59 protein-coding genes (1 of these 59 running past the window's edge) are annotated in these 54,851 nt (G+C 62.4%); 26 read left to right on the forward strand and 33 right to left on the reverse strand.

The window, feature by feature from the left end; genetic code table 11:
• On the forward strand, window positions 1-483 hold a 483-nt coding region (locus AC1DVN_RS18610), incomplete at its 5' end, for a carbonic anhydrase (protein WP_477994102.1).
• A 5-nt stretch (window positions 484-488) separates the two neighbouring features.
• Here AC1DVN_RS18610 and AC1DVN_RS18615 read toward each other — a convergent pair.
• From AC1DVN_RS18615 to AC1DVN_RS18625, 3 genes are read right to left on the reverse strand one after another with little or no spacing between them, the layout of a single operon-like run.
• A complete protein-coding gene (locus AC1DVN_RS18615; protein ID WP_020908761.1) occupies window positions 489-1,832 on the reverse strand; it encodes a sensor histidine kinase in 1,344 nt (447 codons plus the stop codon).
• Window positions 1,829-2,533: a response regulator transcription factor gene (locus tag AC1DVN_RS18620; protein ID WP_003939853.1), complete on the reverse strand. Its 705-nt coding sequence runs from the start codon at window positions 2,531-2,533 to the stop codon at window positions 1,829-1,831. Before AC1DVN_RS18620 ends, AC1DVN_RS18615 begins: the two co-directional genes overlap by 4 nt.
• A 40-nt stretch (window positions 2,534-2,573) precedes the next feature.
• The gene (locus tag AC1DVN_RS18625; RefSeq protein WP_477994103.1) at window positions 2,574-3,149 is read right to left on the reverse strand and encodes a TetR/AcrR family transcriptional regulator; all 576 of its coding nucleotides are present in this window, start codon (window positions 3,147-3,149) and stop codon (window positions 2,574-2,576) included.
• 89 nt (window positions 3,150-3,238) lie between these two features.
• Here AC1DVN_RS18625 and AC1DVN_RS18630 point away from each other — a divergent pair, with 89 nt between their 5' ends.
• The gene (locus tag AC1DVN_RS18630) at window positions 3,239-4,234 is read left to right on the forward strand and encodes a hypothetical protein (RefSeq protein ID WP_060938170.1); all 996 of its coding nucleotides are present in this window, start codon (window positions 3,239-3,241) and stop codon (window positions 4,232-4,234) included.
• Here AC1DVN_RS18630 and AC1DVN_RS18635 read toward each other — a convergent pair.
• Entirely contained in the window at window positions 4,231-4,608 is a 378-nt protein-coding gene (locus AC1DVN_RS18635; RefSeq protein ID WP_477994104.1) for a DUF952 domain-containing protein, read from the reverse strand. The genes AC1DVN_RS18630 and AC1DVN_RS18635 overlap by 4 nt on opposite strands.
• A 76-nt stretch (window positions 4,609-4,684) precedes the next feature.
• On the opposite strand from AC1DVN_RS18635, the gene AC1DVN_RS18640 reads away from it, so the two are divergent.
• Together AC1DVN_RS18640 and AC1DVN_RS18645 are read left to right on the forward strand one after the other, a co-directional pair.
• Window positions 4,685-5,272 (forward strand): TetR/AcrR family transcriptional regulator, encoded by a 588-nt coding sequence (locus tag AC1DVN_RS18640; RefSeq protein WP_477994105.1) that lies wholly within the window; start codon window positions 4,685-4,687, stop codon window positions 5,270-5,272.
• A gap of 10 nt (window positions 5,273-5,282) precedes the next feature.
• Window positions 5,283-6,629, forward strand: a complete 1,347-nt coding sequence (locus tag AC1DVN_RS18645; RefSeq protein WP_024487266.1) for a cryptochrome/photolyase family protein — start codon at window positions 5,283-5,285, stop codon at window positions 6,627-6,629.
• Between the two features lie 4 nt (window positions 6,630-6,633).
• Here AC1DVN_RS18645 and AC1DVN_RS18650 read toward each other — a convergent pair whose 3' ends face one another.
• The 3 genes from AC1DVN_RS18650 to AC1DVN_RS18660 form a co-directional block, all read right to left on the reverse strand.
• Complete coding sequence (locus AC1DVN_RS18650; protein ID WP_477994106.1) at window positions 6,634-7,002, reverse strand: VOC family protein; 369 nt, start codon at window positions 7,000-7,002, stop codon at window positions 6,634-6,636.
• A 156-nt stretch (window positions 7,003-7,158) separates the two neighbouring features.
• Window positions 7,159-7,605, reverse strand: coding sequence for a hypothetical protein (locus AC1DVN_RS18655; RefSeq protein ID WP_020970459.1), 447 nt, complete (start codon window positions 7,603-7,605; stop codon window positions 7,159-7,161).
• Between the two features lie 134 nt (window positions 7,606-7,739).
• Window positions 7,740-8,978 carry an MFS transporter gene (locus AC1DVN_RS18660; protein WP_477994107.1) on the reverse strand — a complete coding sequence of 413 codons (1,239 nt, stop codon included), beginning with the start codon at window positions 8,976-8,978 and terminating at the stop codon, window positions 7,740-7,742.
• A gap of 112 nt (window positions 8,979-9,090) precedes the next feature.
• Here AC1DVN_RS18660 and AC1DVN_RS18665 point away from each other — a divergent pair, with 112 nt between their 5' ends.
• Entirely contained in the window at window positions 9,091-9,681 is a 591-nt protein-coding gene (locus tag AC1DVN_RS18665) for a TetR/AcrR family transcriptional regulator (protein ID WP_477994108.1), read from the forward strand.
• Here the strand turns inward: AC1DVN_RS18665 and AC1DVN_RS18670 are convergent.
• Together AC1DVN_RS18670 and AC1DVN_RS18675 are read right to left on the reverse strand one after the other, a co-directional pair.
• The gene (locus AC1DVN_RS18670; RefSeq protein WP_290283637.1) at window positions 9,639-9,866 is read right to left on the reverse strand and encodes a GNAT family N-acetyltransferase; all 228 of its coding nucleotides are present in this window, start codon (window positions 9,864-9,866) and stop codon (window positions 9,639-9,641) included. The genes AC1DVN_RS18665 and AC1DVN_RS18670 overlap by 43 nt on opposite strands.
• 12 nt (window positions 9,867-9,878) lie before the next feature.
• Window positions 9,879-10,472 carry a TetR/AcrR family transcriptional regulator gene (locus AC1DVN_RS18675; RefSeq protein WP_046379046.1) on the reverse strand — a complete coding sequence of 198 codons (594 nt, stop codon included), beginning with the start codon at window positions 10,470-10,472 and terminating at the stop codon, window positions 9,879-9,881.
• Between the two features lie 87 nt (window positions 10,473-10,559).
• Between AC1DVN_RS18675 and AC1DVN_RS18680 the strand changes: the two genes are divergently transcribed.
• Window positions 10,560-10,946: a DUF1304 domain-containing protein gene (locus tag AC1DVN_RS18680; RefSeq protein ID WP_046379045.1), complete on the forward strand. Its 387-nt coding sequence runs from the start codon at window positions 10,560-10,562 to the stop codon at window positions 10,944-10,946.
• A gap of 5 nt (window positions 10,947-10,951) precedes the next feature.
• Here AC1DVN_RS18680 and AC1DVN_RS18685 read toward each other — a convergent pair whose 3' ends face one another.
• The 3 genes from AC1DVN_RS18685 to AC1DVN_RS18695 all read right to left on the reverse strand — a co-directional run bounded on the left by AC1DVN_RS18685 (window position 10,952) and on the right by AC1DVN_RS18695 (window position 14,412).
• On the reverse strand, window positions 10,952-11,461 hold the full coding sequence (locus AC1DVN_RS18685; RefSeq protein WP_223304422.1) for a hypothetical protein: 510 nt from the start codon (window positions 11,459-11,461) through the stop codon (window positions 10,952-10,954).
• Between the two features lie 212 nt (window positions 11,462-11,673).
• Entirely contained in the window at window positions 11,674-12,402 is a 729-nt protein-coding gene (locus AC1DVN_RS18690; protein WP_477994109.1) for a mycofactocin-coupled SDR family oxidoreductase, read from the reverse strand.
• A gap of 93 nt (window positions 12,403-12,495) precedes the next feature.
• Window positions 12,496-14,412 carry a propionyl-CoA synthetase gene (locus tag AC1DVN_RS18695; protein ID WP_477994110.1) on the reverse strand — a complete coding sequence of 639 codons (1,917 nt, stop codon included), beginning with the start codon at window positions 14,410-14,412 and terminating at the stop codon, window positions 12,496-12,498.
• A 177-nt stretch (window positions 14,413-14,589) separates the two neighbouring features.
• Between AC1DVN_RS18695 and AC1DVN_RS18700 the strand changes: the two genes are divergently transcribed.
• Complete coding sequence (locus tag AC1DVN_RS18700) at window positions 14,590-15,861, forward strand: MFS transporter (RefSeq protein WP_021332237.1); 1,272 nt, start codon at window positions 14,590-14,592, stop codon at window positions 15,859-15,861.
• 4 nt (window positions 15,862-15,865) lie between these two features.
• Here the strand turns inward: AC1DVN_RS18700 and AC1DVN_RS18705 are convergent, their stop codons facing one another.
• The 6 genes from AC1DVN_RS18705 to AC1DVN_RS18730 form a co-directional block, all read right to left on the reverse strand.
• Entirely contained in the window at window positions 15,866-16,906 is a 1,041-nt protein-coding gene (locus tag AC1DVN_RS18705; RefSeq protein ID WP_477994111.1) for a hypothetical protein, read from the reverse strand.
• Window positions 16,903-18,390: a carboxyl transferase domain-containing protein gene (locus tag AC1DVN_RS18710; protein ID WP_477994112.1), complete on the reverse strand. Its 1,488-nt coding sequence runs from the start codon at window positions 18,388-18,390 to the stop codon at window positions 16,903-16,905. Before AC1DVN_RS18710 ends, AC1DVN_RS18705 begins: the two co-directional genes overlap by 4 nt.
• Before the next feature lie 93 nt (window positions 18,391-18,483).
• Window positions 18,484-19,677 (reverse strand): ABC transporter permease, encoded by a 1,194-nt coding sequence (locus tag AC1DVN_RS18715; RefSeq protein WP_019744870.1) that lies wholly within the window; start codon window positions 19,675-19,677, stop codon window positions 18,484-18,486.
• Window positions 19,674-20,570: an ABC transporter ATP-binding protein gene (locus AC1DVN_RS18720; protein ID WP_019744869.1), complete on the reverse strand. Its 897-nt coding sequence runs from the start codon at window positions 20,568-20,570 to the stop codon at window positions 19,674-19,676. Before AC1DVN_RS18720 ends, AC1DVN_RS18715 begins: the two co-directional genes overlap by 4 nt.
• Before the next feature lie 43 nt (window positions 20,571-20,613).
• Window positions 20,614-21,159, reverse strand: coding sequence for a hypothetical protein (locus AC1DVN_RS18725; protein WP_020970450.1), 546 nt, complete (start codon window positions 21,157-21,159; stop codon window positions 20,614-20,616).
• The gene (locus AC1DVN_RS18730) at window positions 21,152-21,448 is read right to left on the reverse strand and encodes a helix-turn-helix transcriptional regulator (protein ID WP_153211789.1); all 297 of its coding nucleotides are present in this window, start codon (window positions 21,446-21,448) and stop codon (window positions 21,152-21,154) included. Before AC1DVN_RS18730 ends, AC1DVN_RS18725 begins: the two co-directional genes overlap by 8 nt.
• Window positions 21,449-21,554: 106 nt before the next feature.
• Between AC1DVN_RS18730 and AC1DVN_RS18735 the strand changes: the two genes are divergently transcribed.
• The 3 genes from AC1DVN_RS18735 to AC1DVN_RS18745 all read left to right on the forward strand — a co-directional run bounded on the left by AC1DVN_RS18735 (window position 21,555) and on the right by AC1DVN_RS18745 (window position 23,038).
• The gene (locus AC1DVN_RS18735; RefSeq protein WP_021345236.1) at window positions 21,555-21,974 is read left to right on the forward strand and encodes a hypothetical protein; all 420 of its coding nucleotides are present in this window, start codon (window positions 21,555-21,557) and stop codon (window positions 21,972-21,974) included.
• A 74-nt stretch (window positions 21,975-22,048) separates the two neighbouring features.
• Entirely contained in the window at window positions 22,049-22,462 is a 414-nt protein-coding gene (locus AC1DVN_RS18740) for a VOC family protein (protein ID WP_477994113.1), read from the forward strand.
• Window positions 22,463-23,038: a TetR/AcrR family transcriptional regulator gene (locus tag AC1DVN_RS18745; protein WP_477994114.1), complete on the forward strand. Its 576-nt coding sequence runs from the start codon at window positions 22,463-22,465 to the stop codon at window positions 23,036-23,038.
• A 12-nt stretch (window positions 23,039-23,050) separates the two neighbouring features.
• Here AC1DVN_RS18745 and AC1DVN_RS18750 read toward each other — a convergent pair whose 3' ends face one another.
• The 3 genes from AC1DVN_RS18750 to AC1DVN_RS18760 form a co-directional block, all read right to left on the reverse strand.
• Window positions 23,051-23,890, reverse strand: coding sequence for an aldo/keto reductase (locus AC1DVN_RS18750; RefSeq protein ID WP_445387089.1), 840 nt, complete (start codon window positions 23,888-23,890; stop codon window positions 23,051-23,053).
• 143 nt (window positions 23,891-24,033) lie between these two features.
• Window positions 24,034-25,665: an ABC-F family ATP-binding cassette domain-containing protein gene (locus tag AC1DVN_RS18755; RefSeq protein WP_477994115.1), complete on the reverse strand. Its 1,632-nt coding sequence runs from the start codon at window positions 25,663-25,665 to the stop codon at window positions 24,034-24,036.
• 69 nt (window positions 25,666-25,734) lie between these two features.
• Window positions 25,735-26,274 (reverse strand): class I SAM-dependent methyltransferase, encoded by a 540-nt coding sequence (locus AC1DVN_RS18760; RefSeq protein ID WP_477994116.1) that lies wholly within the window; start codon window positions 26,272-26,274, stop codon window positions 25,735-25,737.
• Window positions 26,275-26,404: 130 nt separating this feature from the next.
• Here AC1DVN_RS18760 and AC1DVN_RS18765 point away from each other — a divergent pair, with 130 nt between their 5' ends.
• Entirely contained in the window at window positions 26,405-27,253 is an 849-nt protein-coding gene (locus AC1DVN_RS18765) for an aldo/keto reductase (protein WP_046379039.1), read from the forward strand.
• A gap of 64 nt (window positions 27,254-27,317) precedes the next feature.
• On the opposite strand, the gene AC1DVN_RS18770 is transcribed toward AC1DVN_RS18765, so the two are convergent.
• On the reverse strand, window positions 27,318-28,469 hold the full coding sequence (locus AC1DVN_RS18770) for an NADH:flavin oxidoreductase (RefSeq protein WP_020908734.1): 1,152 nt from the start codon (window positions 28,467-28,469) through the stop codon (window positions 27,318-27,320).
• Between the two features lie 203 nt (window positions 28,470-28,672).
• Here AC1DVN_RS18770 and ctaD point away from each other — a divergent pair, with 203 nt between their 5' ends.
• The 3 genes from ctaD to AC1DVN_RS18785 are packed head-to-tail and all read left to right on the forward strand — an operon-like array spanning window position 28,673 to window position 31,418.
• A complete protein-coding gene (ctaD, locus tag AC1DVN_RS18775) occupies window positions 28,673-30,427 on the forward strand; it encodes an aa3-type cytochrome oxidase subunit I (RefSeq protein WP_046379038.1) in 1,755 nt (584 codons plus the stop codon).
• A gap of 45 nt (window positions 30,428-30,472) precedes the next feature.
• A complete protein-coding gene (locus AC1DVN_RS18780; protein ID WP_019744857.1) occupies window positions 30,473-30,946 on the forward strand; it encodes a MarR family winged helix-turn-helix transcriptional regulator in 474 nt (157 codons plus the stop codon).
• 52 nt (window positions 30,947-30,998) lie between these two features.
• Window positions 30,999-31,418, forward strand: coding sequence for a DUF5313 family protein (locus tag AC1DVN_RS18785; RefSeq protein ID WP_042451127.1), 420 nt, complete (start codon window positions 30,999-31,001; stop codon window positions 31,416-31,418).
• Between the two features lie 9 nt (window positions 31,419-31,427).
• Here AC1DVN_RS18785 and AC1DVN_RS18790 read toward each other — a convergent pair whose 3' ends face one another.
• Window positions 31,428-32,456 carry an NAD(P)/FAD-dependent oxidoreductase gene (locus AC1DVN_RS18790; RefSeq protein ID WP_477994117.1) on the reverse strand — a complete coding sequence of 343 codons (1,029 nt, stop codon included), beginning with the start codon at window positions 32,454-32,456 and terminating at the stop codon, window positions 31,428-31,430.
• Between the two features lie 33 nt (window positions 32,457-32,489).
• Here AC1DVN_RS18790 and AC1DVN_RS18795 point away from each other — a divergent pair, with 33 nt between their 5' ends.
• Together AC1DVN_RS18795 and AC1DVN_RS18800 are read left to right on the forward strand one after the other, a co-directional pair.
• A complete protein-coding gene (locus AC1DVN_RS18795) occupies window positions 32,490-33,116 on the forward strand; it encodes a helix-turn-helix domain-containing protein (protein ID WP_019744854.1) in 627 nt (208 codons plus the stop codon).
• A 56-nt stretch (window positions 33,117-33,172) separates the two neighbouring features.
• Entirely contained in the window at window positions 33,173-33,631 is a 459-nt protein-coding gene (locus AC1DVN_RS18800; protein WP_020970438.1) for a GNAT family N-acetyltransferase, read from the forward strand.
• A gap of 7 nt (window positions 33,632-33,638) precedes the next feature.
• On the opposite strand, the gene AC1DVN_RS18805 is transcribed toward AC1DVN_RS18800, so the two are convergent.
• Genes AC1DVN_RS18805 through AC1DVN_RS18830 form a run of 6 tightly spaced genes read right to left on the reverse strand, consistent with a single transcriptional unit; the run spans window position 33,639 to window position 39,277 of the window.
• Complete coding sequence (locus AC1DVN_RS18805) at window positions 33,639-34,181, reverse strand: P-loop nucleotide/nucleoside kinase family protein (protein ID WP_046379036.1); 543 nt, start codon at window positions 34,179-34,181, stop codon at window positions 33,639-33,641.
• A 53-nt stretch (window positions 34,182-34,234) separates the two neighbouring features.
• Window positions 34,235-35,029 carry an MHYT domain-containing protein gene (locus AC1DVN_RS18810; protein WP_019744851.1) on the reverse strand — a complete coding sequence of 265 codons (795 nt, stop codon included), beginning with the start codon at window positions 35,027-35,029 and terminating at the stop codon, window positions 34,235-34,237.
• A gap of 40 nt (window positions 35,030-35,069) precedes the next feature.
• The gene (locus AC1DVN_RS18815; protein WP_003940118.1) at window positions 35,070-35,657 is read right to left on the reverse strand and encodes a GTP-binding protein; all 588 of its coding nucleotides are present in this window, start codon (window positions 35,655-35,657) and stop codon (window positions 35,070-35,072) included.
• On the reverse strand, window positions 35,638-36,012 hold the full coding sequence (locus AC1DVN_RS18820; RefSeq protein ID WP_019744850.1) for a DUF742 domain-containing protein: 375 nt from the start codon (window positions 36,010-36,012) through the stop codon (window positions 35,638-35,640). Before AC1DVN_RS18820 ends, AC1DVN_RS18815 begins: the two co-directional genes overlap by 20 nt.
• A 5-nt stretch (window positions 36,013-36,017) precedes the next feature.
• Window positions 36,018-36,434, reverse strand: a complete 417-nt coding sequence (locus AC1DVN_RS18825; protein WP_003940329.1) for a roadblock/LC7 domain-containing protein — start codon at window positions 36,432-36,434, stop codon at window positions 36,018-36,020.
• A complete protein-coding gene (locus tag AC1DVN_RS18830; protein ID WP_257209770.1) occupies window positions 36,431-39,277 on the reverse strand; it encodes an ATP-binding protein in 2,847 nt (948 codons plus the stop codon). Before AC1DVN_RS18830 ends, AC1DVN_RS18825 begins: the two co-directional genes overlap by 4 nt.
• Window positions 39,278-39,627: 350 nt before the next feature.
• Here AC1DVN_RS18830 and AC1DVN_RS18835 point away from each other — a divergent pair, with 350 nt between their 5' ends.
• Window positions 39,628-40,164: a DUF6630 family protein gene (locus tag AC1DVN_RS18835; protein WP_254664940.1), complete on the forward strand. Its 537-nt coding sequence runs from the start codon at window positions 39,628-39,630 to the stop codon at window positions 40,162-40,164.
• Window positions 40,165-40,168: 4 nt separating this feature from the next.
• Here the strand turns inward: AC1DVN_RS18835 and AC1DVN_RS18840 are convergent, their stop codons facing one another.
• On the reverse strand, window positions 40,169-41,611 hold the full coding sequence (locus tag AC1DVN_RS18840) for a phospholipase D-like domain-containing protein (RefSeq protein WP_046379034.1): 1,443 nt from the start codon (window positions 41,609-41,611) through the stop codon (window positions 40,169-40,171).
• Complete coding sequence (locus tag AC1DVN_RS18845) at window positions 41,608-42,711, reverse strand: NAD(P)-binding domain-containing protein (RefSeq protein ID WP_046379033.1); 1,104 nt, start codon at window positions 42,709-42,711, stop codon at window positions 41,608-41,610. Before AC1DVN_RS18845 ends, AC1DVN_RS18840 begins: the two co-directional genes overlap by 4 nt.
• A 112-nt stretch (window positions 42,712-42,823) precedes the next feature.
• Here AC1DVN_RS18845 and AC1DVN_RS18850 point away from each other — a divergent pair, with 112 nt between their 5' ends.
• Window positions 42,824-43,555, forward strand: coding sequence for an enoyl-CoA hydratase (locus AC1DVN_RS18850; protein ID WP_019744845.1), 732 nt, complete (start codon window positions 42,824-42,826; stop codon window positions 43,553-43,555).
• Window positions 43,556-43,617: 62 nt separating this feature from the next.
• A complete protein-coding gene (locus AC1DVN_RS18855) occupies window positions 43,618-44,733 on the forward strand; it encodes an MBL fold metallo-hydrolase (RefSeq protein ID WP_046379032.1) in 1,116 nt (371 codons plus the stop codon).
• 36 nt (window positions 44,734-44,769) lie between these two features.
• On the opposite strand, the gene AC1DVN_RS18860 is transcribed toward AC1DVN_RS18855, so the two are convergent.
• A complete protein-coding gene (locus tag AC1DVN_RS18860; RefSeq protein WP_029255981.1) occupies window positions 44,770-45,363 on the reverse strand; it encodes a hypothetical protein in 594 nt (197 codons plus the stop codon).
• Window positions 45,364-45,500: 137 nt separating this feature from the next.
• On the opposite strand from AC1DVN_RS18860, the gene AC1DVN_RS18865 reads away from it, so the two are divergent.
• On the forward strand, window positions 45,501-48,005 hold the full coding sequence (locus tag AC1DVN_RS18865; protein ID WP_477994118.1) for an HAD-IC family P-type ATPase: 2,505 nt from the start codon (window positions 45,501-45,503) through the stop codon (window positions 48,003-48,005).
• Between the two features lie 6 nt (window positions 48,006-48,011).
• Here the strand turns inward: AC1DVN_RS18865 and AC1DVN_RS18870 are convergent, their stop codons facing one another.
• Window positions 48,012-49,154, reverse strand: coding sequence for a GGDEF domain-containing protein (locus tag AC1DVN_RS18870; RefSeq protein WP_477994119.1), 1,143 nt, complete (start codon window positions 49,152-49,154; stop codon window positions 48,012-48,014).
• A gap of 180 nt (window positions 49,155-49,334) precedes the next feature.
• Here AC1DVN_RS18870 and AC1DVN_RS18875 point away from each other — a divergent pair, with 180 nt between their 5' ends.
• From AC1DVN_RS18875 to AC1DVN_RS18900, 6 genes are all read left to right on the forward strand, one after another.
• Complete coding sequence (locus tag AC1DVN_RS18875) at window positions 49,335-49,526, forward strand: antitoxin (RefSeq protein ID WP_003940164.1); 192 nt, start codon at window positions 49,335-49,337, stop codon at window positions 49,524-49,526.
• Between the two features lie 106 nt (window positions 49,527-49,632).
• Window positions 49,633-51,276 carry a Na+/H+ antiporter gene (locus AC1DVN_RS18880; RefSeq protein WP_019744841.1) on the forward strand — a complete coding sequence of 548 codons (1,644 nt, stop codon included), beginning with the start codon at window positions 49,633-49,635 and terminating at the stop codon, window positions 51,274-51,276.
• 15 nt (window positions 51,277-51,291) lie between these two features.
• The gene (locus tag AC1DVN_RS18885) at window positions 51,292-52,509 is read left to right on the forward strand and encodes a lipase family protein (RefSeq protein ID WP_046379030.1); all 1,218 of its coding nucleotides are present in this window, start codon (window positions 51,292-51,294) and stop codon (window positions 52,507-52,509) included.
• A gap of 4 nt (window positions 52,510-52,513) precedes the next feature.
• Window positions 52,514-52,900 carry an MmcQ/YjbR family DNA-binding protein gene (locus AC1DVN_RS18890; protein WP_020970430.1) on the forward strand — a complete coding sequence of 129 codons (387 nt, stop codon included), beginning with the start codon at window positions 52,514-52,516 and terminating at the stop codon, window positions 52,898-52,900.
• A complete protein-coding gene (locus AC1DVN_RS18895) occupies window positions 52,897-54,114 on the forward strand; it encodes a sensor histidine kinase (protein WP_019744838.1) in 1,218 nt (405 codons plus the stop codon). Before AC1DVN_RS18890 ends, AC1DVN_RS18895 begins: the two co-directional genes overlap by 4 nt.
• Before the next feature lie 51 nt (window positions 54,115-54,165).
• On the forward strand, window positions 54,166-54,851 hold the 5' portion of the coding sequence (locus AC1DVN_RS18900) for a LytR/AlgR family response regulator transcription factor (RefSeq protein WP_042952657.1). Its footprint extends 106 nt past the window's final position; only the first 686 of its 792 coding nucleotides appear in the window; the start codon lies at window positions 54,166-54,168; its stop codon lies beyond the right edge, outside the window.

The raw sequence follows: 54,851 nt of genomic DNA on the forward strand, positions 1-54,851 counted from the left end.
ATCATCACGAGCAGTGGCCCAGGTGACCTGTTCACTGTGCGCAACGTCGGAAACTTGGTTCCTGCCGGCGGCCGCGATACGTCGGTGGAAGCGGCACTGGCCTTCGGGATCGACGAGTTGGGTGTCAGTTCGGTGATCGTGTGCGGACACTCGGGTTGCGGCGCGATGCAGGCACTCCTGACGAACAGTTCGTCGGAAGCGGGAGTTGTCGGTGAGTGGTTGAGGCATGCGGAGACGAGCTTGCAGGCATATACGAGTGGCCATCCGGTGGCGCGTGCTGCGGCCGAGGCGGGTTTCTCGGAGGTCGATCAGCTCGGAATGGTCAATGTTGCAGTCCAATTGCAGACTCTCGAACGCCATCCTCTGGTCGGTCAGGCCCGTGTGGACGGTCGCCTGCGTATCGCCGGACTGTTCTTCGACATCGGCTCGGCTCGGGTCATCGAAGTGACAGCGTCAGGGATCGGCGAGTTGATCGAGACCTGAAGGGGCTATTCGGGTCCGGGCTGATCCCTGAGTTCGACCAGCAGGCGAGCCCCGCCGAGCGGACTGTCGTGAAATGTCGTACGTCCGCCGTGCAGGGCCGCCTGCTGCGCCACCAGTGCCAGGCCCAAACCGGAACCCGTCTTGCCTGCCGTCGATCCGCGAGTGAAGCGTTCGAAGACGCTCGAGCGTTCCTCGGCCGGTATTCCGCAACCGTTGTCGTCGATCGTGATCGTGACGGTGTCCGGTGAATCGACCGGGCGCGCGAGGGTGATGCGCACCGTGCTCGCGCCGCCGTGGCGGACTGCATTGGTGATCGCGTTGTCGAGGATCAACCGGATTCCGCCGGGAAGGGCCCGGATGCAATAGGGGAGTGGGGAATCCACCGTGACGACACTGACATCGACGCTCGGGTGGTGGCGTCGTGCATCGTCGGCAGCGATGTCGCATACCTCGGTCAAATCGGTGTCCTTGAAGTCCTCAGCCGTCGACAACTCGCCCTTCGCCAGTCGCTCCAGGTCGCGGAGAGTCGATTCGACGCGGCCCTGTGCGCGGGCCAGATCTGTGAGGATCTCACGTCGCTGCTCGTGGTCGAGATCGTGAATGGACAACACTTCGATGTCGGTTCGCATCGCCGTCAACGGAGTTCGGAGTTCGTGAGCCGAGGCGGAAGCAAAGTCCCGAGCGGCAGCAAGGGCCGAGTTGGTCGCGGCCTGTGCCCGGGCGACGTCGCTGAGCATCGATTCTGCTGCTGCGGCAAGCTCGTCCGCTTCACGGATGCCGGAAACCTCGGTGGCGAGATCGGGATCTCGCCTGGCGATCCGGCGGGTCAATTCCACGAGTGGGCGCACCGCCGGGCCACCGAACAACCATCCCAACGCGGCTGCGGCCGCTACGGCTCCGACGCCGAAGAACGCAACCTGACGCTGTTGGTCGACCGTGATGTCCCGCGCCTCGGCATAGGGAACCGCCAGCGAGACCAGGGCATTGATCCCGTCGGCCTCGGCGGTGTAAGCCCGGTACTTCGTACCGTCCACGTCGACGGTCGCCGAGCCCACCGGTAATTCGGGCAGTCGCGTCGGGGTACTGGATTTGACGGTTCCGTCGGTATCGGAGCGGATGGTCACGGAGAACGCTCCGCCGTCACCGAACGCGCCGAGAAAAGGTCCCGCTGTAGCCGCATTGGCCACGATGACCGTCGATGCCGTCTCCAAGCGACGGTCCAACTGCGCCAAATTGTTTCGTGCGATAGCCAGTGCAACGACCACGCCGAGTGCGATGACGATGAACGTCGCCCCCAGTGCCGCGGCCGCGGCAACGCGAGTTCGTAGTGAGAAGCGGCGACGCTTCACGGGTTCTCCCGAAGCACGAACCCGACGCCGCGAACGGTATGCAGCAGACGAGGTGAACCGCCGGATTCGAACTTTCGACGCAGGTAGCCGATGAAGACGTCCACGACGTTGGTGTCGGCGACGAAGTCGTAGCCCCACACGAGTTCGAGGAGACGTTCGCGAGTAAGCACGATGCCGGAATTGTGAGCAAGCACTTCGAGTAGCTCGAATTCGCGTTTGGTGAGCGGTACTTCCTTGCCGTCGACGCGAACCCGGCGGCCGGAGAGGTCGATGTCGAGGTTGCCGACCCGCAGGGTGTTCGTTCCCTCGGAGTGATCGCCGGCCGGAGTGTTGCTGCGTCGGAGCATTGCGCGGATCCTGGCAACCAGTTCGGCGAGGACAAACGGTTTGACCATGTAGTCGTCTGCGCCGGATTCGAGCCCGGCGATGCGATCGTCGACCGAATTGCGTGCGCTGAGCACGCAGATCGGGATTTCGTTGCCGGCGGCACGAAGCGCCGTCACCACACCGGTGCCGTCGAGCACCGGCATGTTGATGTCGAGGACTACCGCGTCCGGTCGCTTGTCGGAGATCACTCGGAGCGCGTCGGCGCCGTCCACTGCCGTCAGTACGGTGAATCCCGAGAGCCGCAATCCGCGTTCGAGTGAGGTCAGGACGTCTGCGTCGTCGTCGACTACGAGGATTTTCGGTATCTCGGTCACAGCCCCATTGTGCCTTGCCTGGTACGTCGGGTTTCGCCGATCAGACCGGCAAGTCGGTACCGTCCGGACGCAGACCGGCCATGAACACCGCGACCAACCGCGGGACCAGGTTCGGCATGGCCTCGTCGGACAATTCGATTTGCGGGCGCGTCAGTTTGGCCAGAGCCATGACGAATTCGAGCGGTTGCAGATCGGCGCGAACCAGTCCGGCGCTCTGAGCGGCGCCGATCGTCGCGGTCATCTTCGATTTCGTCACCTCACGCACCGCCAGAACTTCGGGCGCCAGCTCGGTGAAACTGCGTTCCACCAGTGCAGGAATGAGCGCACCCAGGCGCAGTTCCACGAGGCGGTCCACCAGCGTGTGCCACGCGTTTGTGGGATCGGTGGACATTGCCGTGAGTGCGACGTCGGCAGCCTCGCGGACATCGGTCAGTGTTGCGACGGCGACGGCGGTCACGAGGTCCTCGCGCGTCGGAAAGTTTCGATACAGCGTGGCGATGCCCACTTTCGCGAGTTCTGCGACTGCGTCGAGGGGCGCGTCGTGCCCGCGCTCGGTGAACACCGCTCGTGCGGCGTCGACTATTGCGTTTCTGCGTTCACGTGCATCGGCTCGCACATTCACCTCCGGTATTGACAGTTCATCATAACCGGAGGAATATCTTCCACAAATAGTGGAGGAAAAACTTCCACTTAGGGAAGGTAGTTATGAACGCCGAAGTTGAAGCACGGGACCGCAAGAAGTTGGTGGCTGTGGTGTTGGGCTTGTCCGCCGTGATCGGGCTGATGCTGCTTGCCTTCGTACTGCCCTCGGTCAACAGTGGCCCGCACGAACTGAAGTTGGGCATCACCGGTCCAGCTCCGGCAACCGAACAGATCAGCACCTCGCTCGAGGCGAGTAAGCAAGGCGCCTTCGATACTCGAGAATTCGCTGACGCCGACGCCCTGCGTGACGCGATTCGGAATCGCGACGTGGTCGGCGGAATCGCCGTTGATGCCAACGGTCCTCACGTGTTGATCGCGACTGCAGGCGGAACCCCGATCGCCCAGACCCTGACCGGGGTGGCCAACGGCCTCTCGGAGGCCTCGGGGGCAAAGGTGCCCGTCGAAGACGTTGTGCCGCTGACTGCGGACGACCCGACCGGTGCTGGGCTCACGGCATTGGCCTTGCCCTTGGTGTTCGGCGGAATCATGCCTGCTGTTGTTCTCGTGCAACTGTTTCCGCGGAGCATTGTCAAGCGAGTGTTGGGCGCTGCCGGCGTCGCGGTTGTCGCGGGTTTTGCACTGACTGCCATTCTGCAGTTCGGCACCAACAGTCTTGACGGAAACTACCTGCTCACCGCGCTCGCACTCACCATGGGCATGTCGGCCATCTCGCTGCCCATTCTGGGACTCGAATCCCTGCTCGGGATGAAGGGATTCGCGTTGGGTGCCGTCACGATGATGTTCATCGGAAACCCACTCTCGGGGATGGCGACAACTGCCGCGTGGTTGCCCGCAGGCTGGGGTGCATTGGGGCAGCTGCTCCCACCTGGCGCCGCAGGAGCATCCGTCCGTTCGATGGCGTTCTTCGACGGCCATGGCGCCGCCACGCCACTTCTGGTGCTGGTGTGCTGGATTGCCGTCGGGATCGCGCTGTGCGTCGCCGCCGGCCGGAAGAAGGCGTCGACCCCCGTGGTCGAACCCGAGGCTGCGCTGGTCTAGCCGGCGGGGCTTGCGTACGGGGTCAGGTCGGGAATCGGCCAGGCCCCGTCAACGCGTTCCACGACCAGTTCGGCGACCACGGTGTCCTCGTCCATCGGTAGAGGTCGGAGGATTCGGGGCTTTCCCGCCTCCCATTCGACGTCGATGCCTGCGGAGGTCAGAGCGTCCTGGTCGATGACGGCGACGATCAGTGGCAACGTGAGGTCGCCGAACACCAGATCGAGCACCGAAGCGAGCGCGTTCGGGGTGGTTGCGCGAATGAATCCCGCCTCGTCGTAACTGATTCCGCGCGTCGAGACCTCGTACTCACCGAAACGCTTGCATGCTTCCCAGTCGTCGGCGATGGCGACGTGGACGAGTCGTTGTCCGGTCATGCAGTGCTCCTGTAGTGTTCGAAATAATGAAACGTCAACGTAGCATTAATTGAGTGGCACGGTAGTAGGGGACTTGATGGAGCAACCGCGCAGACGTGGGAGAACCAGCGACGCGGAGCGAGCTGATCGACGCAACGAGATTCTCGACGTCGCGGTCGACTCGTTTCGAGAAGTCGGGTTCGCTCGAACGACCATCGACGCCATTGCCACGGCGGCCGGCGTCGCCAAGCGCACCGTGTACAGCTATTTCGGCGACAAATCCGCGGTCTTCGCTGCTGCTGTTTCGCGTCAGCACGCGTATGTCGAGAACGCCGGTGGCGACCAGTCGGACCTGCTCGCCGCTGCAGTGGACATCGTCGTCGCCCTGCAAAGCGACAACTCGATTGCGCTGCACCGCATGATGATCGGCGAGGCCGTGCAGTTCCCGGAACTGGCCGCCGCGTTCTACGAATCCGGCCCGGCCAAGTCGATTGCCTTTCTGGAGAAGATATTGATCGATCAGCACGGCCAGAAGGCTGCGCTGTGCGCGGATCAGTTGTACACGTTGCTGCTCGGGGAGGAGCACCGGCAGCGACTGCTCGGGCTCGCTTCCGAACCGACGGCAGAACGAGCTGCGCAACTTGCAGCTCGTGCGGTGGGATGCGTTCTGGGATCTGATCGGTAGGCTCGACTGGGTGAGTAACTCTGTGGTCTGGTTTCGACGTGATCTGAGGGTAGGCGACCTTCCCACCCTGAGTGCAGCGTCGGATGCCGGCGGGCGGACGTTGGGTTTGTTCGTTCTCGACGAGAACCTGCTCGGACCGGCAGGCTCACCTCGTCAGGATCAACTGTTCGCCAACTTGACGGCGCTCGATCATCAACTCGACGGAAAACTGATGGTTGTTCGAGGTGATCCGGCGGACGTGGTGCCCCGTGTAGCGGAATCCGTTGGCGCCGAAGAAGTTCACATCAGTGCCGACTACGGACCCTACGGCCGACGGCGCGACGCGGCCGTGGCGGAGCAGGTGGAGTTGATCGCCACCGGATCTCCGTATGCCGTGGCGCCCGGACGCGTCACCAAGGCGGACGGTGATCCGTACAAGGTGTTCACACCGTACTTCCGTCAGTGGATGGAACACGGTTGGCGGGGCCCCGCGTCGACCGATGCGCAGACGGTCCGTTGGTTCGATCCGAGCGACAAGGAGGGTGGCCCGCGCCGGGTGAGTATCCCCGCGCCATCCGCCTCCGTCAGCGATTTCGTCGGTGAGGTCGGCGCCCTCGAACAGTGGAAAGAATACTGTGAGAACGATCTTGACCGGTACGACGACGAACGAAATCGGCCTGACCTCGACACCACGAGCCGGATGTCGATTCCGCTCAAGTACGGCACGATCCATCCGCGAACGATGTTGGCAGATCTCTCCAAGCGACTGGGCGACGGCGCTCAGGCTTACCGTCGCCAGTTGGCGTGGCGAGACTTCTACGCAGACATCCTGTTTCAACGCCCCGACAGCGCGCGGAAAAACTACGACGACAAGTTCGACCGTTTACGTCACGACGGTGGAGTGGACGCAGACGCCGCCTTCACGGCCTGGTGTGAGGGCAAGACCGGCTTCCCGATCGTGGATGCCGGCATGCGGCAACTCGCGGCCGAGAACTGGATGCATAATCGGGTGCGAATGATCGTCGCGTCTTTTCTGGTGAAGGACCTACACATTCCGTGGTGGCGTGGCGCACGGTTCTTCATGTCGCATCTGGTGGACGGTGACTTGGCCTCCAATCAGCACGGGTGGCAGTGGACTGCAGGGTCGGGCACAGATGCTTCGCCCTTCTTCCGCGTCTTCAACCCCATCACGCAGGGAGAGAAGTTCGATCCCGACGGCACATACGTCCGTCGGTGGGTTCCCGAACTCCGCGATGTTCCCGGGAAGGCCGTCCACTCGTTGAAGGCGATGCGCCCGGTCGACTACCCGGACCCGATCGTCGATCACGCGCATGAGCGTGAGGAAGCCTTGCGCCGGTACGGCGAGATCAAGGGCTGAGTGCTCAGTGATCTGCGGGCGCTACGCGGAGGCGGTTTCCGTCCAGATCTGAAATGACGAATGTCAGACCGAAGACATCTTCGTTTGGCTCTTCGACGACCTCAATTCCCTTGGCCACCCACTCGTCGTAGATCGCCCGAATTTCATTGCTCCCGCCGTCGACCAATATGCCGACTTCGAAATTGCGCGGAGTCGCGGGATCGAGGTCGCGGGACTTGCCGCTCCACAGTGCAAGGACCACGCCGCCGCCGAGGTCGAAGGTCATGTATTGAGGGCTGAGGACCGCAGGCTTCGCGTCGAACAATTCGCCGTAGAACGCTGCTGCGGAGGCGGCATCGCTGACGTAGATCAGAAACTGGTTGGGTAGTCGCACTGTGGTTTTCCCTCTCCCGTTGATGTTCGGGCCACCGGCAGCGGGGCGTGTGCCTGGTCGTGCGGGGCTGTGTTCAACAATCCCCGCGCGCCGGACGAATGTCCAAGAACAAGTGCGTCTGAGAGGCAGATGGATTACTTATGACGACTGCTGCAGTCACACCGCACTGAGGTGGTACCCGACGCTCAGGTTCGGGTAGTAGCCGTCGATGTAGCTCGAGATGAAGTAGTGATCAGGGTCGGTGGTGCGAGTTCCGTCGGTGTCGAACTGCGGATAGTCGTTGGCCATGAAGACGGCTTGTCCGCCGCCGGGAGTGGAATAGACGACGTCGACCGTCAGGCCGCGCGGGTCCTGGTTGTATGCCGTGACGATCTCGGTCTCGTGGGGCGCGAGCGACTGGCGTGGGCTCTGCATCCACTGTCCGTAGGGGTTGTCGGCGCCTTCGAGATGAATTGTCTGTTCGGTGTCGTTGCTGATCGTCATCGTGATGGTGTTGCCGGTCGTGGGAAGAGTTCCGGCACTGGCGATTCCGCTCAATCCCAAAGTGAGGGCGCCGGCGGCCAGAGCTGTGATTGCGGCAACTACATAGCGTGGGTTCGTCATCGTCGGTGTCCTTTGTCCGGGTGAGCGTTCGGTTGGCTCTCTCGAAGACAACTATGTCGGAGCGGATCGATGTCGTATGTCCACTTCCGGGACCCTGTGCAGGAGGAACGGTGTGTCCACCGATCGGGGGACACCTACTCCGACACGGAGACAGCTTCGACCTTTCGCTCGCCGGTGACCAGCAGTCCGATCAGTGCGGCGGCCGCGAGAACCATGACGAGTGCGCCGTAGCCACGCGTCGTATCCACCAACCCCACCTTGCCGACCAGGTAGCCGGCCAGCAATGCCGGAAGGCTGTTGGCCAGATATGCGATGACGTAGACGGTGGACAACAACCCCGCGCGTTCGTGGTTCTCGGCCAGCGGCATGACAGTGAGGATGGTTCCCTGGAATCCTGCTCCGAAGCCGATCCCGGCAACAGCCGTACCAACCAGAATCAATACTGCAGAGGATGTTTCAGCACCGATGAGTGTGACGGCCACCCCGAGCACCAAGGCGGTTGTTCCGATCAGCATCACGGTTCGGCCGCCGAGTTTGCGGAAGGTGAGCACCGCTGCGGCTCCGAATCCCGTCAGTGTTGCGACCATGATGGCACCGATGAGCGAGCTGTGAACGTCAAGTGCGTTGCGCGCCAGCGCCGGTCCGAGTGAGAGGTAGAAACCGCCCAGCGCCCAGACCGCGATCAGGCACGGTGCGGTGAGCGCAATCATGGTTCGGGCCTCGCGAGGAACAGCAAGGGTGGGGCGTAGCGACTGCCAGGCTCCGGGGCGTCCGCCCGAAGTCTCGGGAGCGGCCCAAACCCCGAGGATCTCGAGGACGACGAGTACGAGAAGGACCAGGTAGACAGTGCTGGTTGGCCTGGGCAGGTGCTCGCTGATGAGACTCGAACCCACGGCTCCGACGGCAAGCCCCACCGTCGGAGCAACGCTGTTGATGATCGATCCGCGTCCCGGAGTGCGTTCGAGGTCGATCAACGCCGAACCCAAAGCGCTGATTGCAGCGCCGGTGGCAACACCCTGCACGACCCGGGCGATCAACAGAATGGTCAAACCGTCGGCCGAGGCGAACAGGGCGAGCGAGACCGCCTCCAAGGCGAGCGCTCCGAGCAGGACCGGGCGCCTGCCGATGTGATCGGACAGGGATCCGGCGGTCAAGAGCGTGGCGAGCAATGCGAGAGCGTAGATGCCGAACACGAGCGTCGACGCGAGCGAGGAGAATCCCCACAACTGTTGATAGTGCTCGTACAACGGTGTCGGGGTCGCGGAGGCGCCCAGGAACGTAGCGATGATGACGGCGATGAGTGTGAAAGCGGCGCCTCGCCCCAAGCATGGGCGTGAAGTGCTCTCGGTCGGTGGTGAAATGGTCGTTGTCATTGTCGTAGCGCTTCCCGTGCGGGTGGTGAAGACTTCAAACGCAAATACTTTGCGTTTGGGACGCTACGCCTGGCCGTAGCCTAATGCAACATCTTTGCGTTAGTATTGATTTATGAGTCCGTCCGCAGGTCCGCGCCCCGGTGGCCGCAGTGCGCGCATCCAACAGGCAGTGCATGCGTCGGCGCGCAAGTTGTTGGAACAGCGTGATCGGGCAGAGATCACGGTGCCGATGATCGCGACCGATGCGGGTGTGACCCCGTCGACCATCTATCGGCGGTGGGGCGACATCAACGAAGTCTTTGCCGATGTCTCGATCGAGAGATTGCGACCGGACGCCGACCCGCGTGAAACGGGTTCGCTCCGAGGGGATCTGACGATCTGGGCGCAGGACTATCTGGAGGAGATGTCTGCACCCGTCGGTCGCGCATCGCTGCGAGATGTGCTGATGAGCGACGACCAGACGCACGCACCGGACGGCACGAAGAAGTTCAAGTGCGCCTTTTTCTGTCGGACACAGATCGACGTGATACTAGCTCGTTGGCCGGAAGCTGGTGACGTGGATGGTGATTCGGTAGTGGACCACGTGGTGGCACCGATCATCTACCGAATTCTGTTCGACCTCGAACCGGTCGCGCCGCAGCGAGTTGCGGAATTAGTGGATCAGACACTTGCGCTCGCGGCGCGGGTCGGTGCCGAAGGCTGATCGCTGCGTAGCCGGGCGTGGACGTGCATGTCGTGCCAGCCGTCGGCGTGCCTGGCGGAGCCTCGTCGAACACCTTCTTCGCTGAAGCCTGCTTTGGTGGCGACTCGGCACGATCGTGGGTTGTGGATCGAGTGTGCGAGTTCCAAGCGATGAAACCCTACTTCGCGGAATGCCCACTCGGACAGTGCGGTTACGGCCTACGTGTTCCGGCTCTGCCACTCTTCGTTCAGGCGGCGCGCAGATTCCAGAGTTGCGATCGCCTCTTCGGTGTCAACGCGCGCGAGGACCAGTGCACTTACTGTGCAGGAGAGAAGGATTCGAGTGCGGTCTGAGAGCGTGGCGTCTGTCTCGGTCGGAAATGTGGCTTGTAGCCCGCTGCGAATTGCAACGGCAAGTTCTTGCCGATAGGCGCGGATCACGGCTGCCACCGCATCGTCGTGCGCGCCGAGTCCGGCAGCCGTATTGAGAAGTAGGCAACCGCGCCGAGGCGAGTCGGCGGTCATGGTGCCGATCGCGTGCTCAAGCGAGTAAAGGTAGTCGTCGACGGCGTCTGCCCCGGGATTTGTCGTGAGGCCGCGCAGACGTGGCCGGATGACATGTTCGAGGTACATCTGCACGGCGGCGTCGAACAATCCGCGCTTGTTGGTGAACGAGTTGTAGAGACTTGACCGACTCAGCCCCGTCGCGGATTCGAGGTCTCCGAGTGAGGCGCCTTCGTATCCGCGTGCCCAGAAAACGTCCAACGTGGCAGCGACCACGGCTGTTGTGTCGAATTCTTGTGATCTGCCCATCAAAGCCTCGCTCTTTCTGTATCGTTCGGTCCAGTATATATTGGACCGAACGATACAGAATTCACTCGAAGCAACAGGAGTTCACCGATGAACGTCGCCGGCTACATCTTCGCGGGACTGGCCGCAGCAGTGCACGTATACATTTTTGTCCTCGAATCGATTCTCTGGACGGCACCGAAGACCCGCGCCACGTTCGGCGTGAAGTCCGAGGAAGAGGCGATCACCACGCAGCCGCTCGCCTTCAACCAGGGCTTTTACAACCTTTTCCTGGCGATCGTGTCGGCGGTCGGCATCGTGATTGCGGCGACCGGCTCCGCGTCGGTCGGAATTGCCCTCGTCCTGGCGGGCACAGGATCGATGGTTGCCGCGGGATTGGTGCTGATTCTCTCGTCTCCCGACAAAGCCCGCGCAGCCGTCGTGCAGATGCTTTTCCCAGTTATTGCCGTTGTTCTGCTGGTAATCCACCTGCTCTGAGTGCTCTATCCGCCGCCGAGCACCAGTGATTCGATCAACGCAAAAGCCCCGTTGAGTGCTCCACAATCGAAGGCTTCGGCCAGGGCGTATCCGATGACAAGTTCGTCGGTGCTCGGCGTGCTCGACCAGACTGCGTCGGTCTGTCTGGGATCGGATTCCTCGTTCTTGGAGAAGTGCCCGATCCGCAATCCGTCGCGGGTGAATGCACTGTTCGCGTCGTCGACTGGGGCGAAGTTCAAACTCACGCCGTCGACGAGTGCCGAGACAGAGTACGAGCGACGGGACAGAAACCCTTTGCCGACAGTGAGTTCGACTTCGTCGCCACCGACAGTGAAGAACAAGTCGGCGGCGGCGCGCGTTCCGATGGGTGTGCCTTCGCGGCGCGGGGCATCGACTCGACGCGTCAACAGAGCGTGTGAGTTGCCGTTTCGGACGTCGACGACCCCCGTGTCGACATCGAACGAGATCTCGACTTTTCCGTGAATCGGGTCCATTACGGCGTATTTGACCGTCACTGTGCCTACCCCCTGTAAGTGTGAACTCGGGTCCATAATACGTGGTGGGAGCGTTGTCCAGTATGCCCGAATCCAAAAAAATAGTGCCGAATGACGCGCGTTTGCGGCCAAATGCTTCTACGCTGGGTCTTGGGTTTGTTGCGCATCCCACAACGGTTTTTCCCACGCCAGACGAGGAGCGCCTATGAGGTTGTCGACTACTTGTTCTGTTGCTACGAAGGCTTGATCAAGCCGGAATTGCCTCTGCCGGATGGTGCTCGAGACCCATCCGGCAGATTCTCCAAGTCTGGACGGAACGCACGAACCATCGGTTCGTTGTCGATCATCGTCGTTCGCACATTGCCCGGGTGTACAGAGTTGACCCGAATGTCCGCCCAGCCGAGTTCGTTGGCCAGAGACTTCGCCAACCCCCGAACGGCGTGCTTCGACGCGGAATAGTGTGCGATACCCGGCACGCCTCGAAGCCCGGCCATCGAGCTGATCAACACGACGGATCCACCTCGATTGCCGTTCATGATGTGCGGAATCGACACCTTGGTCGTCAACCAAACGCCGGTGACGTTGATGTCCATCAGCTCGCGGAACTCTTCGGCGCTCAGGTCCCAGGACAATTTAGCCGACGCCGCGATTCCCGCGTTGGCGATCACGATGTCCAGTCGGCCGAGCTTCTCGACTCCGGCGTCGACCGCTGATTTCAGGGCATCGAGGTCGCGAGTGTCCGCGACGGACGCGACGATGCGCCGGCCCTGAGCTTCGACCAGGGCGACGGTCTGGGCGAGGTCGGCTTCGGTGGCCATGTCGTACCCCGCTGTTGCGACCGGCGCGCACAGATCCACCGCGATGATGTCCGCGCCCTCGGACGCGAGCTTGACGGCATGTGCGCGCCCTTGACCGCGCGCCGCTCCGGTGATGAATGCGACCTGACCGTCCAAATTGCCCATCGAACTTCCCCTGCCCGTCTGAATCGTTGAAAACTGGAACGTGTTCATACTGCTACGTTCGATGCGAGCCAGGCAGGGGAATTCTCTGAATCCTTATCCGCGAAGGAGTTTGGACAACTCGTCCAGTACGCTCGCGTCCTCGATGGTCGACGGGACCGTGTACTCCTCGTTGTCGGCAATCTGCCGCATGGTCTTGCGGAGGATCTTGCCGGAACGAGTCTTCGGTAGTGCAGCGACGACGGTGACGTCCCGGAACGTGGCGACGGCACCGATCTGGTCTCGCACCCGGGCGACCAGTTCCTGTCGGAGTGTTTCGGGATCGATGTCGACGCCGGACTTGAGCACGACGTAGCCGCTGGGGCGTTGCCCCTTGAGTTCGTCGTGAATGCCGATGACCGCGCATTCGGCGACAGCCGGGTGGCCGGCGACGACGGCCTCCATGCTTCCGGTCGAAAGGCGATGTCCGGCAACGTTGATCACGTCGTCACTTCGTCCGAGCACGAAGACGTAGTTGTCCTCGTCGATGTATCCGGAGTCGCCGGTGAGGTAATAGCCTTCGAAAGTCGACAGGTAGGACTTCACGTACCGGTCCTCGTCACGCCACAGTCCGGCGAGTGTTCCGGGAGGAAGCGGCAGGCCGATCACGATGTTGCCCTCGGTGCCCGGACCCACGAGTTCGCCCTTGCCGTCGACGATTTCGACGCGGTATCCGGGGCAGGCGACGGTGGGTGAGCCTGCTTTGATCTCCATCGGTTCGAGGCCGCGCAGGTTCGCGCAGATGGCCCAACCGGTTTCGGTCTGCCACCAGTGATCGACCACCGGGCGATCGAGAATCCGAGTAGCCCACTCGTAGGTGTCGGGATCCAAGCGCTCGCCGGCCGCGAACAGTGTGTCGAGCGACGAGATGTCGTACTTGGCAAGCTCTTTTGCATCCGGGTCGGCCTTGCGGACCGCGCGGATCGCTGTCGGAGCGGTGAAGAGTGCCGACACTTTGTATTCGGAAATGATGCGCCAGAATGCACCTGCATCGGGGGTCCCGACGGGCTTGCCTTCGTACATGACCGTCGTAGCTCCGGCGAGCAATGGCCCGTAGACGATGTAGGAGTGGCCGACCACCCAACCGACGTCTGAGGCGGTCCACCAGACCTGGCCGGGGCTGATGTCGTAGAGATTCTTCATCGTCCACGTCAGGGCAACGGCATGGCCACCGTTGTCCCGGACGACGCCCTTGGGCTTACCGGTCGTTCCCGAGGTGTAGAGAATGTAGAGCGGATCCGTCGCGGCGACCGACACCGGGTCGGCAGGAGTTGCATCGGCGATCAGCTCGTCCCAGTCGAACCAGGCTGCGGCACTTGACTTGTAGTCGGCAGCTGCGTCGGGAATCTGCTCGCGATTCTTCACGATCACGGTGTGCGCGGGCGTGGCGGACAGTTGCAGAGCCTTCTCGACCATCGGCAGGTACTCGATTGTTCGTCCGGGTTCGAGGCCGCCGGACGCCGTCACGAGCACCACTGGACCGGCGTCGTCGATACGGGTTGCGAGTTCCTTGGCCGCAAAGCCGCCGAACACCACCGAATGCACCGCGCCGATACGTGCACACGCGAGCATCGCGATCGCGGCCTCGGGGATCATCGGCATGTAGATGATCACGCGGTCGCCGGCCACCACACCCTGATCTTTCAAGACGCCGGCGAAGAGTGAGACCTGCTCGAGCAATTCGGCGTAGGTGTAGGTCGTCTTGGCTGGGACCATCGCGGAGTCGAAGATCAACGCGGTCTGATCGCCGCGGCCGTCGCGGACGTGCCGATCGAGGGCATTGAAGCTGGTGTTGAGCGAAGCATCCGGGAACCAGCGATAGATCGGCGCGGCAGAATCGTCGAGAGCCTTCGTGGGGGCGACATCCCAGTCGACGGCCCGCGCAGCGTCGAGCCAGAACTTCTCCGGCTGATCCATGCTCTCGCGATATGCGTCGGCATACGTGGTGTGGGACGCCTGCTCGGAAGAGCTCATCGACGTGTGTCCTCTCGTGAACTTCGCTTACCGGTGACCTGAAACACCTTAGGTCACTGTCAGTGCGGTGCGCCTCAGTAGCGGTGCGGGTACCGTCCCTTTGCGCCGGGCGGGCCTGTCCCGTCGGCCAGTGGCGCGTAGGGGTGGGATAAGCCAGGGACGGAAAGGGGGATCGATGTGACAGGTGCAGCGCAACGCGCAGGCTTCTGGGGAGTCCTCGCTCTGCGTGACTTCCGACTGCTGTGGACCGGCGACGCAGTCAGCGGTATCGGAAACGGTGTCACGACCGTCGTACTGCCGCTGGTCGCGCTTCGCGAACTGGACGCGAGTAGCTTCCAGATCGGTGTGCTGGCATCGGCAGTGTGGTTGCCGTGGTTGATCGTCGGACTACCTGCCGGTGCCTGGATCGACCGGCTGCCACGGCGTCCGATCATGATGATCGCGAACGCTGCGTGCGCGCTGCTCTTCGCGAGCCTCGCGATCGCCGGCTTCCTGGAGGCGATGACATACGGCCACCTGCTCCTGGTCGCGCTGCTCACCGGTACAGCCACGGTCTTCTTCCAGGCGGCCTATCACTCGTATCTCCCCACGGTGCTCGCCGAAGCGGATCTTGTCGAAGGGAACTCGAAGATTCAGGGCGCCGAGGCCGCAACTCGGGTGATCGGCCCAAGCGTCGGTGGGCTGGTGGTTGCAACTGTCGGGCTCGCGGCCGGTCTGGTTGTCGACGCGTTCACGTTCGCCTTCTGCTTCGTATGCATCTGGCTGATTCGTGTGCAGGAGACCGTCCATCGCGGACAGAATCAGCGAGAACCGTTGCGACGGCAGATTGCGCTCGGACTGCGATTCGTTGCCGGTGATCCGTATCTGCGGTCAATCGTCGTCTACGGCACTCTGCTCAATTTCGGTCTCACCGGGTACACCACGATTCAGATCGTGTTCTTGGAAAAGACGGTTGGTGTGGGGGAGTTCGGACTCGGGCTTCTCTTGGCGATTGCCGGGGTGGGCGGAATTGTCGGATCGATGATCGCGCGCCCGCTCGGCCGCAGATTCGGCACTGCCCGAAGCGTTCTCATCTGTCAGTTGGTAACGGGACCGTTCATCCTGTTGGCGCCTCTGACGACGTACGGTGCCGGCCTGTTCTGGTTCTGCATCGGCGGCATGGTGATGGTTGCGGGTGTCGTGTCGTGCAACGTGGTGCTCGGCAGTTTCCGTCAAAGTTACTGTCCGCCGGACCGCCTCGGACGAGTAGTGGCAACGAGTATGTTCCTGCTGCACAGCAGCATTCCGCTCGGTGCGCTGACGGCAGGCTACCTCGGCGACGCGGTGGGACCGCGCGGGACGATGTGGATCATGGCCTGCCTGATCGCGCCGTGTGGATTGGTATTGCTCTTCAGCCCGCTCCGCGGAATCCGCGATCTACCGAGTCGGCCGGCGATCTCGCTGCGGTAGAGAATTACTGCGGTAGAGCCGCGGCGGCCTCTTCGCTTCGAATCGCGATGCGAAGAGTCGCGAGCATGAACAGTGACACTGCGAAACCGAAAAGCGCGCCGAACTGGTCCTGCGTGAACAGATAAACCTGCGTCACCAGAAGGCTCACGATGAGGGATGCCCGCAGGAGTCTCAGGGCTCGCAGGTACGGGCCGCGGAAGAGGAACCACACTCCCAGAACCACAAGAACTCCGGTTGCGACGGTGGAGATCTGGACCACCAGATCGGAGACGTCGTCGGCTTCGACGACGTTCTCGGAAACCAACGCGTAGATCACCTGGACAATCGCCAGAAGAGCCTGCAGTACGAACAGGGTCAGTACCAGTCGGCGGACGACACGGTGCCGGAGCAGTTCCTCAGCACGGTGGAAGAACGTGTTGCGGCCACGAGTGATCTTCGATTCGATACCGCCGGTCGGCGGAGTCTGTGAATGCAGGCCGGCTTTGATCGAATCGACGAGGTCGGTGAGGCTGCGGTCTTCGACGCCGTCGAGTACGCGGAGGGCGTGGTTGTACTGGATCTCGTCGAGCTGACCGAGAGCGAGGTCCGAGAGCGCTCGCGCCCCGATGGCGAGCCGATGACGATCATTCATTCCGCGCCGAATCACCACCTCGCGCGCGGCAAGATAGAAGAGAACGAAGACGACGTACATGATCGCGATGGCAGGTTGGTAGAAGTAATCGACGTCGGCAGTGACGAATTTTCCGACCTCGTCGATGAAGAGACCGAACCCGATTCCGCCGACAAGCGTGGCCAGGTCACGCGTGCGAGAGCCTTCGGTGATGGCGGTCGCGACGATGGCGACGGCCATCAGCAATCCGCCCCAGAGAACGTGTGCGATGTGGAGGGCGCCGCCCCCGATCTGGGGATAGCCCGTTGCCGCCAGATAAGCGCGGGTGATCAACACGGTGGCGATGCCCGCGAACAGGAACAATTCGAAACGAGCGAGTGCCGCGCGGTCGTAACTGTGCGGCAGCGTCAGCGCATTCCGGTCCTTCGTCGTCATTGCGGAACTCCCAGGTTTCGATAGCGCGCGATACGGGAGGACTGGCGATCGGTGTCCGACTCTTCGGCAAGCACGAAGAGTTCGTGCGCTATCGCAGCCCCTACCCTCTTGGAGAATTCCACGGGTTCGTCGGCCGCGTCAGGCGTTTCGGGAATGATCGCGTCGATTACGCCGTCTCGAAGCAGATCCAACGAACGAATGCCCTGCGCTGCCGCCATCTCCGGTGCGTGACTGATGTCGCGATGTACGATCGCGCTTGCGCCTTCCGGCGGCAGGGGAGCGAGCCACCCGTTCTGTGCCGCGAGTACCCGATCGGCGGGCAGCAGCGCGAGCGCCCCGCCGCCTGTTCCCTGACCGAGCAACACCGACACTGTCGGGGTCTTCAGCGTCACGAGGTCGGCGATGCAACGGGCGATCTCAGGGGCCAGTCCACGTTCTTCAGCTTCTTTGGACAGCGACGCGCCCAAAGTGTCGATCACGAGGACAAGCGGGAGTTGTAGTTCTTCGGCAAGTTTCATGCCCCGTCGCGCTTCCCTGAGCGCGGCCGGTCCCATCGTGGTGAGCGCGGATTGGCCACTGCGGTCCTGGCCGAGCAGGATGCACGGAAAGCCTCGGAAGCGGGCGAGCGAGAGCAAGATCGTCTTGTCGGTTTCACCCTGCCCGGTGCCGCTGAGCGGTACCTGTTCAGTTGCGGCATGGCGGAGCAACTGCCGGATGCCGGGTCGATCGGCCCGGCGCGAGAGCATCACCGACTGCCAGGCGGGAACATCGGGAATCTCGGGTGAGGGAATCGGGTCCGTGGCCGCCGGGGCCGGGGGATCGGTGAGCACGCACAACGCTCGATTGACCAGCAGACGGAGGCGGTCGACGGGTACGACGCCGTCGATAACGCCGTTGCGATACAAGTTTTCGGACGTCTGGATACCGTCGGGAAACTTTTCGCCGTACAGCGATTCGTAGACACGGGGTCCGAGGAATCCCACCAGAGCACCGGGTTCCGCGACGGTGATGTGGCCGAGGGATCCCCACGAGGCAAAGACCCCGCCGGTGGTGGGATTGCGCAGGTATACCAGGTAGGGCAGGTGTGACGCTTTGTGAACAGCCACTGCCGCAGCGATCTTCACCATCTGAACGAAGGCGACGGTGCCCTCCTGCATCCGGGTTCCGCCAGAGGTGGGCGAGGCGAGCAGCGGGAGTTGTTCTGCCGTAGCACGTTCGACGGCGGTCACGATCCGCTCGGCCGCGGCGACTCCGATGGAACCGGCGAGAAAGCTGAATTCACAGGCAATTACCGCGACTCGACGGCCCCGAACCGTACCGACACCGGTGACGACGGACTCGTCCACTCCGCTCTTCTCGCGGGCCTTCGCCAGGTCTTCTGCGTATTTCGGGCCAGGTCCGACGTCGACGGGCGGGGAGTCCCAAGAGACGAAGCTCTCGGGATCGAGTACCGCAGTGAGTAGTTCTTCGGCCGAGATTCGCACAACGTCCTCCAAGTAAGCAGCACCCCGTCCAGGATGAACCTACCTGGACGGGGTGCCGCCGGGATCGCGTGGCGCCAGTTGTGCGCCGGAGAATCAGCGTCCGAACGCCTCTTTCCATGACACGACTTTGCCGATACGAAGGATGGAGCGCTGGTAGATCTTTGCCGCGATCATCGACAGCGCAGCAGTCACGACCAGCATCAGCAGAATCGTTCCCACGATCTGGAACGGAGAAGCAACGCCGGCGGAAATGCGCAGGGGCATGAGGATTGCCGAGAACGGCGGAATCCAACTCAACACGTTGCTCAGGGTTCCTTCTGGATTGCTCACCGAAACGAAAGCCACGCTGACCATCGCCATGACGAGCAGCGCGAGAGGCATCGCGGTGGCGTTGACGTCCTCCTGCCGCGAGACCATGGACCCGGCGGCGGCGTACAGCACGGCGAAGAAGAGGAAGCCGAGAATGAACCACCCGAGAGTGCCGAACAGAACGCCGATTGCGGTGCCCGTCACGGTCAGGACGCCCGTCGCCAGTCCGGTGGCGACGCCCGCGACGGCATAGGCAGCCATCTGCATCAGGCCGACAGCACCGATTCCGAGAACCTTGCCCCACAACAATTGCAGCGGACGAAGAGTGGAGAGCAGCAGCTCGACCACGCGACTGGACTTCTCCTCGACGACGCCCATCGCCACGTACGTTCCGAACAGCAGGATCTGCATGTACAGGAGCACCACAGCAGCGATCGACATCGCTATGCGTTGGCCCTGTTCGGGATCCGGGGGATCGATGGCATCGATGGTGACCACTGCGGTGGACGTGGCTTCGGCGAGCTGAGCCGGGTCGATCCCCGCAGCGGAAAGCGCATTCGATTGTGCTTGTTGTGCAACGGAACTCTCGATGACGGCGCGCAGATTCGTGGGCACTTCCTTCTTGGTCACGACAGTGACGCCGCCGCCCGATCCAGCGATCACGGCCACGTCGAGGTCGCCGTCCTTGACCTGGTTACGCGCGGTTCCGTCGTCGGAAACCTCCGTCACCGTCACCGGATTTCCGAGGGTGTCGCCGATGGACACCATCGTGGCACTGAGTGATTGGTTGCCGACCAAGCCGATCTTCGACTTGTCCTCGTCGCCGCCGGAGAAGAGTGAGAAGGCGATGATGCCGCCGACGATCGCGACCAGAATGATGACGTTGCTGATCACAAAACTCTTCTTCGAGATCTGCGTCATGAATTCGCGTCGGGCGACCAACCCGATGGCTCGACCTCCGCTCAACTGGTTGCTCATGCGGCTACTACCTCTCGGAACAGATCGGTCAGTGACGGACGTCGTAGCGTGAACTCGTGCACCGGTCCGGTTTTCAACGCTGCATGCAGGATCTGCTGATCGTCGGCGGTTCCGTCGACGCTCAGGAGCGTTCGACCGTCGAGGTGGCTCAGTGTGGTGACACCGATCAGGTGGTGTGCCCAGCCGACCGGCGCGTCAGGGGCGAAGACTTCGATTCGGCCGTCGCCCTTGCCTCGTAGTTCGTCGACGGTTCCGATCTCTCGCATGCTGCCGCGGCTGATGATGCCCACGCGATCGCACAAGCGCTCCACCAGATCCAGCTGATGGCTGGAGAAGATTACGGGAACACCGGTGCGAGCCTTCTCGACCAACACGTCACTCATGACATCGACCGCTACGGGGTCAAGGCCCGAAAACGGTTCGTCCAGAACGAGTACCGCTGGATCGTGAACCAGCGCGGCCGCGAGCTGCACACGTTGCTGATTACCGAGGGACAGGGAGTCGACGGTGTCCTTGACGCGTTCGGCGATACCCAGACGTTCGGTCCAGCGCTCTGTCGCCGCATGCGCATCGGCTTTCGAGAGTCCATGTAGCTCGGCCAGATAGGAAAGTTGCGCGCCCACCTTCATCTTGGGGTAGAGGCCGCGTTCCTCCGGCATGTATCCGATAGTGCGACGCACGTCGAGGTCGACGGGTTTGCCGCCGAGGCGAACTTCCCCCGAATCTGCTCCGAGTACACCCAGCGCAATGCGCATCGTGGTCGTCTTGCCGGCGCCGTTGCTGCCGACGAATCCGAAGATCTCGCCTGGTCGCACTTCGAAACTGAGGTTGTCGAGTGCAACGACGTCGCCGTAGCGTTTCGAGATGCCGTCGATCGTGAGGGTGGCTGACATGGGTCCTTCCCATCGGTCGAGTGGTGCGCTTCGGTAATACGGGTCAGAGGTCGAACTCTTCGGAATCAATCGGATCCGGGTCTGGATTGGTCCACGAGAGAATCATCGCGGGCGTGCACGCGCCGATCAGCATTGCAGTCAGTGCCAATAAACCTCCCGAGTAAGGCAGTCTCTCTACATTCCACTGCACCGACGAGGTGAAAATGAGGAAAATGGCGACAATGAAGACCAACGATTGAGTCACGCTCAACCCGACGGAACGGGCGTCGTTGCGTTGCTGGATCTCCCATTCGTCCAGAGCATGCCGCGGCGCATCCCCTTGCCTGCCCGACACGATTTGAAGTGAAGACCACGTCGGTAGGAACAACAGGGTGAGGACCGGCCATGCCACCGCGAACAGTGGGTTGAACAGGCACGCTATGCCGATGGCAACCATCGTGGCGAACAGGACTCCGAGGGCGATGACGAGCATCCGCCGACGTCGACGGGTTCGCCAATTCGGGAGCCAATGTCGGAACGTCTCCTCGTTCTGCAGGAACCGCCGAGTGCGGTGGGCCTGGTAGCGGTCGATCAGATTTGATTCAGGCACTGGGCTTTTCACTCCCCTCGGTAGTGCGGTCAGATCGGTAGACCTCCCTCGACAGCGGCCCGAACTCCGTCCGGGAGAACACCGCTTCGACCGGAAGGTCGAACACCCAGCAGATCCTGAACGCGAGATCCAGGCTGGGGTAGTGATCGCCGCGTTCGAGCGCCCCCACCGTCTGCGGGTTGACGTCGACGAGTTGTGCAAGCTGGGCCCGACTCATCTTCCGCTCGGCGCGAAGCACTCCGATGCGATTGAAGATGGGGAGCGCGTCTCCCCGTCGGACTGGGCTCATGCATCAAAGTGTTGTAAAAACCCAACAGTTTGTCAACATGAACCGCGAAGATGCCGTTTCTGGGTGGTGTCGGCGGATAGGGTTCGGGCAACAGAAGGGGCGTCGCATGGTGGTCGAAAAGTTGGTGCTCGAGAAGTCCTGCCTCGTCGTGCAGGTGCGCGAGGACGGTAGCTACAGCGTGGGACCGCAAGGGCGTGAAGTGGTCTGGCGCGATGCGATGGAAAAAGGTGCCGTCATCGGTATCGGTCAGCACACTCCAGGAGACGTTGAGGGTGAATCGTGGTGGGTCGTGTACGGCCAGTCGGACGCCGGGGCAGACGTCACCGTTCGACTCGAGGATGGATCGCACGTGCCGGTGGGCCGTATCGGTGAGATTTTCGCCAGTGAATGGGTGAGTACCCCGCAGCAGGCCTTGCTGTATCGGTCCGATCGCCCGGTGGAGTCGCAGCCCACCAATCTCTCTGTTCTGTTCGCCAGGCCGACGTTCATGCCCAAAGCGGCGTTTCCGGAGAATGATCGCTTGTAGTTGCAGCGAGCTGCCGTCGGGAGGCTGGCGGCCATCTTCTCGAAACATTACGGTACGTACTGTACTGTTTGGGAATGGCAACTTGGCCGAACGACCTCGCAGTAGTGCAAGTGCGCATAGCGCGACCCACCGACAGGCTCGACGACGTGATTGCGTTCTATCGCGACTGTCTGGGATTGCCAGAGCTCTACCGGTTCTCCGGTCATGCCGGGTACGACGGAATCATGCTGGGGCTGCCGGATTCGAACTATCACCTCGAATTCACGACCCACGAAGACGGAAGCCCGTGCCCGGCGCCGACGCAGGACAACCTGTTGGTGCTCTACTTCGCCGGCGAGTCGGCGATGTACGAGGTAGTTCAGCGGTTGGGTGAAGCAGGGCACGAACCCGTTCGCGCCGAGAATCCGTACTGGGAGGAGAATGCGGGGATGACTTTCGAAGATCCCGACGGCTGGCGTCTGGTGCTCATGCCGCGACCGGTGCTGTAGATGGTGCGCGCCCGCGACGAGCGGATCGACGACGCCGTACTGGCGGCAACCCTGGAGTTGTTGGGGGAGAACGGTTATGCGGAGCTGTCAATCGGTTCGGTGGCGACGAAAGCCGGCGTGCATCGACCCGCCATCTACCGGAGATGGCCGTCGAAGCGGCATCTGGTGGTCGACGTCGTCGTGGCGCACATCGGCACTGATCCAACGCCGGGCACCGGCGATCTCAGGGCAGACCTGGTCGCCGGCATCACGACATTGGTTGTGGGACTGAGCGAAACGGTAGTTGGGCGGATCCTGCCCGCGTTGGTCGCGGATCTGGCGGCGGACCCGGAATTGGCGCGGGATTTCCAGTCGGCATTCTTTCAGCCACGACGCGATTCCACTGCGGCAGTGCTGGAATCGGCGCGGCTACGCGGCGACATTCGGAGCGACTTCGACCTGGACTTCGTCCTGGATGCCCTGGCGTCGCCGATCTATTACCGAGCGTTGTTCCGTCACTTACCGTTGGACGCGCTCCTGGCCGAGCAGTCCGTCGATTCCGTGCTGCTGACGTTGACTCCCCACGAAAATTCCTGAAGCCGTTTCGATTCAGTTCAATTCGACTGGATCGGGTCCGACACGGCTGTCGGTGTTCAGCGCTGCGATGGCAGCTGACTCGTCGGTATCGAGTGCGAAGTCGAAGATTGCGGCGTTGTCGCGCATGCGGGCAGGTGTCACCGACTTCGACAGAACGGTGTGTCCCTGTTCGAGATGCCAGCGCAGAATGATCTGCGCTGGGCTCTTTCCGTGTGCTGCAGCGATTTTCCCGATGGTCGGGTCGTCGAGGATAGTTCCCTGTCCCAGTGGGCTCCATGCCTCGATCTCGATGCCGCGACTTCGCGCGTATTCCCGTGACGCGTGCTGTTGCAGTCTGGGGTGCAATTCGATCTGGTTGACGGCCGGGGTGATCGAGCTGTGCTCGGCCAGCAGTTCGAGGTGCTCGGGCAGGAAGTTGGACACGCCGATCGCACGGACACGGCCGGAGGCGAGGATCTCCTCGAAAGCGGCCCACGTCTCCACGAACAGGCCCTTTGCCGGTGCCGGCCAGTGGATCAGATACAGGTCGACGAAGTCGAGGCCGAGCTTGTCGAGGCTCGTGTCGAACGCGGCGAGCGCTCGGTCGTGGCCCTGATCGTCATTCCACAACTTGGTGGTGACAAAAAGCTCTGACCTCGGAACACCCGAACTAGCGATGGCGCGGCCGACACCGGCTTCGTTTCCGTAGATTGCGGCCGTGTCGATGTGGCGGTAGCCGATCTCGAGAGCGGTGGCAGTGACCTCTTCGGTCTGTGCGTCCGGTACCTGGAAAACGCCGTACCCGAGTTGCGGGATGGTGATCGGTTCGCCGGTGGTTCCGTGAGTCAGTGTGCGGTCGGGGATCGACAACATTGAAGAGCGCCTTTCAAGACTGGGTGTGGCGGTTCGACGGGCGATCGTGTCGCCCGTGCCCACCTATGCCGCGCATGCAACTATTGCGTGCGCCTGATAAATAGTTGCACACGCGGGTTGTCTGCGCAAGCAGAGTCGGTTGGCTACTCCTCGAAGAGCTGTCCGTTCTCCATTCGCCACCGGCGCGTACTTCGGGTGGACTGCAGCATGCGTCGATCGTGAGTGACCAGGAGGAGGGTTCCCTCGAAGGATTCCATCGCTTGCTCGAGCTGTTCGATCGCCGGAAGGTCGAGATGGTTCGTCGGCTCGTCCAGTACCAGTAGGTTCACGCCGCGAGCTTGGAGCAAAGCAAGTGCAGCCCTTGTTCTTTCGCCGGGGGACAGGGAAGCGGCAGATCTGAGTACGTGGTGTCCGCGCAGGCCGAACTTGGCGAGCAGAGTACGGACATCGGCATCGGGCCAGTCCGGAACCTGAGCGCCGAAGGCCTCGACGACTGGTTGATTACCTTCGAACAATCCACGCGCCTGATCGATCTCACCGATCGCGACACCGGAACCCAAGGATGCGATGCCCTCGTCCGGGACGAGTTTGCCGAGCAGGACGTTCAGGAGGGTGGTCTTGCCGGCCCCATTCGCGCCCGTGACGAGGATTCGATCGCCCCAGTCGATCTGTGTCGTGACCGGACCGAACGTGAACTGACCGCGAGTTACCTTGGCACCATTCGTGGTTGCGACAACAGATCCGGACCGCGGAGCTGCTGCGATCTCCATGCGAAGTTCCCACTCCTTGCGCGGTTCCTCGACCACTTCGAGTCGCTCGATGCGACGTTGGGTCTGGCGTGCCTTCGCGGCTTGCTTCTCCGTCGACTCGGTCCGCAATCCGCGTCCGATCTTGTCGTTGTCCTTGGCCTTACGACGCGCATTGCGGACGCCGTGTTCCATCCAGTTGCGCTGCATCTGTGCGCGATCTTCGAGATCGGAGCGGGTGCCTGCGTATTCCTCGAACGCCTCGCGTGCGTGCTGGCGGGCGATCTCGCGTTCGGCGAGGTAAGACTCGTAGCCGCCGTCGTAAACGGCGATGTCCTGTTGTGCCAGATCGAGTTCCACGATCCCCGTGACGGTGCGCGAGAGGAACTCGCGATCGTGGCTCACGACAACCAGCGCCGCTCGGGTCTCGGCGACAAATCGCTCCAACTGCTCGAGACCCCGCAGGTCGAGATCGTTGGTGGGTTCGTCCAACAGGAGAATGTCGTAGCGCGAGAGCAACAGCGACGCGAGCCCGGCGCGTGCGGCCTGACCGCCGGACAACGCCGTCATGTGAGCTTCGAGCGGAACTCCGAGTCCGAGTTCTTCGACCACCTTCTCAGCGCGCTCGAACAGATCGGCGCCCCCGAGAGCCAGCCAGCGTTCGAGAGCCGGAGAGTACAGATCCTCCTCCGCTTCAGCCAGGGTTTCGGCCGCGGCGTTCATGACCGCCTCGGCGTGCGCGACGCCGGTGCGTCGGCCGAGGAACTCGAGGACGGTCTCGCCCTCGATGCGGTCGGGTTCCTGCGCGAGATAGCCCACCGCAGCGTCTGGCGGGCTGAGGATGATCGAACCTTCGACGTCGGCAGGGCCGATTCCCGCCAGTGCAGTGAGAAGCGTCGACTTGCCGGCGCCGTTCGCGCCGACGAGGCCGATGACGTCGCCGGGCGCGACGGTGAGATCGAGGTCGGAGAACAGAGTGCGTTCTCCCCGGGAGGCAGAGAGGCCGCTGATGCGCAGTGTTGCAGTCACCTGAGAAGTATCCCCGGAGCTGTGCGCCTGTGTTAATCGGTGCTGTGCGCCTTTATTAACCGTGGGCGGTTAATAAAGGTCGGCGGCCGTGCTCGAGGCCATCGACCAACCGTCGAATGCTCGCATGACGTCCTCCTCGGAGACGCCATGTGGCATCGGCCAACGGTGACCTGGCCCGAATGCGAACATCACCATGGACGCCCCGGGTGCGGTGATCGCGTTGACCGACCTCCCGTAGTCGCGTCGTTGATGATCGGTGAGCCCGTGAAAACAGCCGATGTCGAGCACCAGCATGTGCCCGCCGTCGACAGCAATGTGCAGGTCTGCCGCGTCCTCGTGGAGGAACCGGACGTCGACGTGTGCTTCACGCGCGTGAATGCGCGCTTTGTCCAGCGGTTCCTGTTCGGCGTCGACGCCGGTGACGTGCCACCCGCGTTGCGCCAGCTCGATGGAATGGCGTCCGGTGCCGCAACCGATATCGAGTGCGCGGCCACCTTCTGGGAGGGGAATCGCATCCAGAAGGCCGGACAGTTGAGCGTCGAAGCCGTGACCGGTGTGCTCCCATGGAGTGACGCCGACCTTGTAGGCGAGGCGATATCCGAGATTCATCGCTCTCTCTTTTCTCGAGGCGATTCGATTACTTGTATTCCAAGGTAGACCGGCATTTCGGGTGCGACAAGGGTGCGAAGAGGAGGTTCGGTGGGGAATGCCTCCTGGCGCCCGTGCGTTGGATCCACATATGACCGAGACCAACGATGTGACCTCTGTACCGACCATTGTTCTGAACGACGGTAAGACGATCCCCGCACTGGGATTCGGTGTGTTCCAGGTTCCGGACGACGAGACGCAGGAAGCCGTCTCCACCGCTCTGAAGACCGGTTACCGCAGTATCGACACCGCCAAGATCTACGGCAACGAGGTGGGCGTCGGCCGCGCGATCGCCGAATCCGGCATCGCCCGCGAAGACCTGTACATCACGACAAAACTGTGGAACGACGATCAGGGCTACGACTCGACGCTTGCCGCCTTCGACGCCAGCCTCGACAAGTTGGGTCTCGACTACCTCGATCTGTACCTGATCCACTGGCCGGTTCCGTCCAAGGACCTGTACGTCGAGACCTTCAAGGCATTCCAGAAGCTCAAGGCGGACGGACGGGTTCGATCCCTCGGCGTCTCCAACTTCACCATCGAGAACCTCGAGCGTGTCATCGGTGAAACCGGTGAGGTGCCGGTCCTCAACCAGATCGAGCTTCACCCCAAGTTCAACCAAGCCGAACTGCGCGCTTTCCACACCGGCAAGGGAATCGCGACGGAAGCGTGGAGCCCGCTCGGCCAGGGAACTGTTCTCGGTGACCCCGTCATCACCGCTATCGCCGACGCTCATGGCGTCACCGCGGCTCAGGTGATCATTCGCTGGCACCTGCAGATCGGAAACGTGGTGATTCCGAAGTCGGTGACCCCCGAACGTATCGCCGCAAACTTCGATGTCTTCGGATTCGAACTGACGCCGGAACAAATCAACGCGATCGGTGCTCTCGACGACCCGGCCGGCCGCATCGGCCCCGACCCGGTCACGCTCGGCAGCTAGAACTTCCGGTAGACCCACGAACGGCACTCCCGCAATCGCGGGAGTGCCGTTCTGTCGTGCGAGGTCAGTTCAGGTGCGTGCGATGTTCTGCAGTGAATGCGATGTGCTCGTCCGCGCGTCCGGTGCGGAGCTTCTCGACCCACTCGGGATCGGCGAGCAGCGCGCGTCCGATGGCAACCATGTCGAATTCACCCCTATCGTACTGAGCTTCGAGACGCTCCAGCCCCGTGACAGCCGATGCGGCGTCGCCGGTGAATGCCGTCGTGAACACGGAGTCGAGTCCGACCGAGCCGACGGTGATGGTCGGCAACCCGGTCAGCTTCTTCGTCCAGCCGGCGAGGCCGAGCTTGCCGTCTTCACCGTCGAGTTCAGCGAACGCCGGTTCCCAGTGGCGCCTCGTCGACGGATGCAGAACGTCGACGCCGGCGTCGACCAGGGGAGTGAGGATGCGGCCGAGTTCAGCCGGGCTCTGGGCGATACGAGCGTCGTAGTGGCCGGACTTCCACTGCGAGAATCGGTAGACGATCGCGAACTCGTTTCCGACAGCCTCTCGGATTGCGGCGACGACCTCGGCCGGGAAACGGGTGCGGGCTTCCAGTGATCCGCCGTATTCATCGGTGCGGACATTGGTTCCGGCCCACAGGAATTCGTCGAGCAGGTAGCCGTGCGCTCCGTGCAACTCGAGCCCGTCGAAACCGGTGTTCTTCGCGTTGAGTGCGGCGTCGACCCACGACTGCTTCAAGGTGTCGAGATCCGAGGTGGTGAATTCTCGTCCCAGACGGGTGCCGTCCAGCGCCAGGCCGGAGGGGCTGACGGTTTCGACCTCGGGGTTCAGACGCGAGTTTTCGCCGCGCTCGACTCCGAGGTGCCACAGCTGAGGAATGATCGATCCACCCTCGGCGTGCACGGCGTCGACTACCGACTTCCAGCCGCCCAGGCTCGAATCACCGTAGATGCGCGGTACGCGGGTGTGCGGGCCGGCTGCCGGGTCCGGGATATAGGTGCCTTCCGTGATGATCAGGCCGACCCCGCCCGCTGCGCGACGACGGTAGTACTCGGCCACGTCGGCGCCGGGGATTCCGTCAGGAGAGAAGGCGCGAGTCATCGGGGCCATCGCAAAACGGTTGCGCAACGAGAGTGATTTGACCTCGAAAGGCTCGAAGAGGCCGCGCAACGCGGGGGCCTCGGGTGCTGTCGATGTGTCGGGAAGAGTCACGGGTTTGTTCAACGCGGCGGACCCTCGACCTATTCCGTCGCCTGACTTTATCTCACCGAAATCTGCAAAAGGTTGCGTACGTTCGGTTTTCGATTGATGTCCACGTCGACCAAACTTAGTTTGTGCATTAACTATTAACATGCGATATGGTCGTGCGGAAAGTTCTTGAGGGTGGTATCGAGCACGAAAGAGGACGCGCGAGCATGACAACAACGGTGCCGGACGAGCGGACCGGAGAGCTGGAGCCGATTCCGGAGCGGCCGTACCCGAAGCGTCGTGATCCCAAGGGGTCGTGGATGTTCGACATGATCAAGACCACCGATCACAAGAAGATCGGGATCATGTACATGATCACGGCTTTCGTGTTCTTCTTGATCGGCGGCCTGATGGCCCTGTTCATGCGTGCGGAACTGGCTGTCCCCGGGATGCAGTTCCTCTCGAACGAGCAGTTCAACCAGTTGTTCACCATGCACGGCACGATCATGTTGCTGCTGTACGCGACGCCCGTCGTTTTCGGCTTCGCGAACTACATACTTCCGCTGCAAATCGGTGCCCCGGACGTGGCCTTCCCGCGCTTGAACGCATTCGGCTTCTGGCTCTTCACTTTTGGTGGTTTGATCGTACTCGGCGGATTCCTCACGCCGGGCGGCGCTGCCGACTTCGGTTGGACTGCGTACACCCCGCTGTCGGGTGCGGTGCACAGCCCCGGCGTCGGAGCTGACCTGTGGGTCTTCGGACTGACAGTAGGCGGTCTCGGCACTATTCTCGGTGCGGTCAACATGATCACCACGGTGATCTGTTTGCGCGCACCAGGCATGACGATGTTCCGGATGTCGATCTTCACCTGGAATATCTTCATCACCAGCATCCTGATCTTGATGGCGTTCCCGCTACTGACCGCCGCATTCATGGGCCTGTTCGTCGACCGCCATCTCGGTGGACACATCTTCGACCCAGCGTCAGGTGGAGTTCTGTTGTGGCAGCACCTGTTCTGGTTCTTCGGGCACCCCGAGGTGTATATCATCGCGCTGCCGTTCTTCGGCATCGTCTCGGAGATCTTCCCGGTCTTCAGCCGTAAGCCGATCTTCGGATACACCGGTTTGGTTTACGCGACACTGGCGATCTCAGCTCTGTCCATCGCGGTGTGGGCTCACCACATGTATGCGACGGGTGCTGTTCTCCTGCCCTACTTCTCGTTCATGACGTTCCTGATCGCCGTGCCGACAGGTGTGAAGATCTTCAACTGGATCGGCACGATGTGGAAGGGGCAGTTGACCTTCGAATCGCCGATGCTGTTCTCGGTCGGCTTCCTGATCACCTTCCTCTTCGGTGGTCTGTCGGGCGTTATTCTCGCGAGTCCGCCGATCGACTTCCACGTCACCGACACGTATTTTGTTGTCGCCCACTTCCACTACGTGGTCTTCGGTACGGTCGTGTTCGCCACGTACGCCGGTATCTACTTCTGGTTCCCGAAGATGACCGGTCGCATGATGGACGAGCGCCTCGGCAAGTGGCACTTCTGGACCACGTTCGTCGGTTTCCACGGCACTTTCCTCGTCCAGCACTGGCTCGGTGGCGAAGGTATGCCCCGTCGTTACGCCGACTACCTGCCCTCGGACGGGTTCACGGTGCTGAACTCGGTGTCCACGATCTTCGCCTTCGTGCTCGGCGCGTCGACACTGCCGTTCATCTGGAACGTCTTCAAGAGTTACCGCTACGGCGAAGTGGTCACCGTCGACGATCCGTGGGGCTACGGAAACTCGCTCGAGTGGGCGACAACTTGCCCGCCGCCGCGTCACAACTTCACCGAGTTGCCGCGCATCCGCAGCGAGCGTCCGGCCTTCGAGCTGCACTACCCGCACATGGTGGAGCGAATGAGGGCGGAAGCGCACGTGGGCCTCACCGGGCAACCCACGTCGACGTTGGAGAAAAGTGACGATCGTCGCCAGATTGATTAGTGCGATAATAGTTACTGCACTAATCAATCTGGTAACATCGGATTCATGACGACGAAGGCTCCGCAGACGCAGATGGACGATCCGCTGGCTCTCGACCGGCAGGTGTGTTTTGCACTTGCGGTCGCGAACCGGGCAGTCCTGTCCGTCTACCGGCCACTGCTCGAGCCGATGGGCCTCACGCATCCCCAGTATCTGGTGATGCTTGCCCTGTGGGGGAAGTCGCCGATGGCGGTCAAGGAAATCGGGCAGGCATTGCAGCTCGATTCGCCGACACTCTCGCCGCTCCTCAAGCGACTCGAGGCGTCCGGGTTGATCACGCGAACCCGTAGCCGCGCCGACGAACGTCAACTCGACGTCGACCTCACCGAAGCCGGTGTGGCACTGCGTGACGAGGCGGAGAAGATCCCGCCGGCGGTTGTCGCGAAGCTCGGCGTCAGCCTCGCCGAACTCGAAGAACTCCACAACGTTCTGACGCGGGTCAACGAGGCCGCGCTCCGCGCCGGCGCTTTGGACCAATGAGAGAAATGTGATGACCACATCTGAAAGAAACGTGACGACTGCGTCAAGACCGATGCGTACCGAACAGGTGACTTCCGTGACTTCCAAAAAGCAACGCACGAGCCCGAATCCCCTTCAGTGGTTGGGTTATTCAGTGGGGCGCAAGTTGCCCGATTCGATGCAGGACTGGGTGCGAAACGACCTGATCGGTGACTGGGCTGTGCCACGTCACCTGATCCGCAGCATGGTGCCGTTCATTCCCGTCTTCGCGGCCTTCATGCTCTTCCCCGGGCCGTGGGCCCTGCGGGCGTCGATGGTGCTGCTCGGAGTGCTTCTGGCGCTGTTCTATTCGGTCTCCTACATGGCTCAGAACAGGTCGCGTCGCCTCGAGCGTCACGGTTTGCCTTCCGACCTCGAGAACCCGAAGAAGATCTCGCGCCACGACGCCGAGAAGGCCGCCTACGAGAAGTTGCACGGCGGCCCCGCGACCTAGACGCCTCGGTCAGATGCCGTGAAGGGCGCTGCCGCCGTTCATCTCGCAGACGCCCTGCTCCATGGCCGCCGAGAAACCACCTTCAGGGTCGGTCGAGCGAAGAGCCGATTCGACGTCCTGCTCTACCAGGTATCCGTTGATTGCGATCGCCGCGGTTGAACCTGCAGCCGCAGCATTGATTACCTGTGCGCGAGGGTCGATGACGTTGCCGGCGCCCCAGATACCGGGAACACTGGTGGCGCCGGAATGATCGACAGCCACGAATCCCGTGGGGCTGGCTTTGCAGCCGAGTCGCGTCAGATGTGCGTCGTTCGGAACGAAACGCGGCGCAACGAACAGTGCTGAGCGCGCAACCAGTTGGCCGTTGTCGAGTTCGACGGCTTTCAGTTTGCTTTTCTCGCAGACCAATCCAGATACCGATCCGTCGGCAACCGTCACTCCTCGGGCAGCCAGTCGCGCGCGTTCGTCGGGGGTGAGCGAGATCTTGTCGGGGAAGAACGTCACATCCGACGACCACTGTCGGAGTAGAAACGCCTGGTGAAGTGACATCTCGCGAGCGTCGCCGCCGAGAACGCCGATCGGTTGGTCGCTGATCTCGTACGCATGGCAGTACGGGCAATGGAGCACGCTTTGCCCCCAAAGCTCCTGGATTCCTGGTATTTCCGGGAGTGAATCCCGTAGGCCGGTTGCAACCAGCACAGTGCGAGTTTCGAGCGTCGTGCCTCCCGACAGTTCGACGACAAAGCCGGGTTCGATACCGCGCCAGGAGATGTCGACTACGTCGTCGCGTTTGAATTCGACTCCGTACGTCTGTAATTCGCTGCGTCCGACGGCGAGCAACTCACCTGGCGCCATGCCGTCTCGCGAGAGGAAGCCGTGCATGTGTGCTGCCGGTGTGTTGCGCGGTTTGCCGGAATCGATGACGGCGACCGAGCGCCGAGCACGACCCAGCACCAGGGCTGCACTGAGTCCGGCGGCGCCACCGCCGACGATCACGGCGTCGAGGATCTCTGTTTCAGTGTGTGTTTGCATGAGCACAGATTGCTCGCGGAGCAGGTTCGTCAGCAACTAATGTTGCCATTTCTGGGAATCGTCGTCAGACTCGGCACAATGAATGTCAACGGTCCGCACATCGATGCCGCCATCTCGCAGATCGGCGCGCGCCTCAAACGCATTCGTACACAGAGGAACGTCACGCTCACAGCGCTGTCCGAGTCCACCGGTATTTCGAAGAGCACCCTGTCGAGGCTCGAAGCGGGGGAGCGTCGACCCAGTCTGGAGTTGCTGCTTCCGATCGCGCTTGCCCACCAAGTGCCGTTGGACCAACTGGTTGCGGCACCACAGGTCGCCGATCCACGTATCCAGAGTGCGCCTCGAAGCGTCAGTGGGCGAACGGTATTGCCGCTGACTCGGCAACCCGGTGGGCTGCAGGCATTCAAGATGACCATCCCGGCAAGCCAGACGGACCCCGACCCGCAAGTGCACGACGGCTACGAATGGCTGTACGTCTTGTCGGGGAGGTTGCGGTTGGTGTTGGCCGATCACGACATCGTGATGGGTACGGGTGAAGCTGCTGAATTCGACACCCGAAACCCGCATTGGTTCGGTAGTGACGGCGGCGGCCCGGTCGAGGTACTGAGTCTGTTCGGCCCCCAAGGAGAACGCATCCACGTACGGGCCAAGCCTTCGCCGAAGTGACGGCCAGTCATACTTTCATTCGATGCTGCCGGAAGCGAAGAGGACAGTGAGGATCCGTGCGAATCGAAATTGACGACCTGAGTCGGGATGTGGTCCGTGCTCTACTGACCGAACATCTCGCCGACATGCATGCGACCTCGCCCGCGGACAGCGTTCACGCGCTGGACATCACCGGGCTGACGGATAGCTCCGTGACCATGTGGACGCTGTGGAGCGAAGGTGACGAGCTACTCGGTTGTGTTGCACTCAAGGAACGGTCGTCGACCGGTGGCGAGATCAAGTCGATGCGAACCTCATCGGTAGCTCGAGGGCGTGGCGTGGGTACGCGACTTCTTCAACACGTCGTGGACGAGTCGAGACAACGAGGTTACCGGCAACTCGAATTGGAGACCGGCACACAGGACTTCTTCGATCCGGCACGCCGGTTGTACGCGAGATTCGGGTTCGTCCCGTGTCCACCGTTCGGAAACTACCGCGAAGATCCGAACAGTGCATTCTTCGTTCTCACCCTGTGAGCAGCTCTCATTCGGTGAACATTCTGGCAGTTATTCGTCGTACTGCGCTCTCGGAGTTCATGATTGCGGTGTCGAGCACGAGCCGTTCCGTGGTCCACGGCTCGTAGTCTCGGTCCAGGATTTCCTGCCACGTAGGTAGTACAAGATCCGGGATGTCGACGACTCGCTGTTCTGCGCGTCTGCGATGCTCGTCGGGATCCGAACAGATGACTTCGACACTGAGCAAGCGCGCCGAATTCTGTTGTGCGGTAGCTGACCAGGCGTTTCGTGTCGCCTCGACTGGGTTGACGCATTCGACCACGACCGAGAGTCCCAGTCGCAATTGTTCGGCGGCGAGCGCGTACCCGGTGATGTATCCGGCGGTCCCGGATACATCAGCGATACCGCTGCGGATCAGCGACTGTTCGATGGTATCGATTCGCACGTAGGGGATCTTGTGATGCTGAGCAAGCGCCCGCGCGATCGTCGACTTGCCGGTGGCCGGCAAACCACCGATCACGACCAGTGCCGCGTCGGCCGACGGCTGGGGGTTGTGTACGGCATCCACCATCCCCGCAATGTACGGGGCGTCGTCGATTCACATCGACTCGCCCCGTACTCCTCTCAGTTCGAGGTCGCGAACTCTCGTGCTTCGAACGCCAGGTCGTCGGCGGCGGATTCCATCCGTGCCGTCGCACGGTTGGGTGCTGTCAGCACGGCGACAATCGGAACTGCCAACGCCAGCAGGCCGAGAACGAAGACGGGGAAGAGGAATGAGAACACTTCGAGTCCCTGCGGCGCCGGGGCTGCCGCGTCGTGAACAACCTCGACTGCGGCCATTCCGGTGTAGTGCATACCGACGACGGCGATGCCCATGATGATTCCGGCGACAAAACGCAGAATCGTGGACTCGAGCACCATGGTGAACCACAGTGCAGCGGTTCCAGCGACGACTGCGATGAGAACCGACAATGCAACGAAGAGCAGGTCGTAGTGGATCTCACCCTGAAAGCGCAAGGCGCGCATGCCGGTGTAATGCATGATGTTCACGGCGAGACCGGTCACCACGCCGCCGATCAGAAGCCGCGTCCAGCGGAATTCGGTCCCGATGATCAGCAGACCGACAAAAACAGCACCTACTGAGATGATCGCGGAGATCACGGTCCATCCGAGGTTGTATCGAATGGGACTGCCGGGGACTGCGAAGCCGAGCATGGCGATGAAGTGCATCAGCCAGATGGCGACACCACCGATCGACAGGGCAGCCATGGCGAGCCATCGCATGCGTGTGGCGGTTGTCGTCGCCGACGCTGAATGCCTGGTGCACGCCAGGCCGACTACCGACCCGACCACGGACACGACGTAGGCGAGCCCGAGCAGCCAGATTCCCATCGAGAAATGGTGCATTTCATCCGACATGCCAGTTCCTTTCGGCGACGATTCGCATCTGGTGATTCATCTAGACGACTGCTTCAGCTGCAAGTCGTTCGAGGGAGTACTCGGTGACGGCGATCAGCGCGCGTTTGGCCGATTCGCGGTTTCGGGCGTCGATCTCGATCATGGGAACGCGGTTGGGTAGCGCCAATGCCTGCCGGAGATCGCTCGCCGAATGGATTGGTGCGCCGTCGAAACGGTTGACCGCCACAATGAACGGGAGCCCTCGCGCCTCGAAGAAGTCGACTGCAGCGAAGCTGTCTTCCAGGCGGCGCGTGTCGACCAGAATGACCGCACCGATTGCACCGGTGATCAAGTCGTCCCACATGAACCAGAAGCGGCGCTGTCCCGGGGTTCCGAACAGATAGAGGACCAGGTCGTCGGCGAGAGTGATGCGCCCGAAGTCCATCGCGACCGTCGTGGTGCTCTTGTCGGGAGTGGAACCGAGATTGTCGATACCGTCGCTGGCGTCGGTGACCATTGCCTCCGTGCGAAGGGGGACGATTTCGGAGACGGTCCCCACAAGCGTTGTCTTGCCAACACCGAAACCCCCGGCGATCACGATTTTTGTCGATTTCACGCGAGACGATGAGTCAGAGTGCCCGAAGTCCACTGAGGGTCCTTTCGATCAGTTCGCGTCGCTCGACTCGAGATGCGTCGCTTCGCAGAGTGGCATGTATTTCCAGTGATCCGGCTACTACGAGGTCGGCAACCAGTACCCGCACGACTCCGATCGGAACACCGAGGTGGGCAGCGATCTCGGCAATCGAGATCCGCTGCTCGCAGAGTGCGACGATCGATGCACGAATATCCTGCGGTGCAAGATTGTTCGAGACCACGTCCTCGATCGTCGCGATGATCGCTTCGAGCGGGAGGTCGATGGACGGCAGGGTCCGACCTTCGGTGAGCGCGTACGGCCGGACCAAGCTGGGTTCGGCGTCGTCGTACTCGGATTGATGGTGAGGCATCGAACTCAAATACCCTGCGACGTTCGCGGGGCAATGTCCATCGTGGTCCCGACGCGATCGACGAGAGTCGCCATTTCGTAACCGATCTGGCCGATGTCGCATCCGGCGACAGCGAGGGCGGCAAGGTAAGCGCCGCTACCGACGCCCATGAGAAGCAGGTAGCCGTTCTCCATCTCGACGACGGACTGCATGACGGCCCCACCGTCGAAGAGGCGTGACGCCCCCGCGGACAGGCTGGCGAGTCCGGAAGTGACAGCGGCCAATTGATCCGCCCGATCGAGCGGAAGGTGTGTGCTCGAGGCGGTCAACAACCCGTCGGCTGAGACGATGATCGCGTGACTCACACCCGGCACGTCTCGGGCAAAAGCCGAAACCAGCCAGTCGAGTGCGCGGGGAGTCTCTTGGGCTCCGACAGTGTTCACTGTTCTCCTTCATCGTTGTGCAACATCGTGGACGATTCGAAAGACTGTCCGCCATCGGGCTGATGGTCGGCGGCGCGCCGACGCCCTCGTTGTACTCCGGATTGGTAACTGCTCCAACCACGTTGGACGTCCGCCGGATTGGATGCATGGCGCTGTGTCGTACCGCCTCCGCCGACGGCACCAGGAACCAGGCGGGCTCCGCGGTCTCGAATGGGCAGACCGGAATCGGCGATCTTGGTGACCGGCATCTCGAACGAGGTCCGAGCGGCCAGCCAGCCTTGATCCGCGTCGGTGGTCCACGAACTGCCGGTGGAAGCCGCCGAAGTCTCCGCCGTCGGATCCACGAGCCACTCCGACACCATCCGGGCGAAAATCGGCATCGTGGTCGGAGCAGAGGGTACGCCGTTCGAGTTGCCGTCGCCCGCGCCGTCAGCCCTCGCCGATGCGCGAGCAGAGAGCCCGTCACGGGTGCGTGAGGAGAAGAATGCCGCAGTATTTGTCGGCGTCGGGGCTGAGAGTCGGTGCCGCGGCGGCGGGGTTGTCGACGGTTGTGGACCCACCGGGATCTCGGGACCCTGTGCCGGCGAGGTGAATTCCGGCGACGGAGTACGAACGGGAAGGGACGTCGATGTGCTTGTGCCTTCGGGATCGGGCAGAGGAGCGAAGGACGACACCGAGGTGGCGGGTGCAGCAGTGGTCGGAGTCGAGGTGCTGACTGCCGGTACTCCACTTGTGCCCGGAGTGCGACGTGGCAATCCCGAAGGCGCTGTTGCCGTAGGAGTGGATTGTGGTGTGATCGGGGCGAACGTCTCGGTCCGATCGGTACTGTTACCGGGCGTTCGACGCGGGAGATCAGCGAAACTTCTGGTCGCAGGCCGCGGGGGTGCGGAGTCGGTCGGGACGGGCTGTGACCATGACGGTGCGGGCGGTGTGGGAGGGGGAGTCCGATCGAGCGTGGGAACGGGTCCGGTTCGCGGCGTGCGGATCTCGGGTCCCCGAGACGAATCGAGTATCGACGTCGGTAGGAGCACCGTGGCGGTGATGCCGCTGTGCGTCGATGACGTTGCCGTCGGGCGCAGGCGCACAGAGATGTTGTAGCGACGGCTGATTCGGCTCACGACGAACAAACCCATGCGACGCGCTGTATCCGCGCTCATCTCGCCGCCGGCGGCGAGGCGCTCGTTGGCATCGAGGATATCGGCAGGCGACATGCCGATACCGAGATCTGCGATCTCGACGATCATGGAGCCGTCGATAGTGCGGGCAGCGTTGATGGAGACGGTGGTCTCCGGTGGGGAGTACCGCAGAGAATTGTCGAGCAGCTCAGCGATGAGGTGAACGACGTCCGGGGCAGCATGACCGGTGACGACTCCGGGCGGGATCTGCCCGAGTTCGACGCGTCGATACTCCTCGACGCCTGATACCGCGGCGCGAAGCGTATCGCCGAGAGCGACGGGGGCGGTCCTGGCGCGGCGTACATCGGTTCCGGCGAGGACCAGCAAGTTGTCGCCGTTTCGACGCATTCTCGCGGCGATGTGATCGAGCCGGAACAGATTCTCGAGGCGACGCGGGTCGTCTTCGTCCTGCTCCAACTGTTCGATCAAACCGAGTTGCTGGTCGACGAGGGACTTGTTGCGCCTCGACAGCGTTTCGAACATGTCGTTGACCTGGCGCCGCAGGGTGGCCTGCTCGCCGGCAAGCGTGATGGCCTGACCGTGCATGTCGTCCACCGCGCGCGCAAGCTCGCCGATTTCCTCGTGGGTGCGGATCGGGACACGGGCGAAGTCGAGTTCGTCGGTACTGGCACCTGCGCGAATTCGTTCGATCGCGTCGGGGAGTCCGCGTCGTGCGGCCTGCAATGCGGCAAATCGCAACCGGCGGATCGGATCGATGAGCGATCGGCTGATGACGAGGGCGATGGCCAGTGCCAGCAGAACCGCGCCGAGCACGATTGCAGTGTCACGGAGTGCTGCGGTTCGTGCTGCATTGGATTCGGCGGTGACGGTGTCGCCGAACTCGGTGACGGTGGTGTCGGTCAGGCTGTTGTACTGGTCGTTGCCGGATTTCAGATCGGCGCCGACGCGACTCCCCAGAGGAGAGGTCGACGGCGTTGATCCGAGGGCGTTGATCCGGTTCTGAGCAGAGTTGCTGAGGGTCTGGACGGTGTCGTTACTCCCGTCGATGGCCAGAATGTTGTTCAGAGCGACCAGTTCGGCACCGGCAGCACTGACCATCGACGTACGAGCTTGCTGGTCCGGATCACCGGAGCCGAAGAGGATTCGTTGTTCGGCCAGCGCTCGTCGCGCTTCCCAGAGTGCGGAGAGTCGACCACCTTGTTCGCGCAGGACAGGGCGTTGAGAATGCTCGACGACGCTGGTGAAGGTGCTCGAGAGTGCGCGCGAGACTTCGCCGACCCGCGAAACCAAGCGTGCGGGAGCCACCGCGCCGGCGGCGATCTCCTCGGTGATGGAACGGCTCTCGGCGAGCGCCGAAGCCACTTGGTCGTTGAGGTCGCCGTCGGACTGGAACGCCCGCGCGGCGTCTACCAGTTGGTCCATTGCGTCCGAAACTGCTTGTGTTGCCGGGCCGGTGTCAGTGCGTGCCGATGCGGCTTCGGCGAGTTCGTACAGTGCGGATTCGAGGTTGATCGCCGCGGGCACTGCGAGGGCACGCTCGGACGAGGAACTCAGCTGTGCGGCTTCTTCGAGTTCTGTCTGAACTCGAAGTGCGCCGAGGACGACGGCGACGATCATCGGCAATGCGAGAACGGCGATGACCTTCCATCCCAGGCGCCATTCGCCGATCGACCACCAAGAGGTTGTCGTGTGTGAATCGTGTTTCATGCGGAACATGGCCCCTTCACGTCAACCCCCCGTGGGTCATTGCCCGAACCCCTTCAATCCGGTTTGACCAGAAGGGGTAGTTAGCTGAACGGTAACAGACTGTTCGCTGGCTCGCTACATCCCAGTTGGCTTCATGGATCGCCGATTACTATATCCGGATTGTAAGGCCAGGTGAAAGGGTAAACGGACAAGTGCGGCGAATGGGATAGCCGGGTTGTTCGATTCGGTAACTCGTCGACTCGTTGATGTGCGGCGCGCGGGAATCTCCGGAGGGATCTGCCTCAGGACCTGACATAGAGGACACGTCCGAACGAGGCGCACTCGCATGTCAGACTGTGGAAACCGCACCGATGACCGAATCGAACCTTGGAGCCATAGTGGGTGGACCTGCTCGCGACGCGTTGCGCGCGATCGCCGAACTGCTCGCCCCTGACAGCACTGTCGTCATCGACCGTGTGACTCTCGCGATCGACTATCCGGAACGGTATGTCGAAGTACAGAACGAGCTGTACTCACAGACGCTCGAGAAGCCGCACCCGGAATTGGCGTGGTTTGCTCTCGTCGACGCGTTGCACGACCGAAAACTCCTGGTCTGGGTGGACTGGAACGAGGACGCTGCCGAGGTTCTCGGTCAGCTACGAGCGCTCGAGTCGGCGCCGGCAGGATCGTGGGAGTGGGCGCAGAGTCTTGCCATGGCCTTCGATCGAGCTGCCGGACTCGAATCGCTTCTCGCTCGAGTCGGCGACAACATCACCGAGACGGGCGTTTCACTTGCCTGGCTCGACAGCGACAGCGATACGTTTCTCATCGCGCTCGTCCCGAGTGTTCACGGTGCAACACTCGTCGAACTCGCGCTGGCAACCGGGCACTGCGTGCGCGTGTTCTAGAGTCTCAGCGTTTGCCGAGCAGGCGGCGCAATCCTTCGATTCGATCGCTCAGTCTGGGCGGCGTGCGCTCGGGATCCATCAGTGCATTTTCAGCGAGCACGTGGTCTTCGCCGTCGACTGTATTCCGGTCGAATTCGCGCAGACTGCGAGCGTCGGAGGTCGAGAGAGCGCGAACCGTCGACAACAGTGACTGCTCACCCAACGCGTCGTCGACTTCTTCCTCGGTGACGTCGAGGTGCTCGCTGAGTAGCCGGCGCCTCAATCCGATGATCGAGGCGCGCAACTCGACATCTGCGTCGTCGTTGGATTCGACGGCGATGTCGCACTCGGTGTCGAAGCCCATCGAACGGTTGTTGAGGTTCGACGACCCGATTCGCAGGAGGCGATCGTCCATCACGAGCACCTTGGCATGCACGTAAATTGTTGCGCCGGAAGAGGTCACGGGATAGAACGCACCGAACCGGTCGTGGATATCGGCCGACCACAGCAAATGCAGCAGGTCGTGGCGTGCCCCGTCCATCGCCTTTTGCTCGAGCCATCCATCGGCATTGCGCGGAATGACCAGAACGATCTCCGGCCCGTCGGCCTCACGTAGACGCGCGGCAATCGCCTCGGCCAGCGTGCGTGAGGCGAGGTACTGGCTTTCGATGTACAGCGTGTGTTCTGCCCCGGCGATGGCCGCGAGATAGAGCGCCTCGATCTCGCGTACCTCTGTGCGTTCGCCGAGTTCCGGCAGCGTTCTGGCGATGGCCACGTCGACGACGCGCAAAGTGGGACCCAAATTGACCGGCCACGGCGTCGCCGTGCTCTGGACCGGTGGGAGGTCCTCTCCGGTTGCGGACTTCCAGCGTGCCCGCGCTAATTCGCCGATGGCCGCGGCCGCATTGCCGTCGACCGCCGTGGTTGCGTCATGCCAAGGGCCGTAACGTCTTCCGCTCGGTGTGATCCGGTAGTCGTTGCGGTCGACGTGATCCGAGGTGTCCCAGCGGTCCACCGTCATGTCGATGCCGCCGCAGAATGCCAGAGCGTCGTCGATGACGATGATTTTCTGATGGTGCGCCGCACCAACCGGGTGGGCACCGTCGATCTCGAACCGAAGGCGCTCGTCGGTCAGCCAGTTGGACACGAAGACGGGAGTCATGCCGCGCCCAATTGCGGTGAACGCGCCGATGTTCCATTTGAGTACGAGGATTTCGAGGTCGGGTTTCTCGCGGACCAGCCAGCGGAGGAACATTCCCAATCGGTTGGGGCCGTCGAGCGTCTGCTTGCCTGGTTCGAGTTTGATGCGCGTGTCGAAGTCCCAGCCGATCAACATGATTCGCTTCTCGGCTTGCAGCATTGCGGACTTCGCATGATGAAAGTAGTCAGCGGCGTCGACGATGCAGGCAAGATTGTCGGCCGGTTCGATGCGCCAGCAGGTTTCGCCCGGAATCAGTATTCTGTTCATTCGCCGATTCCCAGGTACGCGGTCAGTTCGCGCGCCGCCGCTTGGCCGGCGCGGTTGGCTCCGATCGTCGACGACGACGGTCCGTATCCCACCAGGTGTACGCGAGGGTCGGCTTCGACCTGCGTGGCGAGGCGCCCGGTCATCGGGATTCCGCCACCCGGTCCGCGCAGGTGCAACGGCGCCAGGTGATCGAGTGAGCTACGAAAACCGGTGCACCACAAGATGACATCGGCGTCGACGACGGTACCGTCGGCCCACTTCACGCCGTTCGGAAGGATTTCGGAGAACATCGGCAGACGATTCATCACACCGCGCTCTCGCGCTGCCTGGATGGCAGGCGTCACGGGGAGGCCGGTCACCGAGACAACGGATCCCGGTGGCAGGCCGCGTCGTACACGATCTTCGACCATGGCAACCGCAGCGCGGCCGATGTCCGGCGTGAACGGCTCGTCGCGGAACTCGGGTTCGCGCCGCGTCACCCAGGTAGTGGTCGTGACGCGTGAGATCTCGTCGAGCAGTTGGACGGCCGAGATACCGCCGCCGACCACCACAACATGTTTGCCTTCGAACTCCGCAGCGGTTCGATAGTCCTTCGTATGGAGTTGTCGGCCACGGAAGGACTCGGCCCCGCGATAGTGGGGGATGAAGGGGCGCTCCCAGGTTCCCGTCGCGTTGATCAAGCCTCGCGCCGCGAACACTCCCTGGTCGGTTTCGATTCGCAGTCGCTCTTCCCTCGGACACACCACCCGTGTGTGTACCGGGCGGTGGACGGGAAGTTCGAATTGCTTTTCGTACAGTTCGAAGTAATGGGGGACCGCCACCGATGCAGGCACTTGTTCGGCGTCTGTACCGGTGGTTTCCGCGAAGGACATTCCCGGGAGGTCGTGCACACCGTTGACGGTGCTCAGTGTCAGGCTCGGCCATCGGAACTGCCACGCTCCGCCCGGACCGGACGCATGATCGAGCACCACGAACCCCGATTCGGGTTCGATTCCGAACTTGCGCAGGTAGTACGCGGCGGAGAGTCCGGCCTGTCCCGCACCGATCACCACCACGTCAACCGGGTGTGGTTGCTGTGCGGCAAGGTCGTCTGTACTCATCGGTAATCTAACCTCCTGATGTACAGAACTTAGCTGCAGAGAAGTATGCGGACGGTAGCGGCGCCTCGGAACTCCCGTGTGTCGAGCCTTCCAGAAACGAAAGTGAGCGGACATGATCGGGTTCTCCCGTGACGGCAACGTCGTGACCATCGAGTTGCAGCGTCACGAGCGTCGTAATGCGCTCAGCGCCGAACTCTGCATCGCAATACGGGACGCGATGAACGCGGCAGTCGCCGAGCATGCGCACGTTGTCGTCATCACCGGTGAGGGATCGGCGTTCTGTGCAGGCGCGGACCTGTCCGGCGACGTCTACATGGAGGGCTTCACCGACCGCTTGTTCGAAATGCTCCGGTCGATCGACACGGCGCCCATCCCCGTCATTGCCGCTGTCAACGGTCCGGCCATCGGCGCCGGTACCCAGTTGGCCATCGCGTCGGATCTGCGCGTCGTGGCACCGACCGCTCGCTTCGGAATCCCCGCGGCCACCCTCGGAGTCTCGGTGGACAAGTGGACCATGCGTCGGCTCGCGTCGCTGGTCGGCGGCGGTCCGGCGCGTACCATTCTGCTCGGCATCGAACAGATCGGCGCCGAGGAAGCTTTCACGCGCGGTCTCGCCAACAAGCTCGGAACCCTCGACGACGCTCAGGAATGGGCGCACCGCATCGCCAATCTCGCACCGCTGTCGTTGCGGCACATGAAGATGGTTCTCAACGACGACGGCACCATGGAGGAACAGTCTCCCGAGCAACTCGACGCCCTCCACGCCGCCTGGCTCAGCGAGGACGTCCAGGAAGCCCGCGCCGCCCGCATCGAGAACCGCCCTCCCGTATTCAAGGGAAAGTAAAGCTCGTTGCAGGGAAAACAGGCACCAGGCACGCGGGACAGATAGTGGCTACGCTCGTCTGAATGAAGAAGACGACGGTTCTCGGAGTTGCGGCTGTTGCCGCGGCGACAGGGTGGGTGGCGCGAGCCGCATGGGGAATCCCGACGCAGATCGGGGCGTCGCGAAACACAGTGCAACCGTATGCGGCGATGTCCCCGCGATACCGGGACCGCCAGTTCCACAACTCGGAGCCCAGCAGCACTCTGGTTCCGGGCACCGATGCCGGGATGTTCAAGTCGATGGCTACACGGGGGTCGACGGGTCGGCCGCGTCAGCCGATTCCGTTGGCAACTCCGCTGGCGCCGTCGGTAGCGGGTGACGCGGCCGTGACGTGGTACGGCCATTCGAGTGTTCTCGTCGAGGTCGACGGTTACCGCGTTCTCGCCGATCCGGTGTGGAGCGAACGCGTATCACCCTCGGCCACAGTAGGTCCCGCACGTATGCATCCCACTCCCGTGGCCTTGGCTGATCTACCGACGGTAGATGCGATAGTCATCTCGCATGATCATTACGACCACCTCGACATGGCGACGGTCAAGATTCTGACTCGCACCCAGACCGCTCCGTTTGTCGTTCCGATCGGTATCGGGGCTCACCTGCGGCACTGGAAGGTGCCCGAGAACCGGATCGTGGAATTGGACTGGGACGAGTCGACAAAAATCGACGACCTGGTCCTCACGTGCACCGAGGCTCGTCACTTCTCCGGTCGTGGCCTCGTCCGGAACACGACGCAGTGGGCGTCGTGGGTATTCGCCGGTCCGAAGCACCGGGTGTTCTTCGGCGGAGACAGCGGATACACATCACGTTTCGAACAGTTGGGTGAAACCTATGGGCCTTTCGATCTGACGCTTCTCCCCGTGGGCGCGTACGACGTGCGCTGGCCGGACATTCACATGAATCCGGAAGAGGCAGTGCAGACACACATCGACCTCAACAAGGGCGACGGATCGCGCGGTGTCTTCGTACCGATCCACTGGGCGACCTTCAACCTCGCGTTTCACTCGTGGTCGGAGCCGATCATTCGCCTCAGCGAGTCGGCCGCAGAGGCGGGCACAACAGTGTCGGTCCCGATGCCTGGCGGCAGGATCGACGCGTTGTCACCGACACCGCCGTCGAAGTGGTGGATACCGCTGGGCTGACTGCGGCCCTTGCTCGAAAGTCACCCGGGATCTTCCTCAATCCAGTCGGATTCCGAACCAACCCCCACGTTGGTACTGCAGTTGATGTGTCACGTGTTCACTGGTGAGGTCGGGATCGGGTTGTCGTTTCGGTTCCCATAGTTGTGTGACACTTTCGGATGCGGATGCGGATGCGATGCCTTCTCCGTCGAGGGTGACAACCTTCTCGTCCATTCCCAGCTGAGGCCATGCAGTTGCGACATCGATCGGCCCGGCAGGCGGTATCGGAGCCAGCAAATACTCACCGCGCACTGAGCCCGAGCGGCTTTCAGCCGTGCGTAACTCCAGCAGCGAGCCTCGCGTTCTTTGCGCGGTGGTCACCGATGATCCGTCCGCGAAACCGAGGCCGAGGAGTAGCGGCGCGCTGAAATGTGTGAACGTGGGACGCCCGTCGTAAGTGCCGAGACTCAGCGAGAGTGCCGGATCCTCGTAGCGGGCATCAATCGCGAACATCATCCCGAACGAGTAGACCCGAATCGCCGACAACCAGACAACCACGTTGTCGGTCCGGTTGAGGTCGAGAGAAATCGGCAGGTCGACGGGCCGTTCGCACCGAAGCGCCTCGTCGAGACCGTTGTAGACGTATTTCATACCGTTCCTCGATGGACTTCTCTGCTCGTTCCGACCAGCATCGCAGAACCGCGGCCCACGGGTGTGATCTTCGTGTAGCCGTCATTGCCACACGAGTCCGACCCTGATTAGTTGCTCCGGGTGCGTAATCTTTGACCATGGCTCACGAGCACACCAGTTCAGAAGAGACAGCAGTGGCGGTAGCGCCTGAGCGATTGCCGGACGACGTCGACGTCGCCCGCGGTCTGACCGCCGATCAGGTTGCAGCAAGGATCGCGTCGGGACAAACCAACGATGTACCGGACCGGGCGTCCCGCTCGGTCAAGGACATCATTCGCGGCAACGTCTTCACTCGCATCAACGCGATCCTGACCGTGTTGTTGGTGATCGTGCTCGCGACGGGTTCGATCATCGACGGCATGTTCGGGTTGTTGATCATCGCGAACAGCGGTATCGGCATCATCCAGGAGATCCGCGCCAAGCGCACGCTCGACGCTCTGGCCATCGTGAGTCAGGCCAAGCCCATGGTCAGGCGTGACGGCGTCGCCGTGGCAATGGCGCCCAAAGATGTTGTGCTCGATGACATTATCGAACTCGGATCCGGTGACCAGATAGTCGTCGACGGTGAGGTGGTCAGTTCTGCCGCACTCGAGGTCGACGAATCGCTGCTCACCGGTGAGGCTGATCCGGTTCACAAGGCGAGCGGCCAGCAAGTGCTGTCGGGCAGTTTCGTTGCCGCAGGTAGCGGCGCGTACCGCGCCACCAAGGTCGGTGGAGATGCATACGCGGCCAAGCTGGCCGAAGAGGCGAGCAAGTTCACCCTCGTGCATTCGGAACTGCGCAGCGGTATCGACAAGATCCTGAAATTCATCACCTATCTGATGATTCCGGCGGGAGCGCTGATCATCTTCAATCAGCTCTTCACGATCGGCTTGCCGATCCGACCCGCCCTCAACGGCATGGTGGCAGCGCTGGTTCCGATGGTTCCCGAAGGCCTTGTGCTCATGACGTCCATTGCTTTTGCGGTCGGGGTCATCCGATTGGGCAAGCGCCAGTGTCTCGTTCAGGAGTTGCCGGCGATCGAAGGCTTGGCCCGTGTCGACGTGGTGTGCGCGGACAAGACCGGAACGCTGACCGAGAACAGCATGCGTCTGTCCGAGGTCGATGTCGCACCGGGTGGATCAGGGGAGTCTGCAGTCAAGTCCGCGTTGAGCGCGATGGCCGCGTCCGACCCTCGCCCCAACGCGAGCGTTCTGGCGATTCGCGAGTCTCTCTCCGACGATTCCGGTTGGGGCGAAGCCACCGCGCTCGCGCCGTTCTCCTCGGCGAAGAAGTGGAGTGGCCAGTCGTACGGCAGTCACGGCAACTGGGTGCTCGGCGCCCCGGACGTGCTGCTCGATCCCGACTCGGAGATGGCCCGCAAGGCAGAAGAAGTGGGTTCGAGCGGGCTTCGTGTCCTCATGCTCGGCAGCAGCAACCTTCCCGTCGACGACGCCGACGCGCCGGGCACAGTCACCCCTGAGGCTCTGGTCGTACTCGAGCAGAAGGTGCGTCCGGACGCGCAGGAGACGTTGGAGTACTTCGCCAGCCAGAAGGTCGCGGTCAAGGTCATTTCCGGCGACAACGCGGTTTCCGTCGGTGCCGTTGCCGGTTCCCTCGGGCTCGAGGGTGGTGACCGTCCCATCGACGCGCGGGATCTTCCCAGCGATCAGGAAAAGCTGGCAGACACTCTCGACGGAGCAACGACGTTCGGTCGAGTACGACCGGATCAGAAGCGGGAAATGGTCGCTGCCTTGCAGTCTCGCGGACATACCGTCGCGATGACCGGTGACGGCGTCAACGACGTGCTCGCCCTCAAGGACGCCGACATCGGAGTCTCGATGGGTTCGGGCAGCCCGGCTACCCGAGCCGTGGCCCAGATCGTGCTGCTGGACAACAAGTTCGCGACGCTCCCGTACGTCGTCGCGGAAGGCCGCCGAGTGATCGGCAACATCGAGCGTGTGTCGAATCTGTTCCTGACCAAGACCGTCTACTCGGTGGTGCTTGCGTTCCTGATCGGTATCACCGGCGTCCTGTCCCAGGTCTTCGACTTCGAACCGCTGCCGTACCCGTTCCTGCCCCGCCACGTCACGATCGCGGCGTGGTTCACGATCGGTATCCCGGCCTTCATCTTGTCTCTCGCCCCCAACAACGAGCGCGCCCGAACCGGTTTCGTCTCCCGCGTGATGCGTCTGGCGTTGCCGTCGGGCCTGATCATCGGCATCACCACGTTCATCTCCTACGTGTTGGCTTACCAAGGCCCCGACCAGACGGAGACCCAGAAGATCCAGGCCGGAACCAGTGCACTCATCACGTTGATCATGATCGCCGTGTGGGTCCTGGCCGTCGTTGCTCGGCCGTACGTGTGGTGGAAGCTCGTTCTGATCGGCGGTTCGGTTGCCGGGTACCTCATCCTGTTCGCGCTGCCGTTCACTCGTGAGTTCTTCAAGCTTGATCCGAGCAACGTCGCTGCGACGACGCTCGCGATCACCCTCGGCGCTATCGGCGTTGTGCTCGTGGAACTCTCGTGGTGGATCAGCGCACGCCTGCACGGGGAGAAGCGGAAGATTTTCGCGACGCCCGACGACCTGCCCGGCGAGCACCACCACGCCCACAGTGAGTAAGTAGTTTCAGCGCCTGAACATCTGCACCCAGGCAATGCGATCGCCGCCGCGCTTCTTGGCCCGGTACATCGCATTGTCTGCGTGCTCGATCAGTTCGTTGACAGCCCGATCCGGTAAGTCCGCCTCGGGGCAGAGGTAGACGCTGACGCCGGTACTGGCGGATACGGGATAGGGATCGGAGTCGGACGAGACCGCCGAATGTATCTCGGTGGCAACCTGTTCGATATCTCCTCGATCGACTCCGCGCAGGACGACGAACTCGTCGCCGCCGATTCGCGCCACCACTGCCTCGGGCCCGGCGGCAGCGATGAGGCGGTCAGCGACAGCGGTCAACGCGTCGTCACCTGCTACGTGACCGTGCGTGTCGTTGAGGATTTTGAACGAGTCGACGTCGATGAGCAGTGCGATCAGAGCCTGCGTTCGATCACTGCGCAGCAGATGCTGTGCCTCGTCCTGGAGTCCGCGGCGATTGAGTGTCGCGGTGAGGTAGTCCCGGTGAGCGTTTCGTGCGTCGTCGGTCAGGCGCAGCCAGACGATCTGCAGAATCCACGCGGTGGAGAAAACCACACCGGCAACCATCAGATAGAGATTCACGACCACCCAGTCGTCGTTGACCGGCTCGGACATCGCCATGGCAGCGAGCGTCGTGCAGACAGCAAGAGCCCAGCCGATGTGGGTCACGGCAACACGCGGACTGTGAACTATCGCCGTGTAGAAGCCGATCATGATGAACAGGACGCAACCCAGCGTTCCGACGAACGCTGTGCGAACCGCGAAGAAGAGCGTGACGGCGAGCCAGAGGTCGGCCCAGACGACAAAGGCCACGGATTGGCGCCAGGTGGGCCACGATTCGTTTCGCACCCAACGGCAACCGGCATAGACCCCGCTGATGGTCCCGACTGCGAGGATGGACCGTGCAAGGGCGGAATCGGAACCGAAGCGGCTCAACTGCATGGTCGCCGCGATCAGCGCGAAGAGAAAACACCACACCGCGACTAATTTGCGTCCGGGAACGGTCAGCCCGCGAGTGTCGAGGAATCGGGGGAGCCAGGTGTAATCGGTGCGATCCGACCACCACCGGGACAGCAGTTCACGCGTGGGGTGGGGGTCGCTCCCCGTCCCGCGCAGTCCTGCATTCAATCCGGGCACCTGTCGATGTCGATGGGTGATCAATCAGCTATTGGCGGGTTAACGCTACCTCGAGTTGCGCGCGGCTCGAACGCACGGACCTGCTTTCTGGCGTAGAGGCCGTCGACCTGTGAGAATCGAAGGGCGCGGAGGAACGATTCCGCCGAAGGATGTGCGTCAGCACCGGGAGAGGACACGGACATGGGTTTCTTGGACAACGTCAAGGGATTGGTCGAAAAGGGCCAGGAGCTCGCAGCGGAGAACTCCGACAAGGTTCACGACGCGATCGACAAGGTCGCCGACATCGCCGACGACAAGACCGGCAACAAGTACGGCGATCAGATCGACAAGGCAGCCGAGGCCGCCAAGAAGGCTGTTCCCGAAAAGCAGTAAAACCGGATTCGGCCATACCGTTGCTCAGGGGCCCGTAACCGAAAAGGTTGCGGGCTTCTGTGCGTCCGCTGGGTGAACTCCCAGGGTCGGCGGGCAGAATGAACGCGTGAACTTCACCTGGATTCTGCTGGTTGTCATTGCCGCCATCGCAGTTACCGGGCTGTCCAATCGACGAAACCTGCAGGCCCCGCTGGTCCTGGTGACCGTGGGCTCGGTCGCCTCCTTCATCCCCGGTATGCCGCGGCCCGAACTGGACCCCCACGTCATTCTCGGTGTGGTCCTGCCGCCGCTTCTCTACTCGGCCGCTCTCAAGTTCTCGGTCGCGACCTTCAAACGCAACCTTGCGCCCATTCTGCGTCTCGGCGTCGGAATGGTGCTGGTGACGGCGTTCGTGGTTGCCTTCTTCGCCGAATGGATGGTTCCCGAGTTCACTATCGGCGCCGCCCTCGTGCTTGGAGCTGTGATCGCGCCGACCGATGCCGTCAGCGCGGTGGCGGTCGGTCAGAAACTCGGGCTCCCGAAACGAGTCATCGCCATCCTCACGGGCGAAGGGCTCGTCAACGACGCGACCGCGCTGACCCTCTTCACCGTCGCGGTCGCTGCCGTGACCGGAACGCGAATTGCGACGGATTCGCCCCTGTTGTTCTTCGCGTACGAAGTAATCGGCGGCGTTGTCGTCGGCTTGGTGCTCGCGTTTGTCGTCAAGTTCGTTCGCGCCCGCATGTACGACTCTCCACTCGAAACCGGCTTGGGGCTGGTCCTTCCGTTCGCTGCCTACCTGGCCGCTGAAGAACTACACGCGTCCGGTGTTCTGGCCGTCGTGGTTGCTGGTCTGGTGATCGGACACTATTCGACGGACGCGTCGATCATGACCAGGCTGCAGGAGCGCTCGGTGTGGTCGAGCCTGGACACGCTCCTCGAGATGTTCGTCTTCGCGTACATGGGGCTGCAACTGAGCTTCGTGATCGACGATGTTGTCGCCGACGGGCTTCCGGTGCTTCACGTGTTCGCGTACGGTCTGGCAGTCCTGGCCGTGGTCATCGTGATTCGGCCGGTGTGGCTGTTCCTGAGCTACTCCCGTGTGCGATTCGGTGTAACCCTGCGCCGTGATCGCGAGAATCAACTGACGTGGAAACAGAATCTGGTGGTCTCGTGGGCGGGAATGCGCGGTGTCGTCACTCTTGCTGCGGCCGGCGGTATCCCGTTCGCGCTCTCGTCCGGCGAGCCGTTCCCCGGACGCGGCGTCATTCAGGCGATCGCGTTCATCGTCGCGGTCGGGACACTGCTCATCCAGGGATCGACCTTGCCGTTCCTCATTCGTCGTCTCGACGTCGCGGATCCCTATGAACAATTGCGTACCCAGGAACAGATGGAGTTGGCACGCAACATTTCTCGCAAGGCCGGTGAGAAGGCGTTGGCCGACGCGGCCGCGCACCCTCCATCCGGGATCGATGGAAAGGAATTGCAGGCAATCGTCGAGCGCGTACGCCGCTCGATGCAGGCGAGGCTTCAACTCCAAGAGGTCGACGAGGACGCCGATCGCGAGGCCGCCCTGTGGAATGCGGGAGCGCTCTTCGACAAATTCCGGCATCAATCCCTTCGCTCGCAGCGAGTCGCACTGATCGCCGCGCGCGACGACGGAGATCTCGACGACGAGGTATTGCGTACCGTATTGGAAGGACTCGACATCGAAGAGGCCGCAGCCGAGGAACGTGTCAGGCGTCGCCGAGCAGGCAGCGCGGGCAAATAGAGGGGAACACTGCGTATGACGGTTCGGAGTTCGAGGGTTCGCGCAGGCTGGGGAGTCGTGGTGGCGAGCGCGCTCCTCGTGAGCGTCGGCTGCGGATCGGATGCCTCGCCAGATGTCTCTGTCACCGACAACGCAACCACGACTACCCCGCCGGTCGAGAGCAGCGCGCAACGCGGCGTCGTGTTCGACAGTGAACCCTTCACCAGCACAGCCGAAGTGGCGGCGTCCGGAGCGAGCGCGGTGAAAATCCTGTACGGCTCCACCTCCGGTATCGACGGCCGGGAGACCCAGGTATCGGGAACCGTGTTCACACCGCCTGGAACGCCGCCGGAGGGCGGTTGGCCGATCGTCTCCATCGGCCATGGCACGACGGGTATTTCGGACGACTGTGCGCCGTCGACCTCGCCGACCCTCTTCGGCACGATCGGCCTGGTCGCGCCGTTCCTCGGCTCGGGATACGTGGTCGCTGTATCCGACTTCGAGGGCCTCGGCACTCCGGACCCGCATCCTTACCTGCAACCGGACACCGCGGCGTTCAACGTCATCGACGCGGTTCGAGCGGCGCGCAACGTCGTTCCGGACACCTCGACTCGGTGGGCAACTCTGGGGCTTTCCCAAGGCGGGCAGGCTTCCTGGGCAGCGGCCGAGGAAGCCGACACCTACGGCGACGGACTGGAATTCGTCGGTGCAGCAAACCTGTCCCCGGCAGCGGACATCTCGCCGATCATCTCGAGTGATTCCGAGGTCAATCTGTCACTGCCTCAGCAACTGCTGCTGCCCTATGTACTCGAAGGGCTGTCCCTCACCCATCCGGAGCTCGAACGAACCGACTACGTGCGCGGCGCATTCGAGCAGAACTACGACCTGCTCACCTCGTGCCTGACCTCTCGCGCGACGGAGAAGTTGGGTCTTGTCGGAAAGGTGACGCCCGCCGACACCCGGCCAGCTACCGCCGAGGACGCGGACCGAATTCACGCGTGGCTCAGCGACGTTGCTCTCCCACGTCAACGCGCGAGCGGTCCGATGTACGTAGTCGTCGGTACCAATGACAACCTCATCCGTCCGGAATGGACCGAGGCGGCCGTCGAACGTGCCTGCGCCGAGGGTGACGTCATCGAATTCCAGGCGCGACCGGGCGAAGGTCACGCGGACGGCGCCGCTGTGCCGGGAGCTGTTGCGTGGGTGAAGGATCGATTTGCAGGTGTTCCGGCACCGAATACCTGCGGGTCGTGAATCGATGACGGCGTCGGCACGAATCCGCGCACTTGCACTGGCATTGCCAGAGGCAACCGAGCGGGTCAGCCACGGTGAATCGTCGTGGTTCGTGCGCAAAGCGCCGCAGTTCGTCACCATGGCAGATCACCACCACGACGATCGCCTCGCGATCTGGGCCGCGGCCCCACCTGGGGCGCAGGCAGATTGGGTCAGTCGCGATCCGACGAGGTTCTTCGTCCCCCCGTACGTGGGTGGCCGGGGATGGATCGGTGTGTACCTCGACGTTCCGAGTGCCGACGAGACCGAGGACGAGAAATTCTGGAACGACGTAGCCGACGTCGTCGAAGATGCGTACCGCACGGTGGCTCCGAAAACACTGATCCGGAAACTGGACGAGGATTCGCGTTGAGTCCGGCCGTGGTCGCGCTTCTCAGCGTGCTGATTCTCGCAGTGGCCGGGGCACTGACAGCGGTGTGGATGCGCACCAGACGTGAGGTGACCACCCCCACCGAACGTGCCGTCCATGCCGCGCTCCATACGGCTTCACTTGCCGCGCGGCCACTTCGGCGTGGACTCGACAAGAATTCGGCCGCCGAGGCGGCGCCTCACCTACGCGAGCTGACCGGCGGTTCCGGTCTGGGCCTCGCAGACGCGTCGGGAAATCTGCTGGCGTGGGACGGCCGTCACGAAGCGTTGTCCGATCAATTCCACGACGCCGCCATTCGCGCGATCGAAGGCGAACGCCGGGTGCTCGTCACCCACTCGGACCTGGTGCGCGGACCGAGCGATCACCATGTGCGAGCGCTGATCGCTCAGCCCCTGCTGATCGAGGACATCGGCGTGGTCGGCGTGCTGGGAATCGTCACCAGCGAAGACCCGTGGCCTGGAATGCTCGGAGCGGTCACCGAGGTGGCTCGATACGCCTGCAGCCAGATCGAACTCGCCGACCTCGACGCGTCCAGAGCCCTGTTGGATCGCGCCGAAGTGCGTGCCCTCCGCGCGCAGATCAGTCCCCATTTCATCTACAACGCGCTCAACACGGTCGCGTCGTTCGTTCGAACCGACCCAGCCCGGGCCAGAGAACTGATCCTCGAGTTCGCGGACTTCACCCGCTACTCGTTCCGATCTGCGGGTGAGTTCACCCTGCTTGCCGACGAGCTACGCAACATCGATCGTTACCTGACCCTCGAACGCGCGCGATTCGGGGAGGCGCTGAACGTCCGCCTTCAGATCGCACCCGAAGTGCTCAACGTGGTTCTTCCCTTCCTGGCTCTCCAGCCGCTGGTCGAGAACGCGGTTCGTCACGGCATTTCGAGTAAGCCGGAGGGCGGGACCGTGAGCATCGTGGCCGCGGACGAGGGACCTGACTGCATCATCAGCGTCGAGGACGACGGTGTGGGGATGGATCCTGAACTACTGCGTTCCGGCTCACTTGACGCCATCGAGTCGGGATCGGGACGACCCAGCGCACGCGAAGCTGCTCACGTCGGCTTGGCCAACGTCGACGACAGACTTCGTGCCGCGTTCGGCAACGACTACGGACTCGTGGTGGAGACAGCGCCGGGTGCCGGTACGAAGGTCAGCATGCGTGTTCCCAAGTTCAAGCAGGGTATTCACGTCTGATTCTCGCCTTCGATGATCAGGCTGAAACCGTCGTGGGAACATGGACCTGTTGTGAACGAGACTGACACTGATGCCCAGCTGACCGTCCTTGCCGTCGACGACGAGAAACCAGCCCTCGACGAGCTGGCCTTCTTGCTGCGCGCCGAGGACTCGGTGGCGCACGTTCACACGGCATCGGATGCGACGACTGCGTTGCGGATACTGCGCGGTGGAAGCATCGATGCAGTATTTCTCGACATCAACATGCCTGGACTCGACGGTCTCGAACTGGCCGGCATCCTCTCCAATTTCGCGACGCCACCACCCGTGGTGTTCGTGACAGCGCATGACGATCGAGCGGTTGATGCCTTCGACCTCGGTGCCGTCGACTACCTACTCAAACCGCTCCGCGAGGAGCGTCTCGCTCAGGCCGTTCAACGGATCGTGGGGTTGGCCGGGCGCACCAAGAGCGAGAACAAGCCCGAAGCTGCGTCCGCCGACGAGGTGATCCCGGTGGAACTGGGTGGCGTCACGACGCTCGTTCAACGTTCCTCGGTGGAGTGGGTGGAAGCCGACGGGGACTACGCACGTTTGCACACCGCTGGGAAGTCGCACCTGGTGCGCATCCCGATCTCGACACTCGAATCACGCTGGGCCGACGCGGGCTTTCTGCGCGTGCACCGCTCCTACCTGGTGTCTCTGGCGCTGGTCACCGGCATCCGCACAGTAGGCAGCGGATTGGTGGTCTGTCTGCGCCC

It is taken from the genome of Rhodococcus sp. P4_E4, assembly GCF_056401575.1.

What these genes read in the sequence shown, in the direction of transcription:
- AC1DVN_RS18630 (WP_060938170.1), top strand. Translation starts at nt 3,239, where the DNA reads ATGAACGCCGAAGTTGAAGCACGGGACCGCAAGAAGTTGGTGGCTGTG.
- AC1DVN_RS18635 (WP_477994104.1), bottom strand. Translation starts at nt 4,608, where the DNA reads ATGACCGGACAACGACTCGTCCACGTCGCCATCGCCGACGACTGGGAA.
- AC1DVN_RS18640 (WP_477994105.1), top strand. Translation starts at nt 4,685, where the DNA reads ATGGAGCAACCGCGCAGACGTGGGAGAACCAGCGACGCGGAGCGAGCT.
- AC1DVN_RS18655 (WP_020970459.1), bottom strand. Translation starts at nt 7,605, where the DNA reads ATGACGAACCCACGCTATGTAGTTGCCGCAATCACAGCTCTGGCCGCC.
- AC1DVN_RS18660 (WP_477994107.1), bottom strand. Translation starts at nt 8,978, where the DNA reads ATGACAACGACCATTTCACCACCGACCGAGAGCACTTCACGCCCATGC.
- AC1DVN_RS18665 (WP_477994108.1), top strand. Translation starts at nt 9,091, where the DNA reads ATGAGTCCGTCCGCAGGTCCGCGCCCCGGTGGCCGCAGTGCGCGCATC.
- AC1DVN_RS18675 (WP_046379046.1), bottom strand. Translation starts at nt 10,472, where the DNA reads ATGGGCAGATCACAAGAATTCGACACAACAGCCGTGGTCGCTGCCACG.
- AC1DVN_RS18680 (WP_046379045.1), top strand. Translation starts at nt 10,560, where the DNA reads ATGAACGTCGCCGGCTACATCTTCGCGGGACTGGCCGCAGCAGTGCAC.
- AC1DVN_RS18690 (WP_477994109.1), bottom strand. Translation starts at nt 12,402, where the DNA reads ATGGGCAATTTGGACGGTCAGGTCGCATTCATCACCGGAGCGGCGCGC.
- AC1DVN_RS18695 (WP_477994110.1), bottom strand. Translation starts at nt 14,412, where the DNA reads ATGAGCTCTTCCGAGCAGGCGTCCCACACCACGTATGCCGACGCATAT.
- AC1DVN_RS18705 (WP_477994111.1), bottom strand. Translation starts at nt 16,906, where the DNA reads ATGACGACGAAGGACCGGAATGCGCTGACGCTGCCGCACAGTTACGAC.
- AC1DVN_RS18715 (WP_019744870.1), bottom strand. Translation starts at nt 19,677, where the DNA reads ATGAGCAACCAGTTGAGCGGAGGTCGAGCCATCGGGTTGGTCGCCCGA.
- AC1DVN_RS18720 (WP_019744869.1), bottom strand. Translation starts at nt 20,570, where the DNA reads ATGTCAGCCACCCTCACGATCGACGGCATCTCGAAACGCTACGGCGAC.
- AC1DVN_RS18730 (WP_153211789.1), bottom strand. Translation starts at nt 21,448, where the DNA reads ATGAGCCCAGTCCGACGGGGAGACGCGCTCCCCATCTTCAATCGCATC.
- AC1DVN_RS18735 (WP_021345236.1), top strand. Translation starts at nt 21,555, where the DNA reads ATGGTGGTCGAAAAGTTGGTGCTCGAGAAGTCCTGCCTCGTCGTGCAG.
- AC1DVN_RS18740 (WP_477994113.1), top strand. Translation starts at nt 22,049, where the DNA reads ATGGCAACTTGGCCGAACGACCTCGCAGTAGTGCAAGTGCGCATAGCG.
- AC1DVN_RS18745 (WP_477994114.1), top strand. Translation starts at nt 22,463, where the DNA reads ATGGTGCGCGCCCGCGACGAGCGGATCGACGACGCCGTACTGGCGGCA.
- AC1DVN_RS18750 (WP_445387089.1), bottom strand. Translation starts at nt 23,890, where the DNA reads ATGTTGTCGATCCCCGACCGCACACTGACTCACGGAACCACCGGCGAA.
- AC1DVN_RS18760 (WP_477994116.1), bottom strand. Translation starts at nt 26,274, where the DNA reads ATGAATCTCGGATATCGCCTCGCCTACAAGGTCGGCGTCACTCCATGG.
- AC1DVN_RS18765 (WP_046379039.1), top strand. Translation starts at nt 26,405, where the DNA reads ATGACCGAGACCAACGATGTGACCTCTGTACCGACCATTGTTCTGAAC.
- ctaD (WP_046379038.1), top strand. Translation starts at nt 28,673, where the DNA reads ATGACAACAACGGTGCCGGACGAGCGGACCGGAGAGCTGGAGCCGATT.
- AC1DVN_RS18780 (WP_019744857.1), top strand. Translation starts at nt 30,473, where the DNA reads ATGACGACGAAGGCTCCGCAGACGCAGATGGACGATCCGCTGGCTCTC.
- AC1DVN_RS18785 (WP_042451127.1), top strand. Translation starts at nt 30,999, where the DNA reads ATGCGTACCGAACAGGTGACTTCCGTGACTTCCAAAAAGCAACGCACG.
- AC1DVN_RS18795 (WP_019744854.1), top strand. Translation starts at nt 32,490, where the DNA reads ATGTTGCCATTTCTGGGAATCGTCGTCAGACTCGGCACAATGAATGTC.
- AC1DVN_RS18805 (WP_046379036.1), bottom strand. Translation starts at nt 34,181, where the DNA reads ATGGTGGATGCCGTACACAACCCCCAGCCGTCGGCCGACGCGGCACTG.
- AC1DVN_RS18810 (WP_019744851.1), bottom strand. Translation starts at nt 35,029, where the DNA reads ATGTCGGATGAAATGCACCATTTCTCGATGGGAATCTGGCTGCTCGGG.
- AC1DVN_RS18820 (WP_019744850.1), bottom strand. Translation starts at nt 36,012, where the DNA reads ATGCCTCACCATCAATCCGAGTACGACGACGCCGAACCCAGCTTGGTC.
- AC1DVN_RS18830 (WP_257209770.1), bottom strand. Translation starts at nt 39,277, where the DNA reads ATGAAACACGATTCACACACGACAACCTCTTGGTGGTCGATCGGCGAA.
- AC1DVN_RS18835 (WP_254664940.1), top strand. Translation starts at nt 39,628, where the DNA reads ATGACCGAATCGAACCTTGGAGCCATAGTGGGTGGACCTGCTCGCGAC.
- AC1DVN_RS18840 (WP_046379034.1), bottom strand. Translation starts at nt 41,611, where the DNA reads ATGAACAGAATACTGATTCCGGGCGAAACCTGCTGGCGCATCGAACCG.
- AC1DVN_RS18845 (WP_046379033.1), bottom strand. Translation starts at nt 42,711, where the DNA reads ATGAGTACAGACGACCTTGCCGCACAGCAACCACACCCGGTTGACGTG.
- AC1DVN_RS18850 (WP_019744845.1), top strand. Translation starts at nt 42,824, where the DNA reads ATGATCGGGTTCTCCCGTGACGGCAACGTCGTGACCATCGAGTTGCAG.
- AC1DVN_RS18855 (WP_046379032.1), top strand. Translation starts at nt 43,618, where the DNA reads ATGAAGAAGACGACGGTTCTCGGAGTTGCGGCTGTTGCCGCGGCGACA.
- AC1DVN_RS18860 (WP_029255981.1), bottom strand. Translation starts at nt 45,363, where the DNA reads ATGAAATACGTCTACAACGGTCTCGACGAGGCGCTTCGGTGCGAACGG.
- AC1DVN_RS18865 (WP_477994118.1), top strand. Translation starts at nt 45,501, where the DNA reads ATGGCTCACGAGCACACCAGTTCAGAAGAGACAGCAGTGGCGGTAGCG.
- AC1DVN_RS18875 (WP_003940164.1), top strand. Translation starts at nt 49,335, where the DNA reads ATGGGTTTCTTGGACAACGTCAAGGGATTGGTCGAAAAGGGCCAGGAG.
- AC1DVN_RS18885 (WP_046379030.1), top strand. Translation starts at nt 51,292, where the DNA reads ATGACGGTTCGGAGTTCGAGGGTTCGCGCAGGCTGGGGAGTCGTGGTG.
- AC1DVN_RS18890 (WP_020970430.1), top strand. Translation starts at nt 52,514, where the DNA reads ATGACGGCGTCGGCACGAATCCGCGCACTTGCACTGGCATTGCCAGAG.